The organism is Treponema medium (genome assembly GCF_017161265.1).
Classification (GTDB): Bacteria; Spirochaetota; Spirochaetia; order Treponematales; family Treponemataceae; genus Treponema; species Treponema medium.
This window is the reverse complement of record NZ_CP031393.1, coordinates 1,326,442-1,384,112: the sequence shown is the minus strand read 5'-3', so window position 1 is coordinate 1,384,112 and position 57,671 is coordinate 1,326,442. Positions and strand designations below refer to the sequence as shown.

Below are 57,671 nucleotides of genomic sequence, written 5' to 3'. Positions count from 1 at the left end.
TTTATCAAGAACTGTGCCAAAAAGATTTAAACCGCCAGATGTCCGACGGTTATTAATCCTTGTTTTTACCGCTTATTTTTTGTTATTTAATCCGTATTTGTTCATTATTTTCTTCATAATTTTACCGTAAAAGAAAAACGACAACACAATACCGGCAATAACTGAAAAAGGCAGCGCCGCTAAAATATGCTCATTCACGAATTTTGCCAGCAAAATAATGATTGCGGCACATACTGCACTGCATCCGACAATAAGTACGAGCGTTACCAATGTCCCGATAATTAAAAAAAGGATAATATTCCGCATTTATTCCCCATCGTTCGGCGTTGCTGGGGTTTTGCTCTTGTCCTTTCCTTCCTGTATGAGAAGCGCAACAAATAAACCCACTCCGCATACTACAATAGCGGAATCTGCGATATTAAATGTCGGCCATCGTTCCAAACCGAAAAGACCGAAAAATTTAACGTCGATAAAATCCACAACGCCTTCCGCTCTAAAAAAACGATCGAGTAGATTACTGATTCCGCCGCCGATAATGCCGCTTAAAAACCAGCGTTGTACCCGTGGGAACTCCGATTTAAAATAGACTACGCAGATACCGGCAATAAAGCAGGCTGGGATGCAGGCCATTACGACAAAACGCATAACGGAGGAAAGTCCGCTTCCTAGACTGAACGCTGCACCGGTATTGTAAACACAGACAATCCGTATGAGGTCTCCGCAAAAAGAAGCGCCCACAGACCACGGATCAATCGATTTAATAATCAGCCATTTGGTTAGTTGATCAAGTGCAATAACCGCAAAGGTTAATATAAGCGGTAAAAAGTATTCTCGTTTGTTTTTGATATTCATCGGCACAGTATAGTAGATTTTTTCCGAAAGGTCTACAAACTTTATCGGAATAGAGAAAAAGCCGATATAGAGTATGGAAACGAGGTTATTATGATCTGTATCTATTTTGAAATTCCCTATGAACGGCAGCTACTGAGAATTGCTCCGTTTGAAATACAAAAATTATTGAATGCCATCGCAGAATCGGCCGAAGCAAACGGTGCTTCTTTATTTAAAGTCTCCTGTGCTTCAATTTATCGCTTCAGCAGCCGCGAAGTTGCTCCGGTGTTTTCCGCCAATTTATTTTTGCAAAATTTAGCTGATTTACTGCGTGTCTATAAAAGGCGGATCGTAGATTACCGGGTTATTATCGATTGCTGTGAAGAAACGGATTCTGACGATACCATTGCAGATCATTTTGCCGCTTATAGAAGCGTCCTTGTGCCGAGCCGCAGCTTTTTTGCCTCCGCACAAGCAGAACGACTTTTAAAAGCCTATATCCGGTTCGAATATGTGCCTAAAGTTAAACTCTACTACAGCGCTAATTTTATTGTACCGAAAACGACTTACGACGAAACGGCAGAAGCTCAATATCGTATCTATCTTTCGAATACCGGTACGTGGATACATGCGCTATATCATTTTATGCTTGTGCATCCTCTTACCGAGCACGCAGTAACGGCAGCACTTTCGAAAGACGAGCAAGCTCAATACGAAAAAGCTCAACATGTGCAGTATTATTTCCGCCGGAACCGATTTTGCTCCGATTATCCTGATTATTTTATTGACGCATTTTTATTATATACGCGCTTCTACTTTCAAGTCTTTGTAAAAAGTTATCATACTACCGAATTAACCGTTATATATACCGAAAAAAATGCAGAAGCGGCAAATCATCTGATCGATGTACTTCCCCTTACCGTCCACACCAAACTTATGCCGGAAAAGGCGATTTCGTTTGACGGCTTATCGACTGATTTTTTACAACTTGCCTATCTTACGATATATGCACCGTCATTTATCTTTGACGATGAAATGCCGGAGTTTTTTCTTTCACTGCATAAAAGCTCCTCGTTTGTTACGAGTTTGTATGAATGGATGTATGCAGTCGGTATTACCGAAGTAAAAAACGATATACATTCGGTAAGTCCCTACGCCGCCGAGCAATTGGAGCAGCGGCTTGGAGTAGAAAAGGATAAGGCTAAACAGTATATAGCCGATTTCCTATGGGATAAATATAAAAAGGGAATGTTATGTCCCGATGAAAATCTGAAAGATATTTTTGGTACGCTTCAATTAGTTCCGGCAGATCAATTTATGCTGCATCATTTCTTCCACAAGTATTCAGATAAGGAAATTCCTCAGATTGATATCAGTCCCTTTAAGTCTACAGTCTTTTTTTCTGCTCTTGAAAGCTATCAAAAAGCATTAAAAATCAGTAAGCAAAAAAATATTAACGAAGCGGTTTATGCGGTCAAAAAAGCGGTCAGCTCCGTTCAAGCGCATGCCTTTCCTGCAGGAGAATACCGTGCCCTTTCCTGTGTAGCATTTCTGCATTTGTCTCAAAATAAAATAGAAGATGCCGTAACCTATTTTCAATATGCTCTTGATATTGCCGAATTGCTGAACGACAGTAGTTTTATATGCGAAGCATTGTTTAACCTCAGCATCAGTTGCTTTTTGCAGAATAATTTACATACTGCTGAAAATTTTCTCGATCGCCTCTTACAGGATGCAGAGCGTTATTTTGAACAACCTAAAAAGATACCGTGCTTATTTATGCAGGGAAGAGTCGCATTGCAGTTAGGGGACTACGGCAAAGCGGAGCTTTTATTTCAAGAGGCTGAAAAAGCAGCTTCGAAGCACTTCCAAGAATGGGCGCCCCTTTGTAGAATTTGGTATGCAAGGGCATTATCCCAAAAAGGGCAAACAAGTAAGGCACAGCCGATACTCATTGCAAACCTTGATAAATCGCCTGATGCAATCTTGTTTCTCATCGAATCATTTTTGCTTGCTCCCATTCTTCGTGACGAGCGTGAGCAGATACAAGTGAGTTCCGAAACATTTACCGCTGTGCTTGAGCCGTATCAAAGCGGTTTTGCACTTGCTGAAGAGTTTGTCTGGGGAAATTTGTACGGTAAGTCGGCAATACAGGTGTTTTATACCGCTATGGATAGCTATTATCGTTTCCGGCTTGCGTTCAATGCGCTGGAAGATTCAGCCCAAATGTATATTCAACAGCTTGAAGATACCGCACGGGATGCGCTTAAAAATCATGATATGTACGCTTCGATATATTCGTATCTTTGTTACGATGCGCTCCTCCGTAGAGAAGGAAATACATCCGATAGCGCAAACGGATATTTAAGCCGTTCGTTTAAAGCGCTGCAAAACTGTATGGACACGATGACGGAGAATACGGTGCGTGATAAGTTTATTTTCCGTAATGTATGGAATGCAAAACTCTACGCCGCTGCGCAAAAAAATAAATTGATTTAAGAGGAACAACCGGATAAAAACGATGTTAAATATGTCAAATAGAAAATTATTGACATTTTAAGGTATTCAGTATAAAGTTTAAGATGACAGTTATTTACTGTTATAAGGAGCAAACATGACTGGAATCATGATGGTGATCGTGTGTATTGCTCTCGTAATTATCGGTTTAATTCTTGGATGGACGATTCGCTGGCTGTATGCCAGATTTCAACTATCTGCTTCTGAACAGCGTGCAGAGCGGGTTTTACAGGAGGCTATAAAAGAGGCTGAAGCTCAAAAGAAGGATATTCTTCTTGAGGCAAAAGAACAACTTATTCGGGAAAGAAATCAACAAGAACGAGAGAACCGCGAACGGAGAAGCGACCTTCAACGGATGGAACGCCGCTTAACCCAAAAAGAAGAACAGCTGGATAAACGGCTGGAATTGGCAGAAAAAAATGAAAAGCAACTCGTTGAGCGGAAGGATGCGCTTGACGAACGTGAAAAAGTCTTGGATGGGGAGGAAGAACGGTATAAGGAAGAGCTGGAGCGGATTTCCGGTTTAACACAGGCGCAGGCCAAGGATTTGATTATACAAAGCCTTGCCAATGAAGCGAAGCGGGATGCGCAGGTTCTTATCAATAGAATAGAAGAAGAAGCGAACCTTACCGCTGAAAAAAAAGCGCGTGATATCTTAGTTACGACCATTCAGCGGCTGACGACGGAGACAACAAGCGATATAACCGTTTCTACAGTGAGCTTGCCGAGTGATGAAATGAAGGGGCGGATTATCGGGCGTGAGGGGCGCAATATACGTGCGCTGGAAACCTTGACCGGTGTCGATATTATTATCGATGATACGCCCGAGGCGGTGGTTATTTCCTGTTTCGATCCGGTGCGGAAAGAAATTGCCCGTATCGCATTGGAACGGCTTATCCTAGATGGCCGGATTCACCCTGCGCGGATTGAAGAAATCGTACAAAAGGTTACGCGCGAAATTTCGCAAACCGTGTATGAAGAAGGGGAAAAAGTGCTCTTTGACCTCGGTATTCACGATATGGGACAGGAAATGGTGCGTGCGCTCGGCCGCCTACATTTTAGAACGAGCTACGGACAGAACGTATTGCAGCATTCCAAAGAAGTCGCTATTTTGGCAGGTACGCTTGCCGCAGAAATCGGTGCAAATGTGGAAATCGCAAAACGCGGCGGTTTACTGCATGATATCGGTAAGGGTGCCGAAGCGGATTCGGACAAGAACCACGCCGAAGTCGGTATGGAGATGACGCGGAAGATGAGCCTTGATCCGCGTATCGTCAATGCCGTCGGTTCGCACCATAATGATATTGAGCCGTCCTGTGTGGAATCCGTACTGGTACAGATTGCCGATGCTATTTCCGCCGCACGGCCGGGCGCTCGCCGTGAAACGATGGATAACTATGTCAGACGGCTGGAAAACCTTGAAGCAATTGCAGAAGGGTTCCATGGTGTTGAAAAGGCATACGCAATCCAAGCGGGTCGCGAGCTGCGGGTATTGGTAAACAATGAAAAGATACCTGATCAAGAAGTGAAAGCTTTGGGTAGGGATATTGCGAAAAAGATTGAAAACGATCTGAAATATCCCGGCCGTATTCGGGTAACGCTCATCCGCGAAACACGCATTATCGAATACGCACGATAGCGAGAATATTTGGTAAATCGATTGAGCTTATCCATCGATACCGAGCAGTAAAAAAGCCGTCCTGAATAGGGCGGCTTTTTTATGTTGAAAAACAGTGTTATATGTCTATATAATTAAAATCTTTAAGATATGTATCAATATCCATAGAATCTAAATGAGAATTAAGCCACTTTTCTACTTTTATACGATAATCGTTTGTAATTTCATTGTATTCATCAATTAATTCTTTATACAACTTGTAAATATGATTTTTAAAAAGATTTTTGAATTCATCCACATAATCGCCTTTTGCTTCATGTCCCGTGAATGGATCAATAATTTTAGGGATAAAAACTATATTCCAAGGTGCTGTAAAGCAATAAACATTTTTTGTTTGTCCGAAAACATGAGAAACTTGATAGTTAAATATTGTTAGATTTTTTTTATAACCCGTATTATCTTCTAAAAGTTTTGTCGGCTTAGCATTATTTGTTGGATCAAACCGAATATTCAGTTCAAACACATCTTTATATAATTGTTGTAAAATAGAATTTCCAGAAGCATTTCTACCGGAACTTCTTACATATAGATTAGCTGATTTATTATTTATATTCGATTTTAATTTATTCCATTCGATAACGGCTTTTTGTTTATCTATAGAAATAATGTTATCTAATCCAAAAGTAAACAAATCATCTTTTGAATAAAATTTAAAAAACTGTTTATATGCATCTAATATTTCCATACTTTATTTTCCTATAAACATATTATATTTTTTAGAACTTTTGCACTAAAACAAATGTCGGTTTGAAACGGTGGTTATCGGATGATACTCATTTATTTTATCACTAATTAAAACATAGTTAAACCCTTCAAAAAAGCCCCGCATTAACGATGTTATTAAGATTCTATAACATTTATAGGAAATCCGCTTGCAATAATTTCACCGATAAATCAATATCCAATTCGTCTGTTTAATCCGCCTGTTGGATGGCGCTGTACGCCGGAGGACAGGTGGATGTTCCACCGCTCTTAGGTTTTATTATACATTTAATTTCTTTTATTTTACAATTGTTGATCAATATCTATTTATACAGAAATATTTAATTACAAAATGGAATTCTAGTATAATTAACTATGAAATAATTTTTTTAATCGAATTAACAATAAAAGGCACATATATAAAAAATAATGAACAACATTCCCACAGGCCTTCATTATCAATAAAAGTATCTTTAAATTTTTCTTTATCACTCATTACAAACAATTGTAATTAATAAGATAAGATTAAAAATTTTTGTATTATTCATTTTTTCTCATAAAACATTCAATACATCTAAATACCAGCGCCGTCAGGCATTATTCTTTATTTAAAAGTAAATCTATTGAATCTGCTTTTCCTTTCTCTTTATAAAAAATTACTTTATTATATTTCCAAATTTCATTTTCCTTTTCAGCATCGATATACACTCTTGAAATACCATTTTTCCCTTTTATTTTGTACGAAAGAGATGCTTTCCCTGTTCCATTTCCATTCATAGTCATAGAACCGCTAATTATAATTGGGAGTTTATATTCTTCTCCAAGATATTCCATAACGTCCTGATTATTTTCAATAAGTTCCACTGAATACTTATATGGTTCAGAGTTTTTAAATAATGAAAAAATAGAGGTGCATACAATTATAGCACCGATAAAACCAATTCCAAATATTACAACATATTTTATAATTTTTTTCTTTTTAGTTTCAGCTGTAATTTTCATATTTGTTTTTACCTCAATTCCTTTATCTTTATCAAAAGTTTTTCTATATAGAAAAATGCTTCCGTAAACAGTACCTAATGGACATGTAGAATATGCAAAAGGAAACATATCGTTTTTATCTTTTAATAAACAAATAATTGTATCATTTATTATTCCAAGGATAATACCAATTGTGCTTATTATTATAAAAAAGTAACAGAAAAACTTAAAAATAGATTTTGGACAAAACGGATTTATTTTTTGGAAACCTAATACGATAAAAACCATTGCCCATGCTATAAAGAAAAAGCTAATACTTATTCCAAAACCTAATAAAGTTTCTGAAACTTTTATATCTTTACAGATGCAAATAATACAATTTAATATGCAAACTCCAAGAATTATACCTAGAATAATTTTTATTCTTTTTTCATAAAAATCAATTATTTTTTCCATTTTTTTCCTTTTTTGTACACCAATGCGTGTTCTCCTAACATCCACTTAACCTGCATTTGTGCCTTTGCCTCAAGTGAAGCGTAAGGCAAAGTTGGCGCAAATATTTTTATCATCTTCAAGGATAGAGTTATAGAGATAGCTCCTGAATTTATTTTTAATTTCCGCTTGAGTCTGTGCAATATCTTTTTTGCTTAGATATTCTAAGAAACCTTGCTCCGTTTTCATAGGATCGCTTTCATTGTTTTTGTAATCATCGAAATCTTTTCCAAACTGAGCTCCTAATTTTAGAACCATTATCGAAGAAAAGAATCTTGTCTGTGCAAATTTATCATGAGCAGAAATGTTTGCTTGATTAAGTTTTTCTAAATCGGGATTTATGTAGATTTTACATTCAAAATTTCTTCTTCCTGTCCAAAGCAATGCTACAACTTTATGCTGTCCATCAAAAAGTAGAATTTTTCCATTCTCAATTCTTCCGATAGAAGGTTGTAAAACAGGGTAATTCTGAAAATGTCTAAACATTTGAAATACTTTATCAAAAATTAGATAACGAGGTTGTAGACCTTGTGAATGTTCATTATCATCATCACTATCTAAAATATTTACTGGTAATTTACAATAAAAATATTTCCACCCTGTTAATGGACAAGTTTCTATTTTAAATTCTTCATGAAAATTTGCATTTTCTAAAGTTATTTTTCCGTCAAAGTCTTTTATTACAATAGCTTCTCCAAAAGAACTTATATCACCTTTGTCTTTTAAATATTTTAGTAAATCCTTAAGAGTAAGTCGTTTACCAATTTTAAAAAAATCTTCGATTCTAAGTTTAATTCTAAAATCTTCAAGTGGCAGTTGTTCTTTTTCAAGATTATACTTTTCACACATAGGGGCTATATTGTTTAAATCTGTAGGGCATTATTTACATATACTTTTATATGGTCAAAATGAATTTTTTCACCATCGGGAATTGCATGACCATTTGCATAACAAACTCTACCATGTCGATTTAAAACAATTTGCTTTTCTTCGTCATTTAGCTGACGTTTCATCATTATAGCCATAATAAAATCCTTTTTATAAAACTAGCGGCATAATATGCCGTCTGTCTAACATTCGCTTAATCTGCATTTGCGGCTTGTCTGCAATGTCAGGTTGAAACGGGGGTTAGAACGATTCTACTTTATCAACCCGCCATGAAAATAACATTCATAGACTTCTTTTCCACAGAAAGTTATTATTTCTTTTCCTTGAAACCAATCAAAATTCCCATTTATAGAACATTTATACTCATAACTACCGTCTTCATATTTTTCCGGACCTCTAAACGGTTTTTCAAAAGGAACATTCAATAATGCTTCCTTCAAAAAATCTACATTAAAATTTTCTCCAGTCACACGTCCAATATAATTCATGCTCCAATACGGATTATCTGCAATCCAAAGAGCTTCTTCTCCGGCAAATTTTTCCCCGCCAAGATAGGTGTCATAATACATAAAATTATTTTCACGATATACTAAGTCATGTGATTTTTCTCTTGAAGAAACCGTTTCAGATCCTTTTCCTGCATACGTTTTCCGTTTAGCTTTTATCAAAAACTCAATTAGCTTCTTGTCCATTTTATTCCTCAATCGGTGTAAAGTCGCTATTTTTAAATCAAAGTCTCTTCATCTCGCCGTGAATATAAAATTCGTCTCACTTCCATTATATGATCAATTACCACATACCAAACCGTATAATTGCCTACATTAATCTTTCCATACGGATATGGGCGTTGTTTTTTTGATTGCCATACGGCAAAAGATTCAGGAGATTCAAGCCGTTCAAGAATAGCTGCTTCAATTTTTGAAAGAGTATTTTCTGCCGCAATCGGATTTTCCAAATTATTCTGAATATAATTCACAATTTCCTCAAATCCTGTTCGGCTAGAGGAAGGTAGCGTAAAGTATATTTGCCCATCAATCAGCTTGTCTTTATTTGGGAACGGATATGAGAAAAAACTTCTTCATGCGAAAGACGAACATTTGTTGATGCCGCTTGAGTATCCGCTTCATTAAGTTGGCTTTCAATAGTATGTGTAAGGCTTTCGTACAAATCAAGACTCATCACAACCATAGAGCCATAACCATTTTTTGTAAGGAATACAGGACTTCTGTTTGCTGAAACTATATTTTCTATTTCTGAAAATTTATTACGCAGATCTGAAACAGGTCTAATTTGCATCATACGAACCTCCATTATCAGGATAATATCATAATTTTATCATAATATCTAGGGATTTGTAGAAAAACGTCAGCAATATGTCGTTCTAACACTTTTTCTACCTTTCCTCATAATATCACACACAAAGACCTTATCTGCAATCTAAACTGATACGGAACAGAAAATCACATCTTTCTACCATAGTACTTGCTGGATACATCATCAACAGGTAGATTAGGCCTATCTTCACTAATATGGAACAAAGAAAATCACCTCTTATCTATAGGGGGCGATATGCTAAGACTGCCGGATTTAGGACGTAGATATCGTTCCAAATCAGGCATGGGTATGTACAAACTGAAAAATAAGTATTGCCCCCCTCTAAACATCTAATTGAGTTTTTAGAGCTGCCCTCTGTGTTATAGGAATCTAAACCCTGCAGCTTCACATCATTTTTGTCAATCAAGAGTTCGATTTCTCTACATCCCGCCGTATAAAAAGGAGCTGAGTGTTTTTTTGCCACCGAGGAGCATGATTAAGCGGTCAAATCCCATTGCAACGCCGGAGCAGGGCGGCATACGGGCGCATATCCCGCCGAAGTTCTCCGGTACGGGATGCGGTACCCGTGCTGTTGCGTTTTTAATTGCAGCTTCATCCGCAAAAGAGCGATTGATTTCTTCGGCATCCCGCGCTTCTGTATAGCAGTTTGCCAGTTCCACTCCGCGTACATACACTTCCCACCGCTCTTTTGTCTTCCATATATATGTCCGTCCGTCAGCGGCGGTACGCTGTTCCGTCCGTTCCTGTGCAAGGCAAGGTACCCGCGCGGGATAGTCCAGCAGTGCGACCGGCACATCGGACGGAAGCTGCGGCTCTATGCAGTGTACCAAGAGCAGCTCGTATAAATCATCCCACGCCCAGCTTTCATACTGTGCCCGGTCGCCGAGACCGAGCCGTTCAGCATGAAAGGCAAGCTCCGGTGTTTCCGCTTCGGCAAGGGAAAAACCGGCGAATCGTTTAAAGGCTTCGTCCATGGTCAGCTGCAAAAACGGTTTGGAAAGCACCGCACCCAATTCGGGGTCAGCAAGCGGCATCCCCGCAACTGCCTGCGCCATAGTCTGTAGGAAAGCTTCGGTAAGCGTGACGGAATCGCAGTAATCCGCTTGCATGGTGTAATATTCCAGCATGGTAAATTCTGGATTATGAATATGCCCGACGGATTCGCAGTTGCGGTAACATTTGGAAAGCTGAAACACCGAGCGGCCGTGCGCGGCGATAACCAGCTTGATGAATACTTCCGGGGAGGGAACAAGAAAGAGCGGGACTGCCGCCTCCTCGCCGGTTTTAAAGGGTTTGAGGTACTCCGTGCGGAACACTTCGAGACAGCTTTCGGGGATGAGCGTCGGCGAGAGCGCCGGAGTGTCCAGTTCCAGATATTGATGTGTAATAAAAAAATTCCGCGCAGCTTGCAAACAAGCCGCACGGAATTCAAGTGCTTCTATGTCCATAATCTTTTCAAGGCAAACGCATCATCTTGCGGAGCATACCTGCAAAATAATCGAGCCTGCTCAAGCTGTCTGATTTCGTACATGCTATGCCCGAATGCTCAAGTGGAGTTCGGCAAGCTGCTTTTCGTCAACCTCGCTGGGGCTTTCGTCCATGGGGCTGACGGCAAAGGTGTTTTTGGGGAAGGCGATTACTTCTTTAATCGAGGTTTCGCCTGCCATTAGCATTACGATGCGGTCAAGACCGGGGGCGATACCTCCGTGGGGCGGCGCTCCGTATTTGAATGCTTCCGTTAAAAAGCCGAACTTCTTTTCCGCATCGGCGGGGTTAAAGCCGACAATGTTGAATATCCGTTTTTGCAGCTCTGGATTGTGGATTCTGATTGAGCCGGAAGCAACTTCGTATCCGTTGAGTACGAGGTCGTACAGGTCGCCCTTTACCTCGCCGGGGTTTTGCTCCAACGTGTCGAGGTAGCGTTCCTGCGGTGCGGAGAACATGTGGTGAGCGGGATCCCATTTCTGCTCATCTTCATTCCATTCAAAGAGCGGGAAGTCGATAACCCACAAAAAGGCGAATACTTTTGGGTCGAGCAAATTTAAATCCTTACCGAGCTTGCTTCTGACAGCACCGAGCGCGGTACAGGCGGTTTTATATTTTGCATCGGCAATAAAGAGGAGCAGGTCGCCGTCCCCGGCATTCAGCTTTTTGCATATTTCAGCTTCCGCGCCGGCACAGTATTTGGCAATACCACCTTCGAATGCGCCGCCTGCAACTTTTGTCCATGCAAGCCCCTTTGCCTTGTAGATTTTTGCCGCAGCTTCAAGCTCTTCAATCTTTTTGCGGCTGTAGTTTGCTGCCTGTCCTTTCACTACAAGCGCCTTGACGGCTCCTCCGGCAGCGACCGCATCTTTGAACACGGCAAACTCGGTGCATTCAGCCATCCATGCGGCATCCTGCAGCTTCATCTCGAACCGGATATCGGGTTTGTCGGTGCCGTACAGGTCGATGGCATCATCATAGCTAATCCGCGGGAAGGATTGCGCTAAATCCACGTTGATAGTCTTTTTGAATACCGTGCGGAACATATTTTCGGTAACATCGAGCACGTCATCGCGAGAAACAAAGCTCATTTCAATATCGATTTGCGTGAACTCAGGCTGACGGTCGCCGCGTGCGTCTTCATCACGGTAGCAGCGGGCAATCTGAAAATAGCGGTCAAAACCGGAGACCATCAGTATCTGCTTGTACAACTGCGGGGACTGCGGCAGCGCATAGAACTTGCCCGGATAGAGGCGGGACGGCACCAAATAGTCGCGCGCGCCCTCCGGCGTCGATTTAATAAAGGTCGGCGTTTCAATTTCCAAGAAGTTTCGCGCTGTGAGGTACTCCCGCACCGCGAACGTAACCTTTGAGCGCAGTATCAGGTGATCCTGCATAGTCTGAGAACGCAGGTCGAGGTAGCGGTACTTGAGCCGGAGGTCTTCGTTGGCGTTGGTTTTTTCGTCAATCTGGAAGGGCAGCACGGCGCTCTTCGACAGAACCACGATGCGCAGCGCCTTCACTTCGATGTGTCCGGTTGTCATTTCTGTGTTGACCATGGAATCGGGACGCTCCCGCACCGTACCTTCAACGGCAATACAATATTCCATCTTCAAACCGGCTGCGGTTTCTTTTAGCTCAGTGCTTGCATCGTCATCGACAACCACCTGTGTCAGTCCGTAGCGGTCGCGTAAGTTTATAAAAGAGATACCGCCGTGGTCGCGCTTGCGGTGCACCCATCCGTTTAATACTACTGTTTTACCGGCGTCGCTTTTTTGCAGCTGACCGCAGGTAACTGTACGTTTCATTTCTATCATAATAGGATAAGTATAGTTGAAACGGGGCGTTTATGCAATTCGTGTTGTGCTCCAAGTTGCACTTACTATTTTTTCCATGGAATAAAGCGATTAACCCGTTTGCAGTATGCTGTATATTCATCACCAAAACGTTCGGCAAGCCATTGTTCTTCCGTCAATTTCATAAATATGGTGAGGTATAGCCAAAAGAGTGGTGGTAACATCAATACATACCAATTCCTACAAAACAGCAGCGCACCGGTACAGATAAATAAAAAAGCGGAATAAATCGGGTTACGCACGAGGGCATAAACACCATCGGTTGCAAGTTGATTTGCTTTTATCTTGGTGTCAATGCGGGAGCCGAATACTGCAGCGCACCACAATACGATGCCGCCTGCAATACATAAAATTCCGGCAATTATAAAAATGATTGCAATAATTGCACTATGTATGTCACCACTGGTAAATATATCGAATTTTATCGCCGCAATACCGGCAACAGTAAAGGCAATCATAATTGCCACACACACCGGACCGACGCCGGTCACTGGAAGATGCTCTTGTTCAGTTGTTTTCATTTCAGTATCTTTTGCCTCCTTTTTACTGCGAATAGTACCGATAAGATGCTGCATGCTCAAAATCGGATGACGGAATAACATACGCGGGCCACTGTAACGCATAACCGCACGGATTTGCTGCCGCATCTCCGGCTTGTAGCAATGCACGGGACAAACGTTACAAAACGGTTTTTCCTGTTTGCCGCGATACCGGCATTGTTCAATCCGTTTGTGTGTATATGCTTTTAATACCTCCGCGTCCGGCACTGCTGTCTCAATGACTTTGGAATCAGACTTTGGAAGGTCATGTCGGTGTGCTGCCGCATAGAGATCGATCATTGAATCGACTAAACGTATTTCATCTTCTATTGCCATCTTATGCATAATAGGATATCCTTTGTAGCCGACAGATTCTGAGCCGCTGATATCGCCGGTTAAAAACCTTGTCTCCCTGCAAGCGCCTTATGAAAATAATCATACCTCGATGCTCTGTGTTGGAGGTATTGATTGCTCAAGTTCGGATATTGTTGTTGTTTGGTCGTCCTTTATATGAACGTCGAGTTGCTGGAAGGGGACGGTTATATTTTCCTGTTTGAGCTTTTCATCTATTTCGATGAATAATGAATTTCGTAAATTTCCAAAGTCTTCGATTTTTGTCCATGTCATAAGTGTAAAATTAATACTTGAACTTGCAAAGCTTGTCCAAAGAATTGAAGGCGCCGGATCATCAAGAGTGAATGCATTATTTTTTGCAACGGCTAATAGAACTTCTTCCGTCCTTCTTAAATCAGTACCATAAGCGACGGACAATTCCGTCTTTACACGTCGATACGGAAACTGTGAGTAATTAATCAGGTTTGCTTTTATGATGGTCTCATTCGGAATTCTGACATATTGGTTGTCAAATGTTTTTAGAATAACCGATAATAAATTAATCGCTTGGACTGTGCCTATTGTCCCGTTGACTTCAATGGTATCACTTATTTTAAAGGTTCGTTCGGTTATAACAAAAAGTCCGGAAATAATATTCGATATTGAAGTCTGAGCTGCAAAACCTATAGCAACACCGGCAATTCCCGCAGCTCCGAGTATTGCACTGATGTCAATGCCTAAACGATGAAAAGTTGTCAACACCATGACGGCAAAACCTGCATATCGGATAATCTTATTGATTACATACTGTATTTGCAGTGAACATTTTTTTACCGTGATTTTTTTTACGATTGAATTAACTATTCTAAAGAACAGAGAGATAACAAAAAGAATTGCGATAAATTGTACAATAGTCCATATTTTCGCGACGAGTATTTCGTTTTTTTCTGTTGTAAAAAAGCCGGTAAAATTTTCGATAACATTGCTTATGCTGGTCATAGGAGAGAGCTTACCATAATTATAAAAAACAATAAAGACATTAAAAGTATGAAACGACAGGAATACTTTAACTAATATACACAACTATTGGATGGGCTATTCTTCCTATACCACCTGTAAACGACTGCAACGGCAAACAGGAAGGATAAAAAATCGGAGATCGGCTGCAGCAGGTAGATACCGGTTTTGCCGTATACGGCAGGCAGAAGATATAGGAGCGGTACATAAAAGAAACCCTGCCGTGAAATTGATATGAGGAGCGCTGAAAAATAATTGCCGATATTCTGCATGAACATACTACTGACAGCAAAGATGCCTAACAGTGGAAGCGAGAAGCATTGCATCCTCAGTATCGAAACTCCGGTAGTCACCACGTCATTATCGTTTGACATAAGATGAATACATTGTTCGGCGAAGATGAATAGGATTATTGAGGCGGCTGTTAAAAAAATTGTTCCCACAGTAACAGTCGTAATAAAGGCTCTTTTTACCCGCTCATATTGTTGAGCACCGTAATTCATCGCGCAAATAGGCTGAAAGCCTTGTCCCCAACCGATCATAATCATAAAAGCCACTGCAACAATTTTTGAACTTATTGTTAAAGCAGCGATCATACTTTCGCCGTACTTCGCCGCCGTAACATTGAGCAGCACCAATGCGGCACCGGTAATTGCCTGTCGTGAAAAATTAGGCAGTCCTCCCACAAGAATATGATACATACGCACTTTGCTATAGTGCGCTGTTTTTATACTGACAAGAATATTTCCGCGGCTTTGTGCAAGTGCGGTCAATACAATACACCCGATAATCTGACCGATGAGCGTTGCATATCCGGCGCCGATAAATCCCATGTTAAGCGGAAACATCAGCAGCGGATCCAGTACCATATTGGTCAGCATTCCGGAAAGTAATCCGATCATTCCATCGCGTACATTCCCGCACAGACGCAGCTGATTATACACGGTTACTGCATATAAACTGAACGGAATGCTGATGATAATGATCTTTAAATACTGCACGGTAAAGGTGAGTACGTCCTGCGATGCACTGCCGCCGATGAGTTTTGCAAGCGGTACAACAAAAATATATGCTGCGATTGCGATCACCGTACCGGTTGCGATTGCAATGACAATACCTATCGAAGAAATGATTTCCGCTTCCGCATAATCGTGCTTCCCGATATTCTTTGACATTACATTACCGCTGCCGTAGCCGTACCAAAACCCGATTGCTTGGATAACACTGACAAAACTGAATACCACACCGATTGCCGCAATCATTGATCTGTTGTGTAATTGTCCGACAAAAAAGGTATCGGTTACATTGTATATAACGCTAATCAACATACCGATGATTGTCGGAATTGCCGTTTTAATAAGCAACGGAAAAATCGGTTTTGTTAAAATGTTAAACCGTCTAAGCTCTTTTGTATCCATCTCAACAACTCCATTATTCTGCGAGTAACACTAACATTGTACTTCCTTGTACAATGTTAGTGTCAAGTTTTTGCTTAAGGCAAAAACTTGTTACTGCGTAGAATCACCGCCATCCGTGGCGGATATGATAAAACGGCCTGATGCGTCTGCACTGCTCCGTACTTCACCAGTATTGCCGTTAACGGTGATGAGGTCGCCGTCCTTGAATTTGGCGGTGGCGAAACCGACGCCTAATACTGCCGGTATATTAAACTCCCGTGCAACAATCGCTGCATGGCTGAGTGCAGAGCCGGTATCTGCAACGACAGCGCTTGCAAGTTTAAAAAGCGGCGTCCATTCAGGATCGGTGAGATGACACACCAGCACATCTCCTTTTTGCATCTTATAAAATTCTTCAGGCGTGCGAATAATGCGCACCGTTCCTACAGCAGTTCCCGGGCTTCCGCTCACCCCTTTCAGTACATCACCAGTTGAATCGAACACCAGTAATTTTGAAGCTTCCCAAACTTTTTCCGCAAGCGGAAATTTTTTATTCCGCCTTGCGATCTTTTCTTTATAAACATCACTGATATATCCGGCTTTCAACACTTCCAGTAATTCACGGTGAAAAAGATTTGCAATTCCGTGTTTATAATCTTCACTGTTTAATAGCAGAACATTTATCCGCGTTACACACTGTCTGACATAATAAAAAAGTGTTTCCCAGAGATACTGCGATTCTTCTCGGACAACATGAAAATACCGGAAGTGCCGTATGTCTTTTTCTATACGAGGATATTTATTTCCATAAATGCGCTTTAATTGCTGCATTAAATCCGTATAGTTTTTATTCGTGTTATTATGAGAATTTTGATCGGATGTATCAGAGGCGTTTAATAACGGGCGTATAATATTGACAAGCCTATCAGGTTCTTCGATAAACGTTTTTGCTTCGATGCAATAGCAGTTGTAATCAGACTTAAAACCGTTCTGTTTGATAAAATCATCCGCAAGCTGCTTAAATGCAGGAAAATCGACACACAGTGTGTTGAATCTTTCTCCCGATAGTATGGCTTCCGTTAGGGCTGTGTTTTTCCGTATCGTATCCGCCATACGAGAAATATCATTGGTAACAACAGCTGTTTTATTATTGAGTTCCCAATAAAAATCAAAGGCGGAATAGTCCGTATCTACACGTTTTATTATTTTGGTGAATTTTTTGCTCATTAAAAAAGACGGAAACAAGGCATACTTAAATCTGTCATAAGCAAGTCTTTCTGTCAACGCATAACTTCGTTCCATAAATGTAGTACATTCCGCTAAGCTCATATTTTCAAAATCTAAGGTTTTAATATGCGCTATCTCTTGTTCATATTGAGCTATAAATGTTTTACATACGTCCGAACAATAGTCAAAATTTTTAAGCATCCGAATAATTTTAAAAATATGAAAAATACGCAGCGTAAACCCTTTTTTGTTTTCCGGAAGCGTCTGAATACCATCGTCATCAATTACAGGATTTGAATTAAAAACAATACCGCCTTCTGCGAATATCCGCGCTTTTTGGTCGTTAATTGCTATCATATAATCAAAGTCCAGTGCACGGTATGCAAACGGCATTTTTTCAAACTGAAAAGCCATATTTTCTTTCATCATTTTTGATAATGATCTTTTTGAGATATATTTTTGAATAAGCTTCTCATCATCATTGTTTTTTAAGGTTGTTATTGCGCGTGCTTGCAAAATATATATTTCGTTCTTTTGTATTGCCCATTCAATATCCATCGGCATACCGTAGTGTTTTTCTATTTTTAGCGCAGCGCTCACCAGAGCTGCAATCTCAGTATCATTCAATGCCCGCGCTGTTCTTTTTTCCTCGCTTACCGATTCTTCTTTGGTATTTGTATCGCCATAAACAATTTGCGTTTCTTTACTTCCGATAGTAACTTCCAGTACATCTCCTGATTTATTTACGATATAACTATCTGCCGTTACACGACCGCTTACTACACTTTCTCCCAATCCGTAACTTGCATTGATCTGCATTTCATCTTTGTTTTGTGTTACCGGATTGACGGTAAACAGAACGCCCGCTTTTTCGCTTTCTACCATTTCTTGAATGACAACGGCAATCGCAACAGCGCTTTGATTATATCCTTGGTTAAATCGATAGCGTACCGCTCTCTCTCCCCATAGTGAAGCATAACAATGGCGTATTTGAAGCAGGACATCTTCTATCCCTTGCACATTTAAATACGTTTCCTGCTGACCTGCAAAACTTGCATCGGGTAAATCTTCCGCTGTTGCTGATGAGCGAACCGCAACTCTCGCAGCTTCTCCGAGTTCTGCATATTTATTCCGTATCTCTTTTTCCAATTGAGCGGGAAAATGTCCTGTTATGATTTTCTTCCGAAATGTACCGACTGCGGATAACAATGCTTGTTCATCCGTTTGCGCCTCTGTAAGAACGCGCAAGATAATTTCATCTATGTTATTTTCTTTGAGAAATTCTCGATACGCATCTGCGGTAATCACAAATCCCTTAGGAACCGGTATTCCCGCAGCAGTCATCTCGCCAAGGTTAGCGCCCTTACCGCCTGCAATGAGTACATCATCTTTATGTATCTGTGTAAAATCAGCTATCCGCATTATTCAACTCCTTTAAGGAAAAACGCTTACAGTATTTTCGGTGCGGTTTCTCTGTATGCCTTTTTCTTTTAAACGCTTACATTCATACTTCTATATATTTGTGCACAACTCCAGCAATATATGTTCGCAGCACATCATTAAAATACGCTTCATCAAATTGATAACACTGAGAACACAAAACCGCACTCCCGATAAATGCGCTCATCAACCCTTTTTGATCTACCCGCGTAATTGCACTGTGCTGTTCCCAATACCATATCAGCTTTGCTAAAAAATCTTGATACAGAATTTCAATTTTATGTGCCTCATTTTGCCCCTTTGCTTCAAAGAGCTTAAACGCATCCTGATAAATAGGCTGACTTTGAATTTTTATCATAAGATCAATCGAAGATTTGTATATCATATCCGTAAGAAATGCCGCCGGGTCGGTAAGTGAAGTTGAAAATTTTTTTTCAATATTGCGTAGTTTTTGATTTGAGCGGTACACAATGAGTTCTATAATCAGAGCATCTTTATCCTTCCAAAAATTATAAAAACTCCCCTGTGCAATACCGACCCGTTTGGTCAATTCCGCTATGCTCAAGGATTTTGTTCCTTTATCGTGAAATAAATCGAGCGCGGTTTCCATAAGCGCTTCTTTTATTTTTATTCTTTCTTCTTCGGTAAATGCTTTCGGCATACTAATCCCTTTTTATATATGTGTGAATATATTGTATAATATTCATTGCTAATATAGCAAATTGAAAGCTTTATGTCAATGAATATTATACGGTTTATTCATAGTCTCTATTCAATAGCAAACGTTGTATGCCTTTGATTCAATAGGAAACAATCGCGCTATGTATACACTTGAACACATCTATCAAGAGGAGAAAATACTCTCTTTACAATGAGCATCTTTTTAGAATCGGTATTCAAGACTTGCTTGGATAAAATGGTTGTTTTTCCAATTTGAAAACTCGCTCTTTTTGTTTGCAGCATAGATATAGGCGCCGGTACCTTCTACATATAATTCGTCTTTAATACGGTAACGCAGCTTAGGCATTATGACAAAATCGTTATGTTCTATGCCCCAGATACAGGTTATGGAATCGGTAAGGTTTTCATGCAACCAAGAATCGGAAATGTTGACAATCAACTTATTGTTGGTAGCTTTTTCTGATGTATTCCAATCCATATCGAATTTCCCGTTTCCGTTATTTTCTTTTACCTGTTTGAAGCCGAGTGTCCATGCGCCGAGGTTTTGGATATTAATATTGATATTATTTAAAGGAATATCAACGTCAAATCCTATCACCCACTGAATCCTATTGTTATGTACTGCGGGATCGGTACCTTTAAAGTCACCTGTCATGTAATAGGCTAATTCCGATTTTAAATTAAACATTGCAATAGCCGCACCAATATCGATACCGAAGATATGTACCGGATCATAGTGCACGCAATCGGCGAGGCTTTTACCGGCAAGTGCATTCTTTAGCATCTTCTCTACATCAATCGACGGCGTCTTATAGTGACCAAAATAATACTGTCCTGCCATATCAACCGGTCCTGCCGAACCGGAAAGGCGTATGCCGTACTGTCCGTATTTGATGTTATGTATGTCGGGTAAAAAAGAGTTCATGCCGATTTTTATAAATTCATCAAACCGAAAGCTCCCGATAACCGCATCGGCTTTTTTTATGCTCGCAATAAATTCCGTCTCTGCTTTTTTTGCCGTATCGGCAATCTGCTTCGCAATAAAAGATGTCGCCTGCGTTAAAAAAGGTTCCCCTTGCAACAACGCTTTCAATTCCGCTTCGGTATACTCGGTTCCGTCCGGTTTAGGAGGCAAAAAATTTTTAATGATTTCTGTAGTCGGTATGGTGATTTTTTGCTTTGCAAGATTTTCCAGCAATTTTTTTATCTGCGGTTTTACCAAAAAAGGTTCGATACCTTTAAGCAAAGCACTTTCATCAAGTTTTTCTACAATATCTTTCATATCAATAGTAATTGAATCGGGGATATTTTCTTTCAGTATCTTTGAAATAGGATCATGAAGCGCTTGTTGCAGTTGTGCTTCATCAAAAAAGGCTGAAAAATGAGAAGCGGAATCGTTGATAACCTGAGATAGATAATCCCGTGCGCGCTGTTTTGCTTGTTGAAGCTGTGGAGGTACCCACGGACCATTCAACGCGATACGGTCGGGCGTCATTGACGGAGCCCATGCAAGTTCAAGCCGCAGCGGGATCGGCGCATTATAGGCAAAGTGTACCATCGGTTCGCCTATTCTGCGGTCTATATAGGCGGGAATGGTAAAGTCGGTAAGGTCGTTCGCATTAAACACATCGAGTACGTGAATCATATCGCCCTTGCCCCATACCAATTTCAGTTTTCCTGCAGACAATACGCAGTCGCCTAAATAGACACGCATCGTCAGTTCATTCAGAATATCAAGCGGATAATCTTTTATCGTCCGCACATTCAACTGCAAATCGGCGGACAACTCCGTTTTAGCGTTGCTGTGACTCACCGTAAGTCCGAACACAGGAATTGCATCAGCCCGTTTTACATCGGGATGTACCCAAAGTCGTGTATCCAGTTTAGCGAAGCCGTGCCATTCCAGCGTTTTTTCCGATTTGCTCATCGAAGCTGAACTCATTGTGCTGCTTGCATCCGTTTCTGCTAAACCGAAATTCATTTCCGCAGGATCGGAAGCTATTTCTCCTGCATCGTCAAAAAAAGAATCCTGCGCAAACAGCGTTCCAAATAAAGCAATTGGCAGCACCCACAGTAAAAACTTCTTTTTCATCTTGATCCTCCCCGTATATTCGTGTATGAAAGCGCACTTGTTTCTTATGAATTATCTTATAGCTTACCCGTGTTTAAAAAATTCTGCGTGAACATTTTATCGTTGATCGGTTTATCCAATTCGAGCTTGAGAATGGTGATGCGAGTAGTATGCTTCGTTTGTACGTTCGTCATTTTCCCCTGCATAGGAATCCAATAGGCTCCTTGTTGTTCGAGTTTCTCAATTTCCAAAACTTTCAGCAACGCACCTTTTTTATCATACATTTCAATTTTTATCGGTATGGATGTTTTTTGATCGATGTATGAAATTCGTTTAAGGTACTGGCTTGACTTTGCATTAATCGGTATCGATTCAATCTTATAACAGGTATAAGCACCGACTGTTTCGGTTCCCAGCAGCTCGTGTGTATCCTCGTCAATCTTACGTGTTTCTAAATCGTCATAGCTCGCATCAGTTCCCATAAAGGATTTTGAACCATCTGAGGAAGCAATGCGTCGGGTTGTGCGCAGTGCGGGCATATATATCCATTTATCATTGGCACGGTCTTTATTCACGATCTGCAAAAATCGCGTATCTTTTACCGAAGCAGGATACCGGAATACAATCAACGCCGCGCCGGTTTTATCGCCGGGATCTTTTGCCCATTCTTCGATCATACGTTCGTCAATGGAATTATTTGAATCGATCAATTCCATTTTTACAGCACTGTGTGTAAAACGCGGACGCGGTACATCCAGCGATTTTTGAACAATACTTTTACCATCTTCGGCAACAAGCGTCCCAATGATACCGGCAGCAAACAGTGGTATCAACACCAGCTTTTTGATTGAGCGTTTCATTTTATTACCTCCTATTTATTCATAAAACGTGGTTTAAAAATATTGAGCAGCACCGGCAAAATTGTCATAGCTGCAATGGAGCCGGTAAGCATGACAACTGCGACTAAAAATCCGACAAATCGCAACACCACAAAGCGTGAAAAACACAACACAACAAAGCCGAAGCCGACTGATGCGGCATTGACCATAATAGCCTTTCCCGAAAGTTGCAACGTATTAACCGTTACCGCAGTTAAATCGTCTGTTCTCAATCGTTCTTTATGGTAGTTATTCATAAAGTGAACGGTATAGTCGATACCGATTCCAATGGCGATCGCAGCTACCAGACTGGTTACCATATCAAGATTGATACCGGCTAATCCCATAATACCGAAGTTCATAAGGATAGAAATACCGAGAGGCACAGCACCGATAAGTCCGGCAATCGGAGAACGGTAATAGAGAGACAAAATACAGAACACAATCACAATAGCAAGTAGCAAACTCGACACTTGACTATCAATAATCATCGAGGTCATTGCGGTTTCAAGCTCTCCAAGTCCGGACGCTTCCAACGTGTAGCCTTCGGGAAAATGTTGTTGTGCATACTGTTCGGCAGCGTTGATAACCGCTTTTATCTTGCCGGTATCGTGAACACGCATCATTATCTGCATACGAGTCTTTGACGGCTCCAGCTGTTCATCAACCAGATCGTCAAGTGAACCTGAATACAATAGAAGATACTGTGAGATTAAATTTTTTAATTCCTCACGATGAGCAACCGGATATTTTGAAATGTCGTAGGGAATTTCATCATAAGCAGCTCCATTGTAATTTAGTTCTTTTTGCAACGCGGTCATAAAATCAGGAAGCGTAACGTTCTTTCCTCCCGATTGGGCATACGCAGCGATAAAAAGCTCCATCACGTCGTCGGTTGTCAGTGTTTTCCCGCGATATCGTGCGGCAAAAGAAGATGGTTCAGTAGTCGTACTTGATACGGTCTGCGCCGTAAGGTTATCCGGTGAAGACTTATCCATCATTTCTCCGCTTTGTTCAGCATTGGAATCGGTAAAGAAACTTCCGGTGTCCGAAAAGAAACTCTCGGTGGATTGAGAGGTTTCATCGGTAGCTTCAGCTGCGTCGAAAGATTCGAGCAACATATCTTTATGCATCACTTGATTGAGCCGCTTGATAAAATCGGAGAACGATAATATCGTTCCGATATCGGCATAATTATCGGTGAGAAAGTTGGAAAGGTCATCCATTTGTTTTAAGATTTCTGGGTCGCAGAGAGCGCCTTTCTTTTTACCGTCAATCAGTAAGCTGAATCCCGTAGAGCCGACGTAGTGCTCGTCTATATAGGAAACGCCTTCCCGTATTTCAGAATTTTTAGGGAAATATTCCAAAAATGCCGACTCGATATTTAACTGATGAATACCCCATATCGAAAGGCTGATAATGACAAGTAACATAATGATAAATCCCGCTCGATGTCGATTAAAAAAGAGGTATATCTTATGGGTCAATCCTTTTTCATCTATTTTTATTCCCAATGCGGCAAGCCGTGCATTTTGTTTTACCACATGCATCTTCATCCTATTTTGCTGTTTTTGTACAAGCCTTATTGGTTTCAGTACCAGCAATGCAGGAATGAGCAGAAAGGCAACAACCAATTCGATTACAATACCGTAGGCGCTAAATGTTGCAAAGGATTTCAGCGGTTTTATCGGGCTGGTGATGGTAGATATAAAGCCTGCGATAGTTGTAATACCTGCAAGCAATACCGGTGCGCGGATCTCTTTCAGCGATTCGGCAACGGCGGTGCAATGGCATTCCTGCGAAGTTATCAGCGGCTGCATTTCAAGATGCTGATAATAATGATTGACAATGTGAATACCGTAAGCGGAACCGACGGCAATAAGCAATACCGGCAGACAGCTTGATACGATCGTTAGCGGCTCTCCCAAGACAGCCATCGTACCGATTGTCCATACCGTACTGATAAGCACCGCAAGCAGCGGCAGAATTGTTCCTTCAATATTCTTAAAGGATAAAAACAAACAGAATAAAACTACCACTGTAATTAACGGAATAAGATTGCGCAAGTCGGCATACATAAAAAGCGTTGCATATTCGGCAAGTACCGGATCACCGGCAATTTTATAAGACATCCCGTTTAGCGTTTGCAAATTCCGCTTGACTATCTCTACCGTATTGTTATAAAGCGCACTAATTTCGGAGGGGGTACAAGTTGACGCCATTGTTACGACAATCTGCACGCCTTTTAAATTATCGGAAATAATCGTACCGAGATAGGCGTGCGGCCATTCAAAGATTTTTTGTTTTATCGCTTGAATTTCTGTTGCAGTTCCTGAAAAATGTTCCGGAAGCAAGGCTTCCACAATAAGGGAACCATCTTTTGCCGTGATAAACTCAATATTGGTTAAAGATCGTACTTTCACCACATTATCGACTAAAGCAAGTTCTTCAGAAATATTTTTGATGGCGGTAACATAGTCTGAACGAAGGATAGTATCTTCTTTTGTTTCAATTACGATATCCATTGCATACTGATCGCCGAAATCAGCTGTCAGTTGTTTAAACCTAATATTTGACGGATGTTTTTCCGGAAAAAAGTGGCGCAGTTCATTATCCATATCGATTTTTGGAATCATAAAACTGAAAAACACGGTAACGGCTGCAATAACCGTTATCAAAGTATATGCGTAATTTTTCCCATATTTCATATTTGTAACCTGCCGATGCGTTTTTTTTGTTTATTCGTGCGGAGGGTTTAATACCCGCCGTACTTCAATCGCCAAGGATGGCATCGCCCAAGAATGTATGTCCGTGTTCATTCCTGAACTACGAGTTTTTCATTAGAAAAACTCAATACTGTTTACAACCACTAACATCCTGTCAGTATCCCCTTCCTTTCGCACGAAATTTCCTCAAAATTTCCTGCGCTTTATTTCTTCTTCAAATATTTCACGCTATCGAGGGCGACGGCGGCGATGATGATAAAGCCTTTAAACACGAACTGTAAGTTAGTGTCGATGCCGAGGAAGGTTAAGCAGTACGTTAAACCGGTAAAGATGATAACGCCGAGCACCGCGCCTTCCAGCTTGCCGATACCGCCGTTAAACGAAATACCGCCGACTACGCAGGCAGCGATTGCGTCCAGCTCATACCCCTGTCCGGTACCTGCGCTCGCATTCGCCTTAAACGCCTCGAAGAAGGCGCCGAAGCCGTAGAAAATCCCCGCCATAATAAACACGCTCATCGTTACCTTGAATACGCTGATACCGCTCACGCTTGCGGCTTCGGCATTGCCGCCGACCGCGTACATATTCTTGCCCAGTACGGTCTTATTCCATATAAACCACGCAATCGCGATGGCGATAACCGCAGGGATAATCAGTTTAGGGAAGGTTACCAATTCGCCGCCTACAACGCCAAGCTCCCACCGGCCGCCGAAAAAGTCCTTAATACCGGCATCGATGGAACCGACCGGCGTACCGCTCGTCCCGAAGAATAAGAGGCCGTAGATAATCAGCTGCGTCGCGAGCGTCGAAATAAAGGGGTGAATTTTCAGCCACGCCGAAAAGAAGCCCGCAAAGGCGCTGAATATCACGCAGAAAATAATGGAAATTCCGAGCGAAAGCACTACCCGTACCGGCATCGCCAGCGCGGTAAAATCCCACGGCCCCATACCGAAGAACGTTACGATGTTCGTTCCCGGATGGAGAATTAAACCGGTAACCACCGCGCCCATCGCAACCATACGCCCGACGCTCAAGTCCGTACCGGCCAGCAAAATGATTCCCGCAACGCCGAGCGCGTAGAACATACGCACCGAAGATTGTTCCAAAATTGTCAGGATATTTGCAAGGCTCAAGAGGTTCCCGCTGCCCGACAGCGGCGCAACGATAATACACACCACAAAAAATATCACAATAGCGATGTACAATCCGTTTGCCAAAAAGAACTGTGCGGGAGTAAACTTATAGGCGTAATCTTTTAAACCGAGTTTAAAGTCCTCGGAAAAATTGGTTTTACTGTTGCGCAAATGGATATTTTTCTGTACCCGATCGACATAGACTTGATGCTTTGCATTTTTGCACTTCCACAATGCCGTCTGATACTGATTTTTCGCATCGAAAAGCGCGGACTTAAACGCATTGTTCGCAGCGGTCAATTCCTGCTGCGCCTCCCGCCGTTCTTCCTCGGAGTTTTTTCCCGCAAAAGCGGCGGTAATTTCCTGCTTCTTTTTCTCCGCCGCCTCCGTAATGCTTTGCACCTTCTCCGCGTATTCCTGCTTATGCCGCGCCGCCTTTGCATTTTCATTCTTTTTTACTTCCTGCTCAAAAGCGTCGGAAAGCGCATTCACCCGCTGTATCGCCTTATGCGTCAGCTCTTTTTCTTCATCTTTATACCGCGCCGCAACGGTCTTAGCCTCTTCAATTTGCTTGCGATAGGCTGCAATCCGGGTGTTTTTTTCCTCGGCGCTTATCAATTTATTTTTGCGTACGGCGGCAATCTCCTGCGTCAGTGCGGAAACCTTGTTCACTCCGTTTTTGCGTAATGCATCAAGCCGCTCCGTATACTCGGCAAGAACGGCATCTTCCTCCAAGAGCTTTGCCGTATCCGCCTGCGCAATTTGTTCCTGCGTAAACGTGTACTGTGTACTATGTTCAGGTGTATCTTTCATCCTATCCTCCGGTAAATTTCCGTGTTCAATTATATTTAATGATTTTCAGCTGTCCAATTATAAGTACCGAGCGGAAAGCCGCAACAGCGCTTCCTGATCGGTGGTAGCGGTATCGACAATACCGGCAAGGCGGTAGTTCGACATAACGGCAATGCGATTCGTAATGCCTAAAATTTCCGGCATCTCACTCGAAACAACGATAATCGTCTTTCCCGCTTTCGCCATATTGATAATAAGCTGATAAATTTCGTACTTAGCGCCAACGTCGATACCGCGGGTCGGTTCATCCAGCAAAAGAATGTCGGGCTGGCGTTCAAGCCATTTGCCGATAATCACTTTCTGCTGATTCCCCCCGCTCAACGCGCTAATCAGCTCATCCGCAGAAACACACTTTGTGTGCATCGTCTTTATTTCACGGTCGGCAGCCTCCTGCATTTTGCGGTTTGACAGCACACCGAATGTTTTATAGGTTTCAATGTTCGCAATAACGGTATTAAATTTAATGGACGCTTTGGCGAACATCCCGTTGAACTTCCGCTCCTCGGTTACCAGCGCAAAGTTATAGTCCATCGCCTCCTTCGCATTGGAAAAATGAAGCTTCTTACCGTCCAAGAGCATCTCGCCCGACGCAATAGTGCGAAGGCCGAAGATACTTTCCAAAAGCTCGCTCCGCCCCGCGCCGACCAGCCCGTACAGCCCGAAAATTTCTCCCTTTTTTACCGTAAAAGAAATATCCTTTAGCTGAGGTTCATAGCGGGTCGTAATATTCCGCACCTCAAAATAATCCTCCCCAACCTCATTATCCACATCGGGGAAGCGCTTTTCCAACGAACGCCCGACCATCGCCGAAATCAATTCATTCATATTCGTGTCATTGATATTCTTTGCCAGCGTCAGCCGCCCGTCGCGCAGCACTGCAACCTCGCTGCATATCTGAAAAATCTCATCCATTTTATGAGAGATATATACGAAAGACACACCCTTCTGGCTTAACGACCGTACAATAGAAAACAGCTTAATAACTTCCGGTTCCGTCAAAGAAGAAGTCGGCTCATCCAGCACGATAACCTTCGCGTTATACGAAACAGCCTTCGCAATCTCTACCATCTGCCGCTGCGAAACGGACATTGTGCGCATAATCGTGCGTGCATTCACATTCATTTTAAGAGACGCAAACAGCGCGTCCGCATCCTTTTGCATCTTCACTTCATTCACCGCGCCGAACCGGACAGGATACCTTCCTAAAAAGAGATTATCCATCACAGTACGGTCAAGGCATTGGTTCAGCTCTTGATGCACCATCGCCACACCGTTTTCAAGCGCATCCTTGGGAGACTTAAAATCGATCAAGTTATTCTCAAGGAAAAAGCGTCCTTCGTCCTTCGCATAAATCCCGAACAAACACTTCATCATCGTCGATTTTCCGGCGCCGTTTTCTCCCATCAGTCCGACAACCGCCCCTCGTTTCACCGTCAAACTGATATTTTCCAATACCTTGTTTTTAGCAAAAGACTTTGAAAGATTTTTAATTTCAAGTACCGTGTCTTCCATAGCTATTCCTTACATGGTTTTTTTCGGTTTCGGAGCGCAAAGCCCCCTGTGCAGTACATTTAACAACTTTTTTCTTCTATATATTTATTAATCTTTACTATTATTTTGGGCGTTCCCTGCTTCAAACGGCAAACGAGGTCTGCCGTTTGAAGCAGGTCGGGCTATTCGCTTGTATCTTTTTAGCGCTTCTGCAAAATCCCGCAGCGCTTCTCCTCGCGTCGAAGGCTGCCGTTGCAATACACCGGCGCTAAAAAGGATACCGCTTCTATCCCTAACACTGACAGGATGTCAGGAGTTTCCTATTTAGTACTTCAGCTTGCCGGTGTAGTCTGCGCCGGAGTTGGTCTTTACCATATTGACGGCGAATGCGTCAAAGTTGTTCAGGTTGGTAAAGCGATCCAAGCAGCTGGACTCGTTTTGTCCGTCGCCCTGTACGATTGTCAGATCGATGTTCAAAAGCGGAGCGTAGTATTTCAGTGCCGGAACATACGAAGAAGAAAGGAAGTTATCGGCAGAGTTGTAGATTGTCAATAACACCTTTTTCTTGTCCGCCTGTGTCTGCTTGATGCCCGCATCGCGGCTGCCGCCGGAGTAGTTCTGCCAGTTTTCGGCATTTACGCCCGAGTTTTCCGCCATAACGGCTTTTACGTCTGCCCAATACTGTACGGGCGCGGTGATCTTATTGCCGTATTTGTCGGCGACGGAGATACCCTGAGTATACACCGCCTCTCCGGTTAAACCGTCGAGCAAGTTGCGTAATACTTGCAGCGTTGCAGTTGCCTGTGCGTCTACGTTCTGAGAAACGGTTCCCGAGAGTTTGCCGTTTCCGATTGCTTCGATCGCGTCTGCGTTTGCGTCATAGCCGAAAATCGGAACGCCTGCCGGATAGTTTGAAGCCTGTAAACAGCCCATTGCCATACCGTCGTTGTTGGAAACAACCATGTCGATCTGGTCTGCAAATTTGGTAGCCCAGCCGCCCATTGCTTCGGTTGCGGCGTTTGCGTTCCAAGTAGAACCGTCGGTTCCGGTCATTGCCTTTCCTTCAAGTTCAACAACTTTTAAGGTCTTTCCTTCGATGGTAACGGAACCTTCCTGCACAACGCCCGGGTCGGTGGAACCTGCCCATGTACCGAGCGCCCGTCTGATACCTTCCGTTCTCGCTTTAGAATCGTTATGCCCGACGTCGCCGATGCACAGTACATAGCCTAACACGCCGTCGCCGTTGCGGTCGATAGAAGCGTCAGCCTTGGCAAGGAACTCCACAATCAACGCCCCCTGAACGGCTCCCCCGCCTGCAGCGTCAAAACCGACATAGTAGGTCTTGTCGTTCCAGTTCATCGTCGTCATATCGATTTCACCGGTTGTCGGATCGGACGGCTGCCGGTTAAAGAATACGAGCGGCTTATCCTTGTTGAGCGTTGCGGTGCTTTTTTCTCCGCAGCTTGCAAGAACCAAAAGGCTGCATGCCAGTACAGCCAATACAACTTTGTGAGATACCTTTGAAATACCTTTCATCGTTATCTGCCTCCTCAAAATAAGTCACGACAGTATCACCGTCCATTGCGGTGTACTGCCGGTACAACTTGGTATTATACTATATAAGTGCAAAATTTTCAAAACCTTTTTTTTGAAAATATACGGCACATCTACGGCGTCATACAGCAAAAAAGTGTCCTCAACGTATCAAAACCGCCATGGATGGCGGTGGTTCCCAGCAGAAGCAAGTTTGCTCCTGCAAACTTGTAGCCCAAAAATGAACAAGGATGTTCATTTTTGGGCGTGCCTGCGGTTAATTTGTGCTCGCGCCTCGTATCTATACCGTCTATTTTCAAAAAAACTAACGGTGAAAGGCTTTTCAGAACCGACAAGGACGTCGGTGGTTCCATACAGAAGCGAGTTTGCTTGCAAACTCGTAGCCCAAGAATGTACAGGACGTACATTCTTGGGCGAGCCATCTGCGGTGTCGACTTTCTGCATATCACTTCAATGTTGCACGATGTTCATCAAGTTTCTTCTTGCAGGCAAACATATCTTCAACCTGATGTACTTTTAATTCGGCAAAGAATGATGCCAATAGCCGGTAATCGGTGCTGTTGAGTACAAAAAGCGGTTTTTCGTCGGGATCGGTCTTTTTATCAAGGTATACTTCCAACTCTGTTAGTAAATCGTTGAAGGTAATGGCGAGCTGAATATGCACGGCATCTATACCGGTAGACAGTACCAGTTGCGGAATATCGTTTACCCTGATTATTTCGCTATAGCTTGATCCGATCTGCCATTCAGGATCTTCAAGCGCTTCCATTCGCTCTTTAAATGCTTGAGGCGGCAGTGTGAGTGATTCCGTTTTTGCATCTTTACCGAAAATCTTCTGCGCCGTTTCGGTAAAGATTTTTGCAATTTCTTTTATACGCGGTTTTCTCTCTTTCCATGTATGCGGATAGCTGTTTTCTTCACTCTTCTTTTCTATAATCTCGTAATAGGTATTGCTATTAAAAGTCCAGTATTCATAAAGTGCATACAGAAATTTCGGCAATAAGGTATACTGTGCAAGCGGTATGGTAAAAGATCTATCATATATTTTATTGTTCTCCTCATCCCATTCGTCAAAAAACAAACAGAGTTCCAATTCCGTATTATTATCTTTAAGCAATACATCGGTGTAGATATGAAAGGCTCTCCAATCATCTATTGTTTTCTCATCTTTATTTTCAATTATAAATGAATATGAAACGCATCGAGGTTTTTCCGGTACTGTAATTTCCTCCGGTTTATCCGTTGTTGAAATCCCACAATAAGACCCTTTCAGATTTAAACTAAAAGAATAAAATTTATCTTTCGAAGCATTCGGGTCCAATAAATTATACAGTTTGTCAAGCGGTGTATTATTCTCTGATGGTTTACCTATGATTGGACATATTCTCCGAATACCACCGGACTTATGTGGAATCAATTCAAAATCTTCTTTTCGTTGTTCGGTAATTTTCTCGATACAATACTTAAAGACTTCCGTATGAAAAGCCTTGAGCTCTGCAACTTCTTGTTCCGTCGACTGATAGGTAAGCATTCGCTCCTTTACGTAATTATGGGCTGCATAGGCAAAATCGCAAAACTGTTTATATTCACTCACCGGCAGGGTAAAGAGCGCTTCCTGTCCCGTACGATAAAAATCGAAATATACTTCCATCTGCATGTCGTCATCTGAAAGTACGATGCCGAATTGTATCTCAGGGTAATCCGTAGTCGAACCGGACGAAACTAAAATTTGATCTTTCGGATAGTTTTCAAGATCATACGGTTTTTTAGAAACTTCCATACAATACCAATTCGGTTTGCCCCAATTTTCCTCTTTTTGACGTAACAGAGAAAAACATTCGTTTAGTTCTTTGCATAGTTCTGCTATTTTTTTACTTTTAACCGCTATGCCAAAGGATACATCATTTTTAAAAAAATCCGTACTGCATTCTTGTACGATATTCCTGCATAAGATTTTCAGCATATCGTCTGTCTTACTTTTTCGTTCACGTAATTTTTTAATGCACTCGTATTCTTCACTATTCCTATAACTATAAGAATTCGCTCTAAAGGGAGATCGTTCAGGGCTCAGATATTCTTGCATTATTTCGAAAATAATCTTCAAAGGTTCATTTGCCCCAAAAAAGTTTCGCTCCAAAGAATCACAGTCTGCGGTGGCCGAATATATCGGCGTAAGATTTTTCTTCGACTTTACGCCGAGAAATACGTCTATGCGTAATCCGTCATCACTAAACGCAAGTGCTATTTGGCACTTAACGTGATAGCACCATACGTAAAACACCTTCTGTTTAAATGTATCGATTTCAATGAGCTTTTGGTGACTTTCATCGCAGACCCCATTGTTATGAAAAGAGAACCCATAAGAATAATCATTCGAACCTAATGAGCGTAAGTCTAGCCATGTTTTGCGGAATTTTTTACGGGCAAAACCATTCCATCGTTCCGCTATTATCTTTTTATAGTTTTCGCGGATTATGCTATGGCTTGTTCCTATCGATTTGAGTTCCAATAATTGCTTAGCATCATCAATAATGCCGTGCATATTCCGTACATATTGAGGAAGTTTTTCAAAATCACCGTTATACAGATGAATAATTGCACTTTGCGGCAACGCTTGCCATTGCTTCATATTTTTTGACTGTATATTGTCGGATAGTTGATAATTAAAAACGCTATAAGGATGTTGTAGTAAGCTTCTTAATTGGGAAGAGTATCTATTTTTTTGACATGCTTTGACAAAATCAACTGTTTTTTGCCAGCGTTTTTGATCATCTTCCGTACAATTAAAAATAAGCGGTATATCATCGGTTCGGTCGGCATCGAGTTGTACCAAGTGCAGCGTAATATATATTAAATAGGTCAGTAACTCAAAATCCATTTTTTCCATCCAGTCGGATTGACCGGTAAACATGACTTCAAGAAAATTCTTCACTGTGATATAAAATTCCTTACCGAAATCTTTAAAAAGATCAAATTGAATAACATCATCATCCATCGAAATATTTCCCTTGGAATCAAATACGGCATCCCAGCTTTTATTGGAGCTGTCAGGAAAGAGAACAAGGCAAATAGTTGAAAAAATATGTTCAAGCTTCTGCTGCAAGAACGGAACTGCAATACTATCCGGTGGTTGTTGTTCTTTAATGCGTTCAAGGTACTGTTTTATATCATAGAGCGCATACAAAAGACGCTTGGGTTTTTCAAGTACGGCCGCCACCGAATGATGGAGAGAAAAATGTGTTTCCATATTTCTGTCTGCAGAATAAAAAAAATGATTTTCGATACAGCTTTTATTCAAGTTTCGATTTATTTCTTCTTGTCTTTCATCTTTTGCGCTTTGCTCCAGCCGAGATAAATCTTCATATTCGCGTTCGGAATCAAACCAGAGCTTAAATGCAAAATTGGAACGCATAAGACAAACCTCGTTACTCCACGCGTCTCCAAACGGTATCACCGGTTGCCGGAAATATTGAAAAGAAATCCCGCAGTCCAACTGTTTGAGAAACTCACGATTCTTGCTGAATGCATCTTTCTCTTTCTCTTTCTGCGAATCGTTTTTTCTTCTTTTATCTCTTTTTTTCTTTTTTTCATCTTTTGGAAAAAGCGGCAAAATACGGCGCTGCATTTCAGCTGTAAAATCAAGCTGTTCAAGCAGGCTATATTTCTTATTCGTTAAAAAATGCGTAACGCTATAATAAAGATGCAGTAAGGCTTCGTTACTCTTAAAATAGCTGCTTTTGTTCAAGGCGGTAAAATCAACAGTATCAAAAAGCATTTCCGTCTTTATACAACAAAGCTCTATCAGCCGGTTCAATACTTCAGCTGCGTATTCAGCTGCACTGCTTTTCGGTGAAAAAGATCGAAATAGGATGTCGAGCAGTTTTTTCCATTTTTGTTGTTCGGAATTTTCACCGCTTGTTATATACGATTGTGTCCACAAAAGTTCCCATAGCGCACCTAAGAACATTGCCTGCAGTAACATCATTCGTTTATTGCTGAACGGTCTACTATCCTCTACATCATATTTAAAACAGATATTGGGGAGAGTATTCAAAAGGATTGCCTCAAATCGAGAGTATTGAGCGCCGTTTTTAATTTGGACAACCTTCAATGAACGATAGATATCTGCATCATGTGAAATTTCACTTTCATGAATGCACGGGAAATATTGTTGTAACTCATTGAATGTTAGATATCTACTTGCCCGTTCAAGTAAAAGTGTCAATGCAGGAAATTCGGTAATTTTATCTTCCAACGATTCGAATGCATCTTCAAAATACCGTTTATATTCATCAATCTTAGAAATACTAAAAACGCCTTTGAATATAGCCAAGTTTTTTTCTTTCTGTTCAAAGCCGAAATAGTCGTTAAACAGCCATGCAACTGCTTCTACTTTATATATGTAATATCTGCTTGGATCATTATACGCTTTATGATCTGATAAACTTATAGGACGATCGTTGCGACGAACAAAGAGCTTCAGCATATCCCGTGCGTCTTCTGCATTAAGCTCGACAGGTAAGAATTTTGCCGCGTCGATTTCTTTCTCATTGCCAACATTGCGGACAAAAGAATCCCTGTATGCTCTATTGACGATAAGATTATTGAGTAAGGTGAAAAAACGGTTTATATCGTCTCGGTAAAATTGAAAGAAACACAGTAGGCGTGTATGCTCGCGATAAAATGCAGAGGCATCTCCTTTGAGCGTTTCGAGCACGTCAAAAACAAGCTGCACGGTACGTTCTTTATAGGGGACTTTTCTACTTAGGCGGTGTTCAAGAAGTTTACATAAAATATCATCAATACAAAAAGAAATATCGACAATATAATCATTACTATAGCCTCCAAGCGTTTTTGCGATAATCCATAATTGAGCAATTTCCGCAAAAAAAGCGCTGTCGTCCAACGGTACTTTTTTCGGTTTTACATCGGCGGCTTTTTTCCGTTTTTCTTCCGTATCAATACGAAAATGATTGTTTGTAAGACTGTTTTCACCATAAAGTTCTTTATAGTAACCCCAGAGTTCCGGTTCCAGCGGCGCTATAATTGTGTCCACAGTATAGCGAGTACCGTTTTTTATCAGTTCACCTTCTTTTATATAGGTGTATAAATCGCAGATAATTTCTTTTAATAAATCATTCATTTTACTTCTCCTCATATTTCATATTTTTACGCAATATATCTTGCTTGATATTTTGCAGCATCTACTTCTATATACGATAAAGCTTTTTCAACCGTCATCCCATCATTTGCAAGCGAAGGACTCTTTTTACCGGTTTTGTTGTCGATAAACCGGCACTCGCTGTCAAGAATGTAGTAGGCGTTCGTCATCGCCGCATTATCCTCTGCAACGATATTCTCACCGAAAGAGCCGGCGGTTTTGTGCCGCAGTACAAAGGAATTAAAATCGGCTTTAGTAATCAGCAGATCACCATAATCATTTTTAAGCTGTGTGTTCGGCTTCAATACTTGGAAGAGCTTTATTCTGTCAGGCTGTACGGCTTCGTAAAAGTGGGTAAAATCCTCATGCACATTCAACTTACTGACCACCGTATTTATCTTTAACCGAATACCGTGTGATTTGATTGCAGCGCACAGCTGTTCGTACTCAGTTCTTGTAATAACATGCCCCTTACAGCATCTGCCGATTGCAGCATTCGTTTCTTTGTTTAAAGAATCGACACTGATACCGATGCATGATAAAAGCGGATAGATAGCTTCAAACTGTTGCGTATGATGGATGAGATTAAAACCGTTTGTTACGATTGAGCAGTCGAACCCCGCGTGATAAGCATCACGGACAAGCGGGATGAGTAAGGGAGATACGGTCGGTTCTCCGCCGACAAAGTTAATCCTTTGAAAGGAGCCTGTAAGCTTTTTAAGCACAACCATATAATCTTTCCGCGTTAACGAAAGACTATTGTGCATAAAACAATACCGGCACTTAAAATTGCACGCTGCAGTAAAGTGCCAATTAACAGTGAGACAATGAGTCGTTTGCATTTTTGACCTCCAAAAACATTGCATAACACTACTAACATTGTCTTTGAAAGCAAAAATGTATTTTTACTATAGCGGTACCGGATGTTTTTGTCAATTATGCTATACCACTGTGTTGTTATTTCGCAGGCGCTATTAAAAACACTATGATGCATTTGCTTCCTTATATAACGAAACATCTCGCCGTAAGGCTTTTTCTTGTGGTATACTGCCATTATGCTGATTGGAGAAATTCAAACGCCTGTGTCAAATCTGTATGGAGCGGGAAAAACAACTGTTGAACAGCTGAGCCGGCTGGGGGTCTCGACGGTCGGTGATCTACTACGGCTCTGGCCGCGCGCATGGGAAGACCGCAGCAGGTATAATACGCTCAGCGAATGGAATAAATTTCATAAATTGAATGTTCCGGTAACGGTTATGGATCAGCAATGGTTCGGCTACGGGCGTATGAAAACGCTCAAGTTGATTGTCTGCGATTCGGAAGGTATACGCGGCGAGTTGGCGTGCTTTAACCGGCCTTTTTTAGAAAAATCGTTTCCGGAAGGTACAAAGGCGCTGGTCTACGGAAGTTTTTCCGTTAAATACGGGGCTATCCAATCGAGTTCTTTCGATATAGAAAAATATGATACGGCGGAGCGCCGTATTTTGCCGGTATATCCGCTGACGCAGGGGCTTACGCAGACAAAACTGCGTAAACTCATCGATCAGGCGCTTAACTCGTATGCGCGGGGAATCGACTCCGAGCTTCCCGCCGAGGTATTAAACAAATACGGCTACCCCGATAAAAGAACCGTGCTGTTTGCAATGCACCGCCCCGCTTCCATGCAAGATGCGGGAAACGCCCGCACCGCGCTCATCTTTGAAGAGTTCTTCCTCTACGAGGCAGCTGTCGGTATGCGTGCGCTTGAGCGGCGCGGTGTACTGCCGCGTACGCCGGCGCAGGCTGGCGCTTCGGAAGGTGCGGCTCAATCGGCGGGGCCGTTACAGTATACGTACAGCCCGCTACAAAAGGAGCTGCTCTCGCGCTTGCCGTTTACACTTACCGCAGATCAGCAAGCCGTTATCGCAGAGATTAACGCCGACCTCGACGGAACGGCGCCCGCCGCCCGCCTTATACAGGGAGATGTCGGTTCCGGTAAGACCCTTGTTGCATTTTTAGCCTGCTTAAAAGTGATAGAAGGCGGCGGACAGGCGGCGCTGATGGCGCCGACTGAGCTGCTGGCACGGCAGCACGCCGATAACGCAGCAAAGCTTTTGGAACCGCTCGGCGTACGGCTCGCTTTTTTAACCGGTAACCTCAAAGCGGCGGGGCGTTCTCAGCTTTTGCAGCAGCTCGCCTCCGGTAATATCGACCTCATCATCGGTACGCACGCCCTTTTTTCCGCACAAACGCTGTATAAAAACCTGCGTATGGTTGTTATCGACGAACAACATCGCTTCGGGGTACTCCAGCGTTCTGCAATTATCCAAAAGGGCATCGACAGCGGAAAAAAGGCTCCGCATTTTTTGATGATGAGTGCGACGCCCATTCCGCGGACGCTTGCGCTGTCGATGTTCGGCGACCTCGATATTTCCGTCATCAAAACGATGCCTCCCGGGCGTAAGCCGGTGATTACATACGTTGCCCCCGAGAGCAAGGCCGAAAAAGTGTATTATTTTATCGGGCAGGATATCCTTGCCGGAAAGCAAGCCTATTTTGTGTATCCGATTATCGAAGATTCGGATACGCTCAGCCTAAAATCGGCGGAAGATATGTTCGCAGAGCTGACACGGGATTTCCCCCATCACCGGCTTGCGCTCCTGCATTCCAAGGTGCCGGAAGACGAAGCGCGGACTATTATGCAGGAGTTTCGCTCAGGCACTATTCATATCCTCGTGGCTACTAGTGTTATTGAAGTCGGTGTCGATGTGCCGAACGCCACCTGTATGGTCATCGAACACGCCGATCGCTTCGGACTTTCGGCGTTGCATCAGCTGCGGGGCAGAATCGGGCGGGGCAGCGAGCAATCCTATTGTTTTTTACTCTATGGAAAAAATATTACCGAAACCGGCATGGCGCGGCTCAAGGTGATGGCAAGCACGACTGACGGGTTTGTTATTGCGGAGGAAGATTTGAAGCTGCGGGGGCCGGGGGATATCGGCGGCGTTGAGCAGTCCGGCTATTGCGGTTTTGAGCTTGCCGATCCTATCCGCGACTTTGCGCTATTGGAAAAAGCCCGCATCGCCGCCTTCGAAATGCTTGCCGCGCAGCGCGGATTAACTCAACGGGAAAACTCAAATACTTGACCTGTCCGATAACCGCATTGTCGAACAGGTCAACGAGATGATAACAAAGGAATGTAAGGAAGATAAGTGTTTAACAAGGCGACCGAAATGCCGTCTGCACTATAAAAAGTGTACATCCTTGTACACTTTTTATTACGAAATTTGCAGAAGCAAATCTCGCTACTGCTTAGCACAATGCCCATCCATGGGCAGCCTGACGGCGAGTTTTGCGTAAAACGCAAAACATCGCACTATTGATTGCACTTTCTCGCATTCTCGAAAGTGCAGCCATTCATCAATCTTCGACTTTTGATAAAGTCTGCGGGTGATGAATGAAGCGGAAAATATCCAACGGCTGCAAACGATACCGTGAGTTGGAGATAAGACAGCGCTTGCTTTTGCGGCGTATGTAGGAGATGGAAAGCGCTTTAACAATGGAAACGAAGCGGCAAATTATGTAGGGCTGGTGCCGAGGGTAAATTGTTCGGGGACGATTAACAAGTATGGGCATATAACGAAGAAGGGGAATAAGGTTGTACGAGCGTTATTATATCGGGCGGCATGGGCGATAGTACGGAGTAAGCACGGAGGAGCGTTAAAAGCAAAATACTTTTCGAGGGAAAGGGAAGAAGCTATCGATAACAGCGATAGCACGAAAAAAGAGCAAAATTGTTGTACTTAGTAATGAAGAATAAACAGATGGGATATCAAGAAATGCCTGCCCCCGACTTACAAGCGGGATAAAACAGGCGTGTGAAACAAGGAATTACAGGGATGGGAGCGGCCAAGCAGAGAAAACTAAAAAGGTTTACTCTGCTGCTTGAAAAAAAACATAGGAGTTTAATTTAAGTCTTTATATTATAATGACTTAAATTTAAACATTGCAAATTAAATCTAAGGTAAACCTCTAAAAACTGAGGTTTTTAGAGGTTCCCCAAAGATAAATCCTGCACTAGGCAACTTTTACTCAGTATAAATCCTACACAGCTTCCGCCATAATCCGCCGACCTATATACAACACTGTTCCAGTGTTGCTCTGTCGATTAAAGATGGAACAACCCCTACCCGCGTTGTCGAAAATCCGGCGGCATAAAGTGCATACGGTAATGCGTCAGACAAGCTTTTTTGTTCGGATAAAAAGACGGCCAGTGCCGCAATAAAGGCATCGGCAGCTCCGGTTGTATCGATGGGTTTGAATATATCGACAGCTGGGAACCATCGCTCGTATTCGGAAGTTCGTACATAACAGCCATCGCTGTCAAGCGTTACAATAACCGTCTTGACGCCTTTTTCCAAAAACCATGCGGCTTTTTCTTCCAATGTTCCGGCAATGGGACACAGTCTGTATAATTCTTTACGGTTCGGAATAAAATAATCCAGTTCCGGTAAAAGTTCTTCCGTTATTTCTTTTACGGCGGAAGGTTTCAGCATAATTGCAACGTTATATTTTCGTGCGGTTTCAATCGTCTTTTTAACTGCTTCCATCGGTATTTCGGTTTGCAACAAACAAAAAACTGCATCGGTAAAGAGCTGTTCGCTGCGGTATATTGAATCTGCAGAAATCGTTTCATTAGCACCGCCATATAATACGATACCGCTTTCTCCATCACCTTGGATATGAATATAGGCTTTACCGGTAGAACGATCTTCGTCCACATGCACAGCCGTTGCATCAACGCCGTTATCATGTAAGAGGTTCAAAATCATATCACCATCAAAGTCCCTTCCGACATTGCCGACCAGCGACACCTTGGCACCGAGTTTTGCCGCACCGACCGCTTGATTTATCCCCTTGCCGCCCGGTATTATCGAAACACTTTCAGCGGAAATACTTTCTCCTGTCTGAGGATAATTGTTTACGGTAAGTAAGATATCCATATTGATACTGCCTACAACGATGATTCGTTTTTTGCGCAAGGGTGCAGGCAGATCAATGCTTTTGTAATGATTACAAGTAAATGCTTCGGTATATGCCGGTATATCCGTTGCTTTCTTTTCGATTTTATCTATTAAATACCGGCATACAAAGACTCCGAAATGAAATAAGGAAAGCGGAATCGCCGATATGGGCGGAAAGGGTTTGATATATTCCGCATCGTCGATACAGATAACGGAAAGATCCTGCGGTATCCGGAATTTATGTACCGTTGCATACTCATACGCCGTTACCGCCGTATCCCAATCACAGCAAATAAGCGCAGAACAATTATGTACCGAAAGCGCTTCCTGAACATTTTTACATTCAACATATAAACAATGGTGATCGAATAGACACCGCTCAACTCCTTGCCGTATTGCATATTCTTGCATATCGGTTCCGTCATATACACAGCGTATTTTCGTATGTCCCAACCGTAGCAATATATCTGCTGCGGTATATCCCGCTTTTTGGTAGTCATAGAATATACCGTTGGAACCGACAGCATCGGTATTCAGCGCTGCAAATGGAATACCGCTTTTATGCAGCACCGCTGCCGTTCCGGAACTATCGCATTCTGCAACAGTATTGGCAGTATCATTTTCTGCAGCAACTTCGACGAGTTCCCATAAAACCGCTTCAGCTCTATTCTTACATAAGGCGGCAATGTGTTTTGATTCGCTTTCCGCAGAAGTAGAAAGGCACACCTGCACTTGGTACCCTTGCCGCTCCGCTTCATGCAAAAAACCGTTTGAGATCGATTGCCGTTTTTTTATACCCGACAGTACAAGCCCCAATAAAAAGCTTTTTGAATTCGTATTATTTTTAATAAAATCATAGGGAGTGTACCGGTATTCTTTAACGATTTTAAGCACTCGTTCGCGCGTTTCAAGCTTTATCCCCTTATCCTTTCCGTTGATAATTTTTGAAACCGTCGAAACGGAAACACCGGCAAGCTCGGCTATATCATTTATCGTCAAAGGGTACCTCTGCCGCCGAGGGGATTGAGGTTTGCGCTCCCTTACGGGTAACAACAATTGCTGCGACCTCAGTTGCATAACGGACGGCCTGCAGTAGCGAAGAACCGGACGCAAGCCGAACCGCAAGCGCAGCCGTAAAAGAATCACCGGCGGCTGTCGTATCGACAACGGGAACGGAACGAGCAGGTACAAGATGCTTTCCCTCCGATTCGGAATTTACAAAAGCACCTTTTTCGCCGAGTGTAACAATGACATTCTTTACACCTTTTGTACGCAGCATATCGGAAGCGCTTTCATAGTCCGAAACATCTTTGCCTGTCAGTAATGAGAGTTCCGTCTCGTTCGGCTTGATAATATCAATGTATGCATAGAGTTCGGAAGGAAATAGTTTCGGTGCAGGAGCGGGATCAAGAATAAATGTCTTGCCTAATTCTTTTGCCCTGCGGGCGGCGTACAGTACCGTTTGTATCGGTATTTCCAGCTGACACAATATGATATCACAGCTGTGCAGCAAATCGTCGTTATCGGCGATATCTTTTTCTGACAGTGTTTTATTAGCACCGGGAACAACAACAATACTGTTATCGCCCGCATCGTTTACCGTTATCCACGCAAGTCCTGTTGCGCAATCGGTGCGTACTAAAAGACGGGAAACATCCACGCCTACAGACTGTAAGCTCTTCCTTTCGATTTCAGCATAGCGGTCTGCGCCGACCGCTCCGAACATAACCGTTTGCGCACCTAACGAACCAGCTGCGTATGCTTGGTTTGCTCCTTTCCCACCCGGTATGATGTCTGCAGTTTCCGCTAAAATCGTTTCGCCTGCTACCGGTATATGCGGAACACGAACTACCATATCGGCATTTAAACTGCCGATAACCAATATCTTTTTCATCTTCATGCTTCCTGTTATTTTATGTATACGCCATACAGCATTGCTCAAGCAGCCGGACAAAGCCTTCTCGATCGATATCCATACAAGCTGTAACATTCGGTTTTGGTCTGTTATTATTTACCCGCTTATCTGCAAGCGTCATACCGGCGGTATACTTTCCTTGCGTTTCGATAACAACATAGTAATCGCATACTTTAAACAACTCAGGTTTGATCAAATACGCAATAGTACACGCATCGTGGATAGGTGCGCCTTGGAATCCCAAATCAGAGTGAAAGCGGCCGAAGAAATCGAGCAACTCTGCAACCAGCACGGCAACCCGTTTTTTTGATTTACGCAGTCTTTCTATTTCTTCCGAAAAGATCATCGCTTTTTCGGTTACATCCAGTCCGCACATCACAATGGGAATACCGCACGAAAATACAATGTGTGCCGCTTCGGGATCGACAAGGATATTAAATTCCGCTGCAGATGACCAATTACCGTGATCGATACCGCCACCCATTAAACATATCTGCTTGAGATTTTTTTTCACGTCGGGATATGCTAAAAGCAAAATTGCAAGATTCGTCAACGGCCCTGTTACGACAAACGTTACCGGTTCGGGACTTTCAGAGATAAGCCGGCGGTGCAGTTCCCATGCGGATTCAGGCACACCGGTATAATCCGTCTCCGGCAGAACCGGCCCATCCAACCCTGATTCACCGTGCACACTCGGTGCAACTTCCAATCTTCTGACGAGCGGATACGATGCCCCTTTTGCAAGCGGCGGAGCTTTTCCTAAAAACGAAATAATCTTGCGTGCATTAGTATATGTTTTTTCAATGGTTTGATTACCGGCGCTGACACTGACCCCCAACACTTTGAGCTTTTCGGATGCAAACGCCATGATCAATGCTATTGCATCATCATGCCCGGGATCGCAGTCAATTATAATCGGTATTTTATTGTCCATAGTTTTCTCCTTCAAGCAATTTGCGCTTTCCTACCGCGCTTCCGCCATGCTGAAAATACAATCAGTCCGATGACGGTTGAAATATAGGGAACGGTTTTTATGAATTCATCTGGGATGCTCATTGCCGCTAATACATTCGACAAGGCATCGGCAAAGCCGAAAAACAAGGCTGCAAACATCGTCGGCACCGGAGCCAACCGTCCCATTGCCGCAGCAGCCAATGCAATAAAACCGCGCCCCGCTACCATGCCTTTTGTAAAGGTGCTCATGTATGCCATCGAAAGGAATACCCCGCCTAACGATGCCAAAAATCCGCTGATAAGCAATGCGATAACTCTGGTCTTACGAATAGGTATCCCGACGGATTCCGCTGCATCGGGATTTTCGCCTACGCAGCGAATGTGCATACCAAGCTTTGTTTTATACAGCAAAAACCAGACAGCAAATACTGTAAAGAACGCAATGTATGTCAACACGTTTTGCCCCGACAGAATGCTGCCTAACACGGGAATAGCGGCGATACCCGGTATAACCACTTTAGGAAACACCAATGAAACTAAGGAGGATGTACTGCCTTTATCGTGAATCAGTACATACATAATAAATACCGTTCCGCCTGCGGCTAATGTGTTTAACGCAATACCGGATAAAATGATGTCTGTTTTCAGATACAGCGCAAAGTAAGCCAGTAACACAGCAATTAATAAACCGCCGCCTAACGCAATTAAAAAGCCGATAAACAAACTGCCGGTTAAGCCGGTACCCAGCGCTCCGAATGCCGCGGCAAAAAGCATAATGCCTTCCAATGCTATATTCGATGCACCTGAATTTTCCGCAACAACCGAAGCTTGTGCGGCAAACAATAGCGGAGTCGTAACACGCAAAACGGAATAAGCAAACTCCGCAGTTAAAATATAACTCAAAAAGTTATCCATCTAAGCCGCTCTCCTGTTGCATTTTAATGAGTGCTTTTTGCCGCCATTTACTTAAAAAGGCCTGAGCTGCGGCAAGCATTATAATAACACCTTGAATGATTGAAACCATTTCTGCAGTAACGTCCGTAGATGTCGCCATCTTATCGGCACCGATTTTTAAATACGCCAAAAAGAAAGCGGCAATCGGAATATAGTGCGGTTTATTTTTTGCAAGAATAGCGACAACGATACCGTCAAACCCGTACCCCGGCAAGCTTTGCCATTGGAACCGGTCATACATTCCCAATACCTCAACCGAACCGCCGACACCCGCGATAAAACCGCCGATAAGCTGTGAGTATGCGATAATTGCCGTCGTGTTTAAACCGGCATAACGGGCAAAGCGGATATTCCTTCCGGTTTGCATCAGACGATATCCCCATGCCGTACGGCGGATAAACAATACGGTCAGCACTACTACGGCGCACAATATCAACAGTCCGAAGTGCAACCGCATTCCGGGAATAAGACGTGCCAATTTTGCATTGGCAGGAATCAGGTACGTCGCCATAAATCCTGCCGACGGATCTTTAAAGGTCGTATTGGCAAAATATTTGGTTATGTAAAAGAATACATAATTCAACATTAAAGACGAAACCAACTCATTTGCATTCCATCGCTCCTTTAAAAAAGCCGGAACCCAGCAAACGACAGCACCGCATAACCCGCCGATAATAATCGATACAAGCGGTGCAATAACAGGAGGCAGCGGTATAAGCAATGCGGTAAATACTGCAACGGCGCCACTCACATAAAACGCCCCTTCCGCACCCATATTAAACATATCTGCGCTGAACATAACGGCAACTGCAAGACCGGTAAAACTGAGCGGAATACATAACTCAAGTACGTTACCGAAACGGCGTGCCGATTCAAGCGGCCCTAAAAAGAGCTTTGAAAAAGCGAGCAGCGGTTCTTTACTGACAAATAAAATAATAAGAAACGATAAGAACACCGCAATGCCGATCGCTGTAGCAAACCGTATCAATTCAAATCTTTTTTCAAATGAAAGGCGTCCTATTAATTTCATCGTAAACATCCTGCAAGTTCATGTGCACCTTGCTTTTTTAAGCCGAGCATATACTCTCCCAACTCAGTTTCGCTAACCACATCGGCGTCCGGAAAATATGCTGTAATTTCACCGCCGTACATTACAACCAAACTGTCGCTTATTTCCAGAATCTCCGCCAAATCTGCCGAATTCACCAAAATAGCAGCACCGTTATCGCGCATTTCAATAATCTTTTGATGAATAAACTTTGCAGCGCCGATATCAACACCTCTTGTCGGTTGATCTGCGATAATACATCCTGCCGAGGTTGAAAATTCGCGTGCAATAATAACCTTTTGCATATTTCCACCGCTCAGCATTTTTACCGGCACATCGGCACTTTTTGTTTTAATCATAAATTGGTTGATAAGCGTATCAGCCCATTGTTTTATTTCATTCTTCTTTAGAATGCCCTTATGTACAAAGCGCTCATCTTCCGTAAAGACGGCAAATAAATTTTCTTGAATGGAAGCAGTTACCGCCGTTCCTACTTTTATTCTATCCTGCGGTATATAGGAGATACCTTCTTTTCTGATTGCAGCAATACTGCGCGATGTTATATCTTTACCGTTTAACATTACGCTTCCTTCAGTACAGTGCTGCAATCCGGTTATGGTATCGATCAACTCTTTTTGCCCGTTCCCTTCAACACCGACAATACCGAGAATTTTCCCCGCAGGTAAATCAAAACTCACATGCTTGAGTATGGGACGTCCGGCATCATCATCCATACATACATCCCGCAATTTTAAGACGGTCTCTCCGGGAACGCTTGGTTGTTTTTCTATTTCCCAATGTATATTTTTACCGACCATAAGGTTCGATATTTCTTTTTCAGAAATTTCTCCGGCGGAATACACGCCGACGGAAGTACCGTTACGCAATACGGTTATCCTTTCGCATATTTCTTTAACTTCATTTAATTTATGACTGATAAATATAATCGTACAGCCCGAATTCCGCAGCTCTTTTAATTCAACAAATAATTCTTCCGTTTCTTGCGGAGTTAATACAGCGGTCGGTTCATCCAAAATTAAAATGCGCGCACCTTTATATAACGCCTTCAGAATTTCTACTTTCTGGCGCGTCCCTATGGGCAAATTTTTAATCTTTTCTTTCGGGTCAATAACAAAATGATATTGATTGATAATTTTTTGAGCCTGTTCGTTCATGAGTTTTTTATGAATCAACGGACCTTTTCCGGGTTCCATTCCAAGGCAGATATTTTCTGCAACACTCATCGATTCGACAAGCATAAAGTGCTGATGTACCATACCGAATCCGTGACGAATAGCGTCAAGCGGGGATTTGATATGCAATTCGTTTCCATTATATAAAATCGTACCTTCAGTCGGTTGCTCAATACCGAATAATATTTTCATCAAGGTACTTTTACCGGCGCCGTTCTCACCGACAAGCGCATGAATTTCTCCGGCGCGAACCGAAAAATTGACATGCCTATTAGCCGTAACACCGTTAGGATATATTTTTGAAATATCCTTCATTACTAAAATATCATCTGCCGTACTTTCAACATTCATTCGGATAGTCTCCGCATAAGCACGGAAAGTGAGACCGGGGATTCCCAAAAAGTCGTTACGTTCGGGCCATCCCCAGCTTCCGTGCAATGCTTTTTTAATTATGGGCGAGCGGAATCGATATATGCTGTTATATCGGCTTGCCTCATACCGAATGCTGTCTTAACTGCAATCTTTCCATTTCTGATTTGGGTTTCATACTCGGAAATATGCTTGCGAACTTCGGCAGGAACTTTCGCCTGATACACTTCATTATCTGCAAGACCGACGCAACCTTCATTTATTCCCAATGCTACACGTTTTCCCCATACCAGTGTATTGCTTTGTATTTCTTTCATTGCAAGATACATGGACTTATCAACGCGTTTCAGCATCGAAGAGATAATGAGGTTTGATAAAACAGGATCGGTCTGCTTGTACAGCATAGCCTGATCGCTATCCACACCGATAATGAATTTATTCTTTTCCTTTGCAGCCTGCAGCGCACCTTCTCCGGCATTCGATGCGCAAACAAATATAATGTCGGCACCCATCTGATACTGTGTCAACGCAAGTTCTTTTGCTTTTGCAGAATCGCTGAAATTTCCGACAAAAGAAGAAATGATTTTAATATCGGGAGAAACGGTTTTTGCACCTTGTATAAAACCGACTAAGAAATCGAGGATAACGGTATTATCCATACCGCCGATAAACCCGATTTTCTTCCCCTTTGTCATTTCCGCGGCAAGTACGCCTGCAAGGAAGGAACCCTCATTCTGCTTGTATTCTATCGAATAGGTATTTTTAAACAGCCCCGCAGAATCGGAAGCATAATCCATTGTCGTATCGTAGACGATGATTTTTTGATTCGGATAATCTTTTGTTATCTTTGATACAAGCGCCTGCATTTGCCACGTTCCGCAAAAAATAATATCGTGCTTTTCATCACAAAGGTCACGCAACGCCGGTTCCCATTTTGAGTCGTCATACCCGACTTCAACTACCTTGGTTTTGCAATGCAGTTCATTTGCGATCATCTTCATACCGTTGTTTGCGGAATCATGGAAAGACTTATCTCCAAGGTTTCCATTGATGATCAGCGCGACACTCGGTTCCTTTGAACCGCTGTTCTCTTTTGCACCGAAAGCAAACATAGACATGCCTAACAGTACAAACAGACCGACAGAAAGAATCTTTTTCATACATCCTCCAATTGTTTTACGACCGATACGGTCTTGTTAATAAGTTCTTGCAAACTTACCGTTTTATTTCCCCGTAAATAGGTTATAATTTCATCGCCGAAAGGATCCGTCCAGTGATCTTCGATTCCTCTTGTGCCTAATTTTGCACCAAGTGCAGCTCCCAACTGGGCGGCATTACAATCGACATCTTGACCGCACATTGCAATATAGTGCATGACATCGTTAAAATTATCTTTGCCGAAATACAACGCAACTACTTCTGCTGCTGCATTCGGATACGCATGGATCCAGTTATACCGCTTGTATTTTTCTTCGCATGCCGCCCATGCCTCATAAAAATCCTGCTTCTTCATACACTGCGCTAATGCAAAGTGAAGCACGGAAGCATATTCAGAATCCTTAGGAATATAGGAAACGGCTTTTTCCAAACATCTCCGCATAGGATCTTCCCCGTATGCAAGGCTGACCAAAACGGCGTTAAACACTTCTCCGAGAATTCCATTCCCGTGGTGCGAAATTTCCGCATCGCGCCATGCAAGCAGTGCAGCCTTATGCGGATTTAACGGAGCTACCTGACCGCACACGGCACCCCGCATTTGTGCACCGATCCATTCACGGTAGGGATTCCTAAACAGACCGCTTTCCGGAGGATACATCCCTCTACGTAAATTATCCAATGCAACCTGTTCGGCAGACCAACCGCAGGGTATTAACTCCAGCCATTGGTCGGCAATATCGGCGCTTGTCGGCATCCCCTGTGCTTTGCAACACGCCTCAAGAAATGCAATTTCGTATGTTATATCATCGTTGTAGGTGTTCGGGTTACGCACATACGTACGGATTTCGCCGAATTTTTTCTTCAGCTGTGCCGTTGTATACCCTTCAAGCGCCGTTCCCAAACCACCGCCACATAAACGGCCAAGCCACGCGGCCTTTGTTTTATCGTACAACACGGCATTCGGCAGCGTTTCCGCGGCTGATTCGGGAAACTCGATTGCTTTTTCATATTCATTGAAGCTTTGATACAGCTTACTTTTCCAATAGTCACTTGAGGTATCGCTCGGGCACATAAAAAGGATATTAAATATTCGAGCAGTAATCCTTTGCAGCGCCTTCATATCATTCCGTTTTAGCGCATCAAGCCCTTCAGGAATCAATTTCTCTGCGGCACTTACATCGCACCCCAGCGCTTCTATGGACTGAACTGCTGCAATCACCACACTTTCAGGGGCATGAGAACCGGGCACATGACTTGCCCAATAGAGACGCAGTTGATCGTCAACCTGCTTTTCGGCAGCATTCGACGCCTCCCATGTTTGCTCGTCTTCTGATAGTACCACCGGAACGGCATTTTTTGTTAAATCGTAAATATACTCCCATGCTTTCATATTATCCTCGCATCGAATCTAACTTTATGAAAACGTTTTTAGAAAACATTTTCATAACTTTACATACAGGATACACCCCAAAATTCCATCTGTCAAATGTTTTTTTACAAAGTATAGAATTATCGGACACTATTTTATTCGTGTGGAGGATTTAATACCCACCGTTTTTCGGCAGCGCTCTGCGTCGGAGTTGTTGATTTACGGCGTTTCATAATTTAAAATCATTGGCGCCTGTTTTATCGCTGAGTTCATAAGAGTAGGTTTTGGACAGATATCTCTAAAAACTAGACCTATTCGATAACTGCGTTTTCGAATAGGTCGACGAGTTCTAAATCGCGCAAATAGCACGATTTAGAACATCGCATTTCAAGGTAACCTGTTCAGAAACGGAAGTTTCCGAACAGGTTTACGCATCGAGTTTTTAGAGATGCCCAACAATAATGAGAAAGGATAAATCAGCACTGCAGAAACACGCATTCATTTCTGCAGTACTGCAGAAAAGTTATTTATTCATAAATTTGAGCAGGTCGATAACGCGGTTGGAATATCCCCATTCGTTATCATACCACGAAACTACTTTGAAGAAGCGCTTTTCGCCCGGAAGGTTATTCTGGAGCGTTGCCTTACTGTCGTAGATCGAAGAACGCTTGTCGTGAATAATATCGGTGGAAACGATTTCTTCGTTGCAATAGCCTAAAATTCCCTTCATATAAGTTTCAGAAGCTTTCTTGAAAGCTGCATCCAACTCTTCAATAGAGGTATCTTTTGTTGCGCGGAAAGTTAAATCGACAACCGAACCGGTTGGGGTCGGTACACGGAATGACATACCGGTCAGCTTGCCCTTTGTTGAAGGCAATACCTCACCGACAGCTTTAGCAGCGCCGGTAGTAGACGGGATAATATTGATAGCAGCAGCCCGTCCGCCGCGCCAATCTTTCATTGAAACACCATCAACAGTTTTTTGTGTTGCGGTATAGGAGTGAATCGTCGTCATCAATCCCGTTTCAATTCCGAAACCTTCTTTTAAAATGACATGAACGATAGGAGCCAAACAGTTAGTGGTACAGCTTGCATTGGAAACGACATGATGCTTTGCGGGGTCATATTCGTTCTCATTGACACCCATAACGATTGTCTTAATGGGCTTTGCGGCATCGGTACTCTTACCGGGTGCGGAAATAATAACCTTCTTTGCGCCCGCTTCCAAATGTCCATAAGCTTTTTCGTTTGTATACAGGCCGGTACTTTCGATAACAACATCGATACCCAATTCCTTCCACGGAAGCTGAGCGGGAGTTAAGCCCTTGCCGGAGACACATTTGATTTCGTGACCGTTGATAACGAGTACATCATCACCTTTTGTACCGATTTCGGCATTCATCTTGCCTTGTACGGAATCGTATTTAAGCTGATATGCAAAATATTTTGCATCGGTTGAAAGATCGACAACCGCAACGACATCGAATTTATCTTTCCCAAGCAAATTTTGTTCAACCAATGCTTGGAACACGAGCCGACCAATTCTGCCAAATCCGTTAATAGCTACTTTCATATTTACCTCCCATAAAAAGTCAAGAAGAAAGTATCAACTTTCGATTGACTTTTTACGCACGTCCGTAACGAAGTGGGAACGTGCAGATGATATACAAGTTTGCGATCGAGCAAACTTGGGTAAATAAAAGCCGTGCTATTTGTACGGCTTTTATTTTACGCTCCTTAGTAAGAATTTTGAACACACTGAGGGAAAGTCGTTAAACGATACAGCGACTTTCTTTGCGTTCTATAAATCTTTTTTTAACTGTAAATAAAAAGGGGTGGGTTGTCAATATCGTATAATTCAGAGCAATCGTATCAGATTATTTTTACAGCCACGGAGCGGTAGGTTCGCTTTCCATAGCAAGAACACTGAATGCGCTTTCGTGAATACGGCGACTCGCTTCCTTTCTGACAAAACGTTCGAGCACTTCAATCCAAAGGGCAAATTCCCGTATGGTATATAATTCATTATTGGAGAACCTTTAAAAGGAACCAAGTTTTTAGCAAAGGTGCGATATAGTCCTAATGGTTATTATAAATAATGCAGCATTGATATCAGTGTTATCCTTCGGTAGAGGCTTCAATTTCACCATCGGCGAGCCTAATGCGGAGTTCGCGAGCAGCTACTGCATCCTGCGCACGGCGGAGTACAAGCCCCGTCTGCCGGTTGTAAACAATAGAATAGCCTCTGTTGAGTATTTCCTGCGGGTTTGCACCTTCAATGGTTTGTTTCAATAAAGCAAGCCGGTGCTTTGTGTCGGTCAGCCGTGCCAGCATCGTATACAGCAGATTTTCTTTCGCATCGTCTAGGCGCATCAAAAGCGGCTGTTCAATGCGGCGGAATTTCATCTCAAGCGACTCCGGTGTAAAACCTTTAATCGTAAGCCGAATCCTTTCCACTGCACGGCCGATATTGTGCAGCATATCGGACTGTATTTGAGTAATGGTATCGGTGATTTCGTCCAAAACCGGCACGGCAAGCTCCGCAGCGGCAGACGGTGTAGGTGCGCGTACATCCGCAGCAAAGTCGGTAAGCGCCCAGTCGATTTCGTGCCCGACTGCGCTGATAACCGGAATGTCCGAAGCGGCAACCGCGCGGACAACTGCCTCATCGGAGAAGGGGAGCAGGTCTTCCAAAGAGCCGCCGCCTCTTCCGATAATAATAAGCTCCCCAAGCTTATACCGATTGGCGGTTTCCAGTTGCCGTGCCAGCACAGGCGCCGCCTCCGCTCCCTGCACGGGAGCGGGAAGCACGGTAACACTTACCGTGCGGTTCCTGCGCGAAAGTACCGTGAGGATATCGCGCAAGGCGGCACCCGTTGGGCTGGTAATCACAGCGATACGGAGCGGGAAAAACGGCAGCGGGCGCTTTCTGCTTTGGTCGAAAAGGCCTTCCCGCGCAAGTTTCTGCTTCCGCTCTTCCAGCATTTTTAGGATAGCGCCTTCTCCGGCAAGCTCCATCGTTTCAACGATTATCTGATACGAACCACGCTGTTCATATACCGACAGCGAACCTGATACAATGACCTTGAGTCCGTCTTTCGGCTCAAAGCCGAGCGTCCATGTTCGGCCTTTAAACATAACCGCTTGCAGTGCGGCTTTTTCATCTTTTAGGGTAAAATAGAGGTGCCCGGTGCTTGAAGGGCGGCAGTTGGAAATCTCCCCCGCGATGCGGAGGGAGGTAAAATTTTGCTCAAAAAGCGATTTGATAATGCCGGTAATCTCTTGTATCGAATATACGTGATCCATACCGGCATCATATCATAATACTATAAAAAATCCATGCCGCCGATCGTATCACGATTGCCGGTGTTCTCCTGAAATTTTCTACCGAAGCTTAATAGCTTTCGATTCTACTCGCAGGATATTTACACGGCTCGCCGGTTACCAGCGCTTTAATCCGGTCAAAATGTGCGCCGCTCTTTATAAACACTCTTTTGCATGCTCCAAAGCTCCATGCTGAAATAGGATATCCAAAAGCACCAGAACCTAATTCTATGATACTTTCAGGTAATTTAACAACGGCTTTTCTACAAGCATAAAAAGCTTCCTCACCGATTGTTGTAAGCCGTGTACATAAAGAAAGATCTACGGATTGCAGCTCCTCACAGAAATCAAACGCTTGGCTGCCGATTTCCGTCAGGTTTGTACATACTGAAAAATCAAAACTTTGCACTTTTTTACAGCCGACAAAAGATGAACTATTGATTTTTTGTAAATTTGCAGGAAAAGATATTATACCTGTCAATTCCGCACAACCACAAAAAGCTCTCTCACCGATTTCGGTAAGCTCAGTACATACAGAAATATTGATGCCGGTTAAACCTGCGCATCCATAAAAAGCAGTCGAACCGAGCTTTTTAAGACTTGCAGGAAAATAAATTATTCCCGTCATTGCTTTACAACCGGAAAAAGCAGCCTCACCGATTTCGGTAAGCGCCGTACAAGCGGAAAAGTCTATACCCTGAAGTTTTTTGCAGTCTTCAAAGGCACCGAGGTACACCGGTCCCCCATTTTTGCCTTTTATGCTTCTAACATTTGCAGGAAATACGATGATACCCATCAAATTTTCACATGATCTAAACGTCTCCGGTGCAATTTCAGTGAGTTCCGTGCAAGCTGAAATATTTATACTTTGAAGCTTTTTGCAGTCTTTAAAAGCCTCCGCACCGATCGTTGTAAGTGTTGCAGGGAAAACGAGTGTTCCAGCCATTTCCTCACACTCGCCAAAAGCGCTCTCACCGATTTCGGTAAGCGCCGTACACGATGAGATGTTTAAGCTTTGAAGCTTTTTGCAGTATTTAAAAGCCGCCGCACCGATTGTTGTAAGTGTCGCAGGGAAAACAAGTGTTCCGGTCATTTTCTCACAGTCGGCAAAAGCGCTCTCACCAATTTCGATAAGCGCCGTACACGATGAGATGTTTAAGCTTTGAAGCTTTTTACAGCCGTAAAAAGCACCTGCTCCGATTGTTGTGAGTGTTGCAGGAAAAACGAGTGTTCCGGTCATTTCCTTACATTCGTAAAAAGCGCTCTCACCAATTTCGGTAAGCGCCGTACATGCGGAAGTGTCTATACCGGTTAAGCCGGTACAATACATAAAAGCCTCTTTGCCGATTGTTTTAAGTTTTGCAGGAAAAACGAAGGTTCCCGTTATTTCTTTGTGCATAAAAAAAGCGCCCGCACCGATTTCGGTAAGCTCTGTACACGCGGAAAGGTTTATATCTATCTTTATTTTAGTCCAAGTAAAAGGAGTATCGCCTATTTTTTGAAGACTTGTCGGAAGAAAAACCATCCCCTCCATTTCTGTACAGCCAAAAAAAGCGCACTCACCGATTTCGGTAAGCGCCGTACACGATGAGATGTTTAAGCTTTGAAGCTTTTTGCAGTATTTAAAAGCCGCCGCACCGATTGTTTTAAGTTTTGCAGGGAAAATGAGTGTTCCCTCCATTTCTTCACATTCGTAAAAAGCGCTCTCACCAATTTCGGTAAGCGCCGTACAGGTGGAAAAATCTATACTCCGGAGTTTTTTACAATCGAGAAAAGCAGATCTATCAATTTTTTCAAGTTTTGGGGAGAAATTAATAGCGGTCAATCCCTCACAACGGGAAAAAGCCCCCTCCTCGATTTCGGTTAGCTCCATACAAGTAGAAAAATCAAGGCTTTGAAGTTTTGAACAGCCTCTAAAAGCCTGTAGAGCGATTTTCTTAAGACTTTTAGGAAAAACTATTGTTGCTAATTCCGTACAGTGAGAAAAAGCCCACGCACCAATTTTGGTAAGCTCCGTGCAAGCTAAAATATTTATACTCTGAAGCTTTGTGCAGTCGTAAAAAGCATTCGCTCCGATTGTTGTAAGAGTTGCAGGAAAAACGAGTGTTCCCGCCATTTCTTCACACCCGACAAAAGAGTACTCACCGATTTCGATAAGAGAATCAGCTTGAGAGAGATTAAGCTGTTCTATCGGAGTTTCCGCAAAAGCATTTCGCCCGATTTTTGTAATAATCTCTTCGCCTATTTTGCCGGGGATAACCAGCACTTTGGGTAAATCGTTCTTTGCACAGGTATAACCGGTTATGGTGCCTTTTCCGTCCGTTTCAAAAAGCGAAGAATCTGCCGGTACGTCTTTTAATTCCTCGGTACCGGCAAAAACGGTTTCGTCTTTTATAAAGGTTTTTGCACCGGTAAGCGTCTCTCCGTCTTTACCGGTAAGTCGCCATTCTTTAACCGCGTGTTTCTCTTTAACAGTGATTCGAGCCTCTGCTGCGGCTTTAAGGTTTTTCCACATTGCGCCGCTTACAGCACTAAAGGTTACGGGCGAGTTCACCGTTACCCCTTCGTCCCCCGTAACGGTGATAGTAATTCTGGCAGGAGCCGGATCGGTGCTCTTGCGGGAAACAGCGCATACGATTTCGTCTTTGGTAAAAGTATCCGCATCATCCAAATAGGCACCTTCGGAAGTGCCGCGCTTCCAGCCGTCCGTTATACGGCCATCTTTTAACATTACCATACCTTCTGCCTGCGTTTTTATATCCTTCCAAAGGGAACCTTTCTCTACCGTAAGCGTATGTTCGGGGCGCAGGCCGTAGCCTTCATCGGCATTCACTGTTATCGTAATGGGAGTGTTGATATGCTTCTGTTTTGAAAGTGCAAAAACCGTTGCGTTTTCGGTAAACCGGTAATCGTCGCTCAACCCCATTCCGTCTTTGCCGCCGAGCTTCCAACCGTCTCCCTCAAATCCGTCGGCGTAGGTAACCCGGATACGTGCTTTCACGTCCGGCCACTGCGTCCCATTATTAACCTGAAAGCTATTCGGTTCCTGTACAACGGTGTGCGCATCACCTGTTACGGTAACAGTGACGATACTGTTGCGGCTTTCTACATTGGGTTTACACCCGAAAACCGGTACACTTAACAAAGCGACGAATACGGCGAATGCGAAAACATGGGGACACTTCATGGTAAGCTCCTTTATGATGATGCTTCTTTGTGACTAATTGATAAGAATTTCGTACTTTTGCAAATATACGGGCATCTGCGTTGTCTATTTGCAAAAGGCTAATAGCTGAACTTGCTCCGGCTATAGATACGTATTTCATAGGATACGAAGGAAGAGCGTATCCTATGTAGACCTGAAAACAATAAACAAAGAAAATAATAAGATTTGAATTTATTAAGTCTATACTATATAATGACTTGATATATATGGGGGGGGGGCAAGCTCAATACGCAATGCGGCTGCCTGCATTACGCAGAGCTTACAAAAAGAGAAAAGTGAGTTTGCAGCGTATAAACTTTGCAACATAATATGCAGAAGTATACCACGGGTACGGAGTGGTGTCAAGTACAACTGGAAAAAAATCCACGGAAATCAGTTTTTGCCATTTTCATAGGTTTTGAGGCCGAAATTACCGGAAAAATACTAAAAAAGCACCTCATTTTTTCTAAAAACATCATAGAAATAGTTAGATTGCAATATCATTTTTCAAAAACTGAGTTCCATGGAAAACATCTACTTAAACAACGAGCGGGGAACAACAATTTCCGGCATACCGGAAGCATACGGCCCGACTTGATATTGGCTGAAGATAATACGGACGGAATTTTTTTCAAGCTTAAAGATTGCAAAATTTTCTTTCGCCGGTTCAGTGCCTTTGTTAATCCAATCATCGTCGGAGGAAAATTTCTGTTTTTTAACTTGAGCATTCAGCTGTTTACGCGCCTCAGTTGAAAGAGCTGCCAGCCAATCTTTCCGCGCCGGTTGTAAAGCTTCTTCTAATGAGAGCAGTTTTTTGGTTTGCTTGCTGTAGGTTATCGGGATGAGGAAGGTGCTTCCATGCGCCCCGCCGGCATATTGATAGACATTCAGCAGAAAACTGATATGATTAGTATCTTCATACACGGAGCTGCTGTCGATATCGAACTCAAAAACTTGGGGATAAACGGGCGCTTCCGCAGAAAAGAATTCGCTATTAAAAGCTTCAAGATTTTTTTGCACGATATCTGAAACTTGCGCGTTTAGAAGCGGCTCTTTTTCAAAAACGGGATAGTCGATGTCGACCTCATAGCTGATTCCCTTTTTCTTGCTTTTATCTTTGTCCTTTGCATAGACCGAGAGCGGTAGGCAACACAGCATCAAAATAAAACCGAATGTGGCACTTATACGTAAAGTGCGGTGAAAATTTTTCATATTATTCTCCTGTAAGGTTGTTAATCGTGTGCATCATATTATCGTAGAAATCATTGGTGAAAGCCGTACCTATGGGGAAGTCCGTGCCCTCTACCTATTACTTAAATACTGCACCAATAATTGAAAACATTTACAAAGTCTGAAAGGTTACCGCAGAGGCGATCTTGTGCTCTGCTGGTATTTAGAATAAGATACTGCCATGGCAGGAAATACATTCGGAACAATCTTTAGAGTTACTACGTTCGGCGAAAGCCATGGAGCCGCAATCGGCGTTGTCGTTGACGGGTGTCCCGCCGGTATTCCGCTGAAGCTTGAAGATTTTACCGCTGTGTTTAATACGGCACGGCCTTCGGGTACTTTTGAAACCGCACGGCGGGAACCGAATACACCCGAGATCCTTTCCGGCGTATTTGAAGGCAAAACCCTCGGAACGCCGATCGCGGTGCTTTTGCGCAATACCGATGCGCGTCCGCATGACTACGAAGTACTAAAAGACATATACCGTCCCGGTCATGCGGATTTTGCCTACGAGGCAAAATACCGCCGCCGCGACTGGCGCGGCGGCGGACGCGCATCGGGGCGTGAAGCCGCTGCACGGATTGCCGCCGGTGTTATCGCAAAAAAAGTGCTGGCGCACTATCCGGTACCGCATCCTGCACAGTATTCTGTGTGCAAGGCTGACGGTAAACCGCCGGACGGCAC

The 57,671-nt window shown here is 42.9% G+C and carries 43 protein-coding genes and 2 pseudogenes (2 of these 45 only partly in view); 6 read left to right on the top strand and 39 right to left on the bottom strand.

Features of this window, described 5'->3' with window-relative positions:
• Positions 1 to 56 carry the 3' end of a hypothetical protein gene (locus DWB79_RS06170; RefSeq protein ID WP_016523176.1) on the top strand. Its footprint begins 1,603 nt before the window's first position, so only the last 56 of its 1,659 coding nucleotides appear in the window; its start codon lies beyond the left edge, outside the window; the stop codon is at positions 54 to 56.
• Between the two features lie 16 nt (positions 57 to 72).
• Here the strand turns inward: DWB79_RS06170 and DWB79_RS06165 are convergent, their stop codons facing one another.
• Positions 73 to 306 carry a hypothetical protein gene (locus DWB79_RS06165; RefSeq protein WP_016523175.1) on the bottom strand — a complete coding sequence of 78 codons (234 nt, stop codon included), beginning with the start codon at positions 304 to 306 and terminating at the stop codon, positions 73 to 75.
• Complete coding sequence (lspA, locus tag DWB79_RS06160; RefSeq protein ID WP_016523174.1) at positions 307 to 852, bottom strand: signal peptidase II; 546 nt, start codon at positions 850 to 852, stop codon at positions 307 to 309.
• Positions 853 to 942: 90 nt separating this feature from the next.
• On the opposite strand from lspA, the gene DWB79_RS06155 reads away from it, so the two are divergent.
• Positions 943 to 3,330 (top strand): tetratricopeptide repeat protein, encoded by a 2,388-nt coding sequence (locus tag DWB79_RS06155; protein ID WP_016523173.1) that lies wholly within the window; start codon positions 943 to 945, stop codon positions 3,328 to 3,330.
• 115 nt (positions 3,331 to 3,445) lie between these two features.
• Positions 3,446 to 4,987, top strand: coding sequence for a ribonuclease Y (gene rny, locus DWB79_RS06150; protein WP_016523172.1), 1,542 nt, complete (start codon positions 3,446 to 3,448; stop codon positions 4,985 to 4,987).
• A gap of 97 nt (positions 4,988 to 5,084) precedes the next feature.
• Here rny and DWB79_RS06145 read toward each other — a convergent pair whose 3' ends face one another.
• The 24 genes and pseudogenes from DWB79_RS06145 to DWB79_RS06035 all read right to left on the bottom strand — a co-directional run bounded on the left by DWB79_RS06145 (position 5,085) and on the right by DWB79_RS06035 (position 36,107).
• Positions 5,085 to 5,711, bottom strand: a complete 627-nt coding sequence (locus DWB79_RS06145) for a hypothetical protein (RefSeq protein WP_016523171.1) — start codon at positions 5,709 to 5,711, stop codon at positions 5,085 to 5,087.
• A gap of 614 nt (positions 5,712 to 6,325) precedes the next feature.
• Positions 6,326 to 7,165: a cytochrome c oxidase assembly factor Coa1 family protein gene (locus DWB79_RS12065; protein WP_016523170.1), complete on the bottom strand. Its 840-nt coding sequence runs from the start codon at positions 7,163 to 7,165 to the stop codon at positions 6,326 to 6,328.
• Positions 7,166 to 7,234: 69 nt separating this feature from the next.
• Positions 7,235 to 8,050, bottom strand: coding sequence for a hypothetical protein (locus DWB79_RS06135; protein ID WP_016523169.1), 816 nt, complete (start codon positions 8,048 to 8,050; stop codon positions 7,235 to 7,237).
• A gap of 14 nt (positions 8,051 to 8,064) precedes the next feature.
• Positions 8,065 to 8,226 (bottom strand): hypothetical protein, encoded by a 162-nt coding sequence (locus DWB79_RS06130; RefSeq protein WP_016523168.1) that lies wholly within the window; start codon positions 8,224 to 8,226, stop codon positions 8,065 to 8,067.
• A gap of 114 nt (positions 8,227 to 8,340) precedes the next feature.
• Positions 8,341 to 8,781: a DUF5680 domain-containing protein gene (locus tag DWB79_RS06125; RefSeq protein WP_016523167.1), complete on the bottom strand. Its 441-nt coding sequence runs from the start codon at positions 8,779 to 8,781 to the stop codon at positions 8,341 to 8,343.
• A 32-nt stretch (positions 8,782 to 8,813) separates the two neighbouring features.
• A complete protein-coding gene (locus DWB79_RS06120; protein ID WP_016523166.1) occupies positions 8,814 to 9,065 on the bottom strand; it encodes a type II toxin-antitoxin system RelE/ParE family toxin in 252 nt (83 codons plus the stop codon).
• Between the two features lie 59 nt (positions 9,066 to 9,124).
• On the bottom strand, positions 9,125 to 9,388 hold the full coding sequence (locus DWB79_RS06115; protein ID WP_016523165.1) for a type II toxin-antitoxin system Phd/YefM family antitoxin: 264 nt from the start codon (positions 9,386 to 9,388) through the stop codon (positions 9,125 to 9,127).
• Between the two features lie 455 nt (positions 9,389 to 9,843).
• Positions 9,844 to 10,872 (bottom strand): amino acid--tRNA ligase-related protein, encoded by a 1,029-nt coding sequence (locus tag DWB79_RS06110; RefSeq protein WP_016523164.1) that lies wholly within the window; start codon positions 10,870 to 10,872, stop codon positions 9,844 to 9,846.
• Between the two features lie 84 nt (positions 10,873 to 10,956).
• The gene (gene aspS / locus DWB79_RS06105; protein WP_051125820.1) at positions 10,957 to 12,717 is read right to left on the bottom strand and encodes an aspartate--tRNA ligase; all 1,761 of its coding nucleotides are present in this window, start codon (positions 12,715 to 12,717) and stop codon (positions 10,957 to 10,959) included.
• A gap of 74 nt (positions 12,718 to 12,791) precedes the next feature.
• Positions 12,792 to 13,286 (bottom strand): methyltransferase family protein, encoded by a 495-nt coding sequence (locus tag DWB79_RS12250; RefSeq protein WP_338065603.1) that lies wholly within the window; start codon positions 13,284 to 13,286, stop codon positions 12,792 to 12,794.
• A 72-nt stretch (positions 13,287 to 13,358) separates the two neighbouring features.
• A pseudogene (locus tag DWB79_RS12245) lies at positions 13,359 to 13,604 on the bottom strand (nitrous oxide-stimulated promoter family protein); the annotation flags it as partial.
• A gap of 135 nt (positions 13,605 to 13,739) precedes the next feature.
• Positions 13,740 to 14,636 carry a mechanosensitive ion channel family protein gene (locus DWB79_RS06095; RefSeq protein ID WP_016523161.1) on the bottom strand — a complete coding sequence of 299 codons (897 nt, stop codon included), beginning with the start codon at positions 14,634 to 14,636 and terminating at the stop codon, positions 13,740 to 13,742.
• A 71-nt stretch (positions 14,637 to 14,707) separates the two neighbouring features.
• The gene (locus DWB79_RS06090) at positions 14,708 to 16,072 is read right to left on the bottom strand and encodes an MATE family efflux transporter (protein ID WP_016523160.1); all 1,365 of its coding nucleotides are present in this window, start codon (positions 16,070 to 16,072) and stop codon (positions 14,708 to 14,710) included.
• A gap of 90 nt (positions 16,073 to 16,162) precedes the next feature.
• A complete protein-coding gene (locus DWB79_RS06085) occupies positions 16,163 to 18,700 on the bottom strand; it encodes a PEP/pyruvate-binding domain-containing protein (RefSeq protein WP_016523159.1) in 2,538 nt (845 codons plus the stop codon).
• 82 nt (positions 18,701 to 18,782) lie between these two features.
• Positions 18,783 to 19,379: a TetR/AcrR family transcriptional regulator gene (locus tag DWB79_RS06080; protein WP_016523158.1), complete on the bottom strand. Its 597-nt coding sequence runs from the start codon at positions 19,377 to 19,379 to the stop codon at positions 18,783 to 18,785.
• A gap of 222 nt (positions 19,380 to 19,601) precedes the next feature.
• A complete protein-coding gene (locus DWB79_RS06075) occupies positions 19,602 to 21,491 on the bottom strand; it encodes a hypothetical protein (protein ID WP_016523157.1) in 1,890 nt (629 codons plus the stop codon).
• A 56-nt stretch (positions 21,492 to 21,547) separates the two neighbouring features.
• Entirely contained in the window at positions 21,548 to 22,330 is a 783-nt protein-coding gene (locus tag DWB79_RS06070) for an outer membrane lipoprotein-sorting protein (protein WP_016523156.1), read from the bottom strand.
• 11 nt (positions 22,331 to 22,341) lie between these two features.
• Positions 22,342 to 25,056, bottom strand: coding sequence for an efflux RND transporter permease subunit (locus DWB79_RS06065; protein ID WP_016523155.1), 2,715 nt, complete (start codon positions 25,054 to 25,056; stop codon positions 22,342 to 22,344).
• A gap of 221 nt (positions 25,057 to 25,277) precedes the next feature.
• Entirely contained in the window at positions 25,278 to 27,020 is a 1,743-nt protein-coding gene (locus tag DWB79_RS06060; protein ID WP_016523154.1) for a galactose/methyl galactoside ABC transporter permease MglC, read from the bottom strand.
• A 57-nt stretch (positions 27,021 to 27,077) separates the two neighbouring features.
• On the bottom strand, positions 27,078 to 28,571 hold the full coding sequence (locus DWB79_RS06055) for a sugar ABC transporter ATP-binding protein (protein ID WP_016523153.1): 1,494 nt from the start codon (positions 28,569 to 28,571) through the stop codon (positions 27,078 to 27,080).
• 303 nt (positions 28,572 to 28,874) lie between these two features.
• Positions 28,875 to 30,086, bottom strand: coding sequence for a substrate-binding domain-containing protein (locus tag DWB79_RS06050; RefSeq protein ID WP_016523152.1), 1,212 nt, complete (start codon positions 30,084 to 30,086; stop codon positions 28,875 to 28,877).
• Positions 30,087 to 30,217: 131 nt separating this feature from the next.
• Complete coding sequence (locus DWB79_RS06045) at positions 30,218 to 30,457, bottom strand: hypothetical protein (protein WP_040859094.1); 240 nt, start codon at positions 30,455 to 30,457, stop codon at positions 30,218 to 30,220.
• A gap of 92 nt (positions 30,458 to 30,549) precedes the next feature.
• Positions 30,550 to 35,247 (bottom strand): hypothetical protein, encoded by a 4,698-nt coding sequence (locus DWB79_RS06040; RefSeq protein WP_016523151.1) that lies wholly within the window; start codon positions 35,245 to 35,247, stop codon positions 30,550 to 30,552.
• A gap of 26 nt (positions 35,248 to 35,273) precedes the next feature.
• Entirely contained in the window at positions 35,274 to 36,107 is an 834-nt protein-coding gene (locus DWB79_RS06035) for a viperin family antiviral radical SAM protein (protein ID WP_016523150.1), read from the bottom strand.
• 213 nt (positions 36,108 to 36,320) lie between these two features.
• Here DWB79_RS06035 and recG point away from each other — a divergent pair, with 213 nt between their 5' ends.
• Positions 36,321 to 38,390: an ATP-dependent DNA helicase RecG gene (gene recG, locus DWB79_RS06030; protein ID WP_016523149.1), complete on the top strand. Its 2,070-nt coding sequence runs from the start codon at positions 36,321 to 36,323 to the stop codon at positions 38,388 to 38,390.
• Between the two features lie 412 nt (positions 38,391 to 38,802).
• A pseudogene (locus DWB79_RS12285) lies at positions 38,803 to 39,051 on the top strand (transposase); the annotation flags it as partial.
• Positions 39,052 to 39,377: 326 nt separating this feature from the next.
• On the opposite strand, the gene DWB79_RS06020 reads toward DWB79_RS12285, so the two are convergent.
• From DWB79_RS06020 to DWB79_RS05960, 13 genes are all read right to left on the bottom strand, one after another.
• Positions 39,378 to 41,267, bottom strand: a complete 1,890-nt coding sequence (locus DWB79_RS06020; protein ID WP_016523148.1) for a PfkB family carbohydrate kinase — start codon at positions 41,265 to 41,267, stop codon at positions 39,378 to 39,380.
• Positions 41,254 to 42,162, bottom strand: coding sequence for a ribokinase (gene rbsK / locus DWB79_RS06015; protein ID WP_016523147.1), 909 nt, complete (start codon positions 42,160 to 42,162; stop codon positions 41,254 to 41,256). The genes DWB79_RS06020 and rbsK overlap by 14 nt, the downstream gene beginning before the upstream one ends.
• Positions 42,163 to 42,181: 19 nt before the next feature.
• Complete coding sequence (locus tag DWB79_RS06010; protein WP_016523146.1) at positions 42,182 to 43,117, bottom strand: nucleoside hydrolase; 936 nt, start codon at positions 43,115 to 43,117, stop codon at positions 42,182 to 42,184.
• Between the two features lie 11 nt (positions 43,118 to 43,128).
• A complete protein-coding gene (locus DWB79_RS06005; protein ID WP_016523145.1) occupies positions 43,129 to 44,052 on the bottom strand; it encodes an ABC transporter permease in 924 nt (307 codons plus the stop codon).
• A complete protein-coding gene (locus DWB79_RS06000; protein ID WP_016523144.1) occupies positions 44,045 to 45,121 on the bottom strand; it encodes an ABC transporter permease in 1,077 nt (358 codons plus the stop codon). Before DWB79_RS06000 ends, DWB79_RS06005 begins: the two co-directional genes overlap by 8 nt.
• On the bottom strand, positions 45,118 to 46,683 hold the full coding sequence (locus DWB79_RS05995) for an ABC transporter ATP-binding protein (RefSeq protein ID WP_016523143.1): 1,566 nt from the start codon (positions 46,681 to 46,683) through the stop codon (positions 45,118 to 45,120). The genes DWB79_RS06000 and DWB79_RS05995 overlap by 4 nt, the downstream gene beginning before the upstream one ends.
• Before the next feature lie 98 nt (positions 46,684 to 46,781).
• Positions 46,782 to 47,861: a BMP family ABC transporter substrate-binding protein gene (locus tag DWB79_RS05990; protein WP_016523142.1), complete on the bottom strand. Its 1,080-nt coding sequence runs from the start codon at positions 47,859 to 47,861 to the stop codon at positions 46,782 to 46,784.
• A complete protein-coding gene (locus DWB79_RS05985) occupies positions 47,858 to 49,249 on the bottom strand; it encodes an ADP-ribosylglycohydrolase family protein (protein WP_016523141.1) in 1,392 nt (463 codons plus the stop codon). Before DWB79_RS05985 ends, DWB79_RS05990 begins: the two co-directional genes overlap by 4 nt.
• A gap of 502 nt (positions 49,250 to 49,751) precedes the next feature.
• Positions 49,752 to 50,801: a type I glyceraldehyde-3-phosphate dehydrogenase gene (gene gap, locus DWB79_RS05980; RefSeq protein WP_016523140.1), complete on the bottom strand. Its 1,050-nt coding sequence runs from the start codon at positions 50,799 to 50,801 to the stop codon at positions 49,752 to 49,754.
• A 310-nt stretch (positions 50,802 to 51,111) separates the two neighbouring features.
• Positions 51,112 to 51,213 (bottom strand): hypothetical protein, encoded by a 102-nt coding sequence (locus DWB79_RS12280; RefSeq protein WP_206181063.1) that lies wholly within the window; start codon positions 51,211 to 51,213, stop codon positions 51,112 to 51,114.
• 133 nt (positions 51,214 to 51,346) lie between these two features.
• Complete coding sequence (xseA, locus tag DWB79_RS05970; RefSeq protein ID WP_016523139.1) at positions 51,347 to 52,534, bottom strand: exodeoxyribonuclease VII large subunit; 1,188 nt, start codon at positions 52,532 to 52,534, stop codon at positions 51,347 to 51,349.
• A gap of 88 nt (positions 52,535 to 52,622) precedes the next feature.
• Positions 52,623 to 55,739: a leucine-rich repeat domain-containing protein gene (locus DWB79_RS05965; protein ID WP_016523138.1), complete on the bottom strand. Its 3,117-nt coding sequence runs from the start codon at positions 55,737 to 55,739 to the stop codon at positions 52,623 to 52,625.
• A gap of 552 nt (positions 55,740 to 56,291) precedes the next feature.
• Positions 56,292 to 56,969 (bottom strand): DUF3298 and DUF4163 domain-containing protein, encoded by a 678-nt coding sequence (locus DWB79_RS05960; protein WP_016523137.1) that lies wholly within the window; start codon positions 56,967 to 56,969, stop codon positions 56,292 to 56,294.
• A gap of 199 nt (positions 56,970 to 57,168) precedes the next feature.
• Between DWB79_RS05960 and aroC the strand changes: the two genes are divergently transcribed.
• Positions 57,169 to 57,671: the beginning of a chorismate synthase gene (aroC, locus tag DWB79_RS05955; RefSeq protein ID WP_016523136.1), read on the top strand. 613 nt of this gene lie beyond the right edge of the window; the window shows 503 of its 1,116 coding nt (coding positions 1-503); its start codon is at positions 57,169 to 57,171; its stop codon lies off the right edge, out of view.

Coding starts and splice junctions, on each gene's coding strand:
- DWB79_RS06085 (WP_016523159.1), bottom strand. CDS start 18,700: ATGCGGATAGCTGATTTTACACAGATACATAAAGATGATGTACTCATT.
- DWB79_RS06000 (WP_016523144.1), bottom strand. CDS start 45,121: ATGAAATTAATAGGACGCCTTTCATTTGAAAAAAGATTTGAATTGATA.
- DWB79_RS06115 (WP_016523165.1), bottom strand. CDS start 9,388: ATGATGCAAATTAGACCTGTTTCAGATCTGCGTAATAAATTTTCAGAA.
- DWB79_RS06040 (WP_016523151.1), bottom strand. CDS start 35,247: ATGAATGATTTATTAAAAGAAATTATCTGCGATTTATACACCTATATA.
- DWB79_RS06095 (WP_016523161.1), bottom strand. CDS start 14,636: ATGACCAGCATAAGCAATGTTATCGAAAATTTTACCGGCTTTTTTACA.
- rbsK (WP_016523147.1), bottom strand. CDS start 42,162: ATGAAAAAGATATTGGTTATCGGCAGTTTAAATGCCGATATGGTAGTT.
- DWB79_RS06125 (WP_016523167.1), bottom strand. CDS start 8,781: ATGGACAAGAAGCTAATTGAGTTTTTGATAAAAGCTAAACGGAAAACG.
- DWB79_RS05960 (WP_016523137.1), bottom strand. CDS start 56,969: ATGAAAAATTTTCACCGCACTTTACGTATAAGTGCCACATTCGGTTTT.
- xseA (WP_016523139.1), bottom strand. CDS start 52,534: ATGGATCACGTATATTCGATACAAGAGATTACCGGCATTATCAAATCG.
- DWB79_RS06005 (WP_016523145.1), bottom strand. CDS start 44,052: ATGGATAACTTTTTGAGTTATATTTTAACTGCGGAGTTTGCTTATTCC.
- DWB79_RS05990 (WP_016523142.1), bottom strand. CDS start 47,861: ATGAAAAAGATTCTTTCTGTCGGTCTGTTTGTACTGTTAGGCATGTCT.
- DWB79_RS06045 (WP_040859094.1), bottom strand. CDS start 30,457: ATGGAACCACCGACGTCCTTGTCGGTTCTGAAAAGCCTTTCACCGTTA.
- DWB79_RS06050 (WP_016523152.1), bottom strand. CDS start 30,086: ATGAAAGGTATTTCAAAGGTATCTCACAAAGTTGTATTGGCTGTACTG.
- DWB79_RS06135 (WP_016523169.1), bottom strand. CDS start 8,050: ATGTGTGAAAAGTATAATCTTGAAAAAGAACAACTGCCACTTGAAGAT.
- DWB79_RS05995 (WP_016523143.1), bottom strand. CDS start 46,683: ATGAATGTTGAAAGTACGGCAGATGATATTTTAGTAATGAAGGATATT.
- DWB79_RS06060 (WP_016523154.1), bottom strand. CDS start 27,020: ATGAAAGATACACCTGAACATAGTACACAGTACACGTTTACGCAGGAA.
- DWB79_RS05985 (WP_016523141.1), bottom strand. CDS start 49,249: ATGAAAGCATGGGAGTATATTTACGATTTAACAAAAAATGCCGTTCCG.
- DWB79_RS06055 (WP_016523153.1), bottom strand. CDS start 28,571: ATGGAAGACACGGTACTTGAAATTAAAAATCTTTCAAAGTCTTTTGCT.
- DWB79_RS12065 (WP_016523170.1), bottom strand. CDS start 7,165: ATGGAAAAAATAATTGATTTTTATGAAAAAAGAATAAAAATTATTCTA.
- DWB79_RS06080 (WP_016523158.1), bottom strand. CDS start 19,379: ATGCCGAAAGCATTTACCGAAGAAGAAAGAATAAAAATAAAAGAAGCG.
- DWB79_RS06110 (WP_016523164.1), bottom strand. CDS start 10,872: ATGGACATAGAAGCACTTGAATTCCGTGCGGCTTGTTTGCAAGCTGCG.
- DWB79_RS06070 (WP_016523156.1), bottom strand. CDS start 22,330: ATGAAACGCTCAATCAAAAAGCTGGTGTTGATACCACTGTTTGCTGCC.
- DWB79_RS06130 (WP_016523168.1), bottom strand. CDS start 8,226: ATGGCTATAATGATGAAACGTCAGCTAAATGACGAAGAAAAGCAAATT.
- DWB79_RS06090 (WP_016523160.1), bottom strand. CDS start 16,072: ATGGATACAAAAGAGCTTAGACGGTTTAACATTTTAACAAAACCGATT.
- gap (WP_016523140.1), bottom strand. CDS start 50,801: ATGAAAGTAGCTATTAACGGATTTGGCAGAATTGGTCGGCTCGTGTTC.
- rny (WP_016523172.1), top strand. CDS start 3,446: ATGACTGGAATCATGATGGTGATCGTGTGTATTGCTCTCGTAATTATC.
- lspA (WP_016523174.1), bottom strand. CDS start 852: ATGAATATCAAAAACAAACGAGAATACTTTTTACCGCTTATATTAACC.
- DWB79_RS06010 (WP_016523146.1), bottom strand. CDS start 43,117: ATGGACAATAAAATACCGATTATAATTGACTGCGATCCCGGGCATGAT.
- DWB79_RS05965 (WP_016523138.1), bottom strand. CDS start 55,739: ATGAAGTGTCCCCATGTTTTCGCATTCGCCGTATTCGTCGCTTTGTTA.
- DWB79_RS06155 (WP_016523173.1), top strand. CDS start 943: ATGATCTGTATCTATTTTGAAATTCCCTATGAACGGCAGCTACTGAGA.
- DWB79_RS06035 (WP_016523150.1), bottom strand. CDS start 36,107: ATGCAAACGACTCATTGTCTCACTGTTAATTGGCACTTTACTGCAGCG.
- DWB79_RS06145 (WP_016523171.1), bottom strand. CDS start 5,711: ATGGAAATATTAGATGCATATAAACAGTTTTTTAAATTTTATTCAAAA.
- DWB79_RS06075 (WP_016523157.1), bottom strand. CDS start 21,491: ATGAAAAAGAAGTTTTTACTGTGGGTGCTGCCAATTGCTTTATTTGGA.
- aspS (WP_051125820.1), bottom strand. CDS start 12,717: ATGAAACGTACAGTTACCTGCGGTCAGCTGCAAAAAAGCGACGCCGGT.
- DWB79_RS12250 (WP_338065603.1), bottom strand. CDS start 13,286: ATGAAAACAACTGAACAAGAGCATCTTCCAGTGACCGGCGTCGGTCCG.
- recG (WP_016523149.1), top strand. CDS start 36,321: ATGCTGATTGGAGAAATTCAAACGCCTGTGTCAAATCTGTATGGAGCG.
- DWB79_RS06065 (WP_016523155.1), bottom strand. CDS start 25,056: ATGAAATATGGGAAAAATTACGCATATACTTTGATAACGGTTATTGCA.
- DWB79_RS06165 (WP_016523175.1), bottom strand. CDS start 306: ATGCGGAATATTATCCTTTTTTTAATTATCGGGACATTGGTAACGCTC.